The following is a 54,503-nucleotide window of genomic DNA, read 5'->3' on the forward strand; positions in this document are numbered from 1 at the left end:
CTGCTAAGTCGGCTTCAAGACGACGTATAGGGCCTGACGCCTGCCCGGTGCCTGAAGGTTAAGAGGAGGTGTGCAAGCACTGAATTGAAGCCCAGGTAAACGGCGGCCGTAACTATAACGGTCCTAAGGTAGCGAAATTCCTTGTCGGGTAAGTTCCGACCTGCACGAATGGCGTAACGACTTCCCCACTGTCTCCAGGATATGCTCAGCGAAATTGAATTCTCCGTGAAGATGCGGAGTACCCGCGGTTAGACGGAAAGACCCCGTGCACCTTTACTGCAGCTTCAGAGTGGCATTAGGAAAGAACTGTGTAGCATAGGTGGGAGGCTTTGAAGCATTGACGCCAGTTGATGTGGAGCCATAGGTGAAATACCACCCTGTTGTTTTCTGATGTCTAACCTCGCACCGTTATCCGGTGCAGGGACCCTCTGTGGCGGGTAGTTTGACTGGGGCGGTCGCCTCCTAAAGAGTAACGGAGGCGCGCGATGGTGGGCTCAGGACGGTTGGAAACCGTCTGTTAGAGTGCAATGGCATAAGCCCGCCTGACTGCGAGACTGACAAGTCGAGCAGAGACGAAAGTCGGTCATAGTGATCCGGTGGTCCCTCGTGGAAGGGCCATCGCTCAACGGATAAAAGGTACGCCGGGGATAACAGGCTGATGATTCCCAAGAGCTCATATCGACGGAATCGTTTGGCACCTCGATGTCGGCTCATCACATCCTGGGGCTGGAGCAGGTCCCAAGGGTTTGGCTGTTCGCCAATTAAAGTGGTACGTGAGCTGGGTTCAGAACGTCGCGAGACAGTTTGGTCCCTATCTGCCGTGGGCGTCGAAATTTGAGAGGAGTTGACCCTAGTACGAGAGGACCGGGTTGAACATACCTCTGGTGTACCTGTCGTTCCGCCAGGAGCGCAGCAGGGTAGCTATGTATGGACGGGATAACCGCTGAAAGCATCTAAGCGGGAAGCCTCCCTCAAGATAAGATTTCATCGAGCCGTCGTAGACCACGACGTTGATAGGCCGGATGTAGAAGTGTGGTAACATATGGAGCTAACCGGTCCTAATTGCTCTGTTCGCGCCTGAGAGTCCCACCATCAATGACAGCACTGGCAACAGTGCTTCATCGATCCGTGGTGATGACCAGCCAGATATTTAAATTTGTTCGTAAACGCATTTTTACAAAAAAATGCCCTTGTGCACGGTATCGATTATAACCCGAAGCGCCTGCTTCATTGCTTGGTGACCATAGCGTCAGTGACCCACCCGATCCCATCCCGAACTCGGACGTGAAACCTGACTGCGCCGATGGTACTGTGGCTCAAGCCCCGGAAGAGTAGGGCGTCGCCAGGCATTGCAGCACGCGCTTCGAACTTAAAGCCCATTCACATGTTCGTTGGCCTCAGCGGTCCATCGGCCTCGCACAGGACAAGGCCACCGCTACCTGATCCAACACCATGGTTGACGCGGGATGGAGCAGCCCGGTAGCTCGTCAGGCTCATAACCTGAAGGTCGTAGGTTCAAATCCTACTCCCGCAACCACAGAAACCGACATACCTGGGCCCCCTGATGCGAAAGCATCGGAGGGGCTGTCGGCATTGGCCCAATTGCGCCGTTCCAGCCATTCGAGAATGGTCCCAAACTCGCCGTGCAGCGTGGCGTTGACCTCGCCGCGTTTGGCGCCGGGCGTCAGAACGATGCGCTCGATGAGAGCGCGTAGCGCGTCGGCCGCCTCCTGCCGCTCCTCCGGATGCGCCAGGGCTTCCGCAAAGCGCTCCACCTTGCGGCGATAGATCTCCGAGATATTCGGATGGATGTCCGGTACATCGGCCGGAGCCGCAGCGAGCCGGGCGCGAATGGCGTCTTCCTGCGCCTCGAGTTCCAGCAGTTGATCAACGAGTGAGCGCGTTCCCTTGCCTTCCGTTGCGAGTGTCACCAGTCCCTTGATAGCTTTGAGGACCTTGTCGAGCTCAGCCCGATCGGCGGTATCTGTCGCGCGACGCTGGCGATTGATGCGATTGGTTTCTTCGACGCAGGTACGAATGGCTTCGGCCGCGACTTCGGGACTCATCAACCGGTCGCGCAGACCGTCGAGAACACGCGCTTCCAGCTTCTCGCGTGCAATACTATGCCCATTGGCACAGCTGCTCGTGTCTATGTGGTTCGAACAGGCAAACCGCCCCTGCCCGCGAAGGGTATAAGACCCACCGCAGCAGCCGCAGTAGACGAGGCCGGACAGCAGGCTCTTTGGGCGATGGGTCCGGTTCATCGCATTGTGGGCCGAGCGCGTCGCCTCGATGACGCCGGCATATTGGATCGCAATATCTTCCTGTCGGGCTTTTACGGCCTGCCAGAGTTCGTCATCCAGGACCCGCAGATGAGGCACGTCAGTAACGATCCACTCGGACTGCGGATTGATACGGGAGACACGCTTGCCGGTCTGGGGGTTCTTCAGGTAGCGCAGGCGGTTCCAGACCAGCTTGCCGATATACAACTCATTATTGATCAAGCCTGTTCCACGCTTTGCGTGACCCCGAATCGTAGTCGATGTCCAGAGCTTGCCGGTCGGTGCGGCTATCCCCGCTTCATTGAGGCGGCAGGCAATCGCATGCGGACTGAGACCATTGGCAAACTGGCGGAACACCTGCCGGACAACTTCCGCTTCAGCGTCGTTGATGGTGCGCTCGCCGTGAACTGCCTCACCTTCGCTGGAAAAACGACGCACGACGTCATAGCCGTAGCAAAGGCCGCCGCCGGACTTGCCTTTCTCGACGCGTCCGCGAAGGCCACGATGGGTCTTCTTGGCAAGATCCTTGAGGAAGAGGGCGTTCATCGTGCCCTTCAGGCCGACATGCAGTTCCGAAACCTCGCCCTCGGCCAGGGTCACGATCTTCACGCCCGCGAACTGAAGGTTCTTGTATAGCGTTGCCACGTCGGCCTGATCGCGGGAGACGCGATCAAGTGCTTCAGCGAGCAGCACATCGAAGCGGCCCATCTGGGCGTCCTGAAGCAGCGCCTGAATACCGGGCCGCAGGATGACGCTCGCACCCGAGATCGCGGCATCCTTGTAACTACCGACGATGCGCCAGCCTTCGCGCGCAGCCTGTTCGCGGCAAACCAAAAACTGATCCTCGATGGAAGCTGGGCTCTGCTTGTCATCGGAATAGCGGGCATAGAGCGCTGCGCGGGTCATTTCTGTCTCCTGGATCGGACAAAACGTAACATGATGTTCTTTGCAGGCCAAATGAGGCGCTGTTTGAATAGGATTGCTACTTACAATGTCGCCCTCTTGTAGGACGGCTTCCATCACGACGCCGCCAACTTGCAGGCGGTGAAAACGACACGGGCGATAGAAACCCTCCAGCACTGCTAGCGGCACACAATGTGGCGACCGTGTTGTGGTACAGGCTGGTGGCCATCGCAGCGATTTCACGGAGGCGACATCGTCGGAACCATGGTCGGACGTCCATGACAGAGATTTCAAAAGCCAGCGCTGGTCCACGCACCATGCGCGACGATCAGGTCTTGCATGTCGGAAATTCCAACATTACATTCTGCAGATGTAGTCGAATCGTGCGAGGCTTGAATGGCAACAGTTGCTCCTCCCGCGCCAACCGCTCCTGCCTTTCCTAAGGCGGATGTCATCAAGGCGCTCGTCGATGAATTGCTAGAAGTCGCACGTATCGAGGCGCAATTGCGCGGCATCGCGCTCCCAAAAGATCAGGGTGCCGCAATGAAGGCGCCGATTGCGCTCGACTCGCTTTCGGTCGTAGACACGCTCTGCGCCATCGAGACGGTCATCGGGATCGAACTGCGCGATAATATTGTCCAGACCGGTGGTTACGCTTCGGTGGAGGAAGCGCTCGGCCATCTTGTTCCTCGTATCGAGAAAGTCTGGGTGAAGAAAAAAGGATCCAAGCCATGAACGGTATGGCTATCCGGCAGGAGAATGACGAGCTGGAGCGCAAGCAGCTAGGTGACCGGCTGCGAGAGGCGCGCAAATATCTTGGGCTCAAGCAGGATGAGGTTGCGACCTATCTTAAAATTCCGCGCACCGCCCTTACCGACATCGAAAGCGGTCAGCGACGGGTTGAGGCAATTGAACTTACACGTCTCGCCAAGCTCTATCGCCAGTCAGTTGGCTATTTTACGGGCGAGGATGAAGCTTCGGCAAGCTTGCCTGCCGATGTGGCGCATCTCGCACGCCGCGTTGCCGATCTCTCGGCCGACGACCGCGCTGAACTCAGTCGCTTTGCTGAATATCTGCGCGCGCGGTCGGGTGGGGGACAAGTCTGATCCATGGCTCGGGACTATGACGGCGCGGTGCGCGCGGGGACCATGGCGGCGGGGCGCCTGCATCGCCAACTCGGTACTCAGGCCCTTATCGAGAGCCAGGGAGGCAATATTGATGTGTTCGGGGCGATCCATGCGCTCGGCCTGCCGCTCCTGCTCCGTCCGCTCAAAGGGCTTCTCGGCGCTTATCTGAGCGTGCCGATACCGGGGGTTCTGGTAACGACCGAGCGGCCGATGAGCATCCAGCGCTTCACCGCAGCGCACGAACTCGGTCACTTCTCGATGAAGCACGAACCGAGCCTTGACGATGAAAGCATTCTGCGTCGCATGCCGATGAGCCCAGAACCGGGTCAGGCCTTCGAGGAAACCGAAGCCGACGCATTCGCGGTCGCTTTCATGATGCCCAAATGGTTGATCGGCCTGCACTGCGCCCGTCAGGGTTGGCAGGCGAGCGACCTTCGGCGTCCTAATATCGCCTACCAGCTCTCACTGCGCGTCGGTGCGAGCTATGAAGCGACGTGCCGCACGCTTGTCCGCTATGGCATCATCAGGCCCGCAATCATGCGAGAACTGCTCGATACCCAGCCGCGTAGCCTCAAGGTCGATCTCCTCAAGGATTATCGCCCCGAAAATTATCGCGGCGATGTTTGGCTCCTGACCGAGCGAGACGAGGGCACGCGGCTGGACGGCAGCCGCAATGACCTGTTTGTGCTGCGGCTGCAGGAAAACAGCGGCGGCGGTTACCTCTGGGATCTCGACCAGCTAATCGCCAGCGGATTCGCGGTCGTGCGTGACGAAAGGGAGGCGTTCGAAGCCGATGCGATCGGCGGCCCGACCGTCCGCCGCGTCACCGCTGCGCCCGAGGAAGCCCAGCGCGGTCGCATGTCGCTAAGCGAACGGCGCCCTTGGCAGCCGACCATGACTCATGCGAGCCTGACCATCGAGTTCGACCTCACCGGCCCGGAACAGGAAGGCCTGTCTCGCGCCGAGCGGCGCCATCTGCTCGAGGCTGCCTGACCCCATGATCGATATCGTGACTGATCTTAGGCCGATGCTCGGCCCTGTCCGTGATCAAGGCGCGCGGCCGACCTGTCTCGCCTTTGCTGCGAGCGACGCGCATGCCGCCTTGCGCAACGGCTGGACGCCGCTTTCCTGCGAGTTCGCTTATTATCACGCGCAACGTCGCGCCAAACGACCGCATCAGAGCGGCGCAACCTTGTCGTCGATGCTCGAAACGTTGCGGACTGACGGTCAGCCGGCCGAAGCGGGCTGGGTCTATCTCGATAAAGTGCCGGACGACATTGCTGCATGGGCGCCGCCGACGACAGTTGGCCAATGCTTTGGCCGCGATGGGGGCGCTGCCGCCATTGACCTCACCAGCATACTTGTCGCGCTCGATCAGCAGCGACCGGTGATGCTGCTCACGAAACTGTCACGGTCATTCTACATGCCGGGCTCCCAGGGAGTGATCGATCCGGCCAACGACGAGATGCCGGACGACACTCTAAGGCATGCTATCGTCGCGGTCGGCCACGGCACGACCGACGGCCAGTCCGCCCTGCTTGTCCGCAATAGCTGGGGGGAGAGTTGGGGCATCGATGGCCATGCCTGGCTCACCGAGAAATTCCTGAAGCCGCGCCTCTTTGCGACGGCAATCCTGACGGGGGATGTCGATGTATCTTCCAGTGCCGCCGCAGCCTGATTGTGTCTCGGCGTGGCGCGAAGCGGTCCGCCTCGTCGACCAGCAGTCACAGCATCACGCCTACAATGTGATTATCGACGTCGTCGATCCGCTGGCGCGTGCGAGCCTTGCTGATCCGGTAATCGCCGCAGTGGATGCCTTTCATCAGGCGCACGATGCCAAGCGCATCGAGACGGTCGCCAATACAATTTTCCCGGCCGGGCTCTATCGGCGCTACGGCTTCCCCAATTTCTTCGATCGCTTTAGGGACAATGTGCTGCCCAAGGTACGAGGCAAGAAGCCCACCTGGTCTGGCTATTATTTCGAGCGGATGATGCTGTTGCCGCAGGCACAGGGCGAGCCGTTGAACCAGCTCGAGGAGATTATCGGTCGCTTGAAGAACCCTAATGTCCGGGCGCTCAACAAGTTCGAGTTAAGCGTTTTCGATCCGCTACGCGATGTCGATGACTCGCCATATGGCGGGCAATGCCTGAGTTTTGCGAGCTTCAAGCTCATCGGCGAGGGCGCAGATCGCAGGCTCGGCCTCACCGCTATGTACCGCAACCATTATTATATCGAGAAGCTGCTCGGCAATCTCATCGGCCTCGGCCGTTTGCTCGACTTCGTCGCGACGGAGGCGAAGATTCCCAGGGGCTCGCTGACCATCGTCTCAACCCATGCCAAGATCGACACCGATAAGTGGAACCGCAGCGCGATCCTGCCGATGCTGAGCGCGTGCGATCAGGCCAGCGCGCAACTTCTGGCTACGGCCCCATAGAGCGGCAGTTCGGGGGAGGCCGGTTCCCGTCCGTTGATTCCATAAAGATCGAACATGCCGTCGATGAACTCGCGCTGCCCGCCATAGCTTGGGTGGCGGATCGCAGTGGTGGGGATATTCAGCCCGTCAAGCGCCAGATGCGCATCGCGTCCGATGGCGACGATGCGCTTTGGACGCACCATCGAGACCAGCGCCTGCAAGAACGGCCAGGTAGCCTCGCGTTCGGCGCGTGTGTGGCAGCGATTGGACATGGGATCGCCTTCCTCATGTGGATGAAACGGAAAGACGTTCCACAGCATGACAGGTTGGCCAATGCGGCCAAGCACCTGCCAGACGATAGCAGCAGTGCGCTCGGCAATCGCAGGGCCTTGGGTGGCGCGCTCCAGCGCGATGCCGCCCATGAGCGCCGCCGCATGGTTCAGATGGATTTCATCAGTCAGCGGCACGCCGGTGCGACGACCGCCGCGATAGCCGAGGTCACGAGCGATCCAGATGGTCTCGACCCGCGCGTCTAGCGCCGCAACGAGTACGCGTTCAAGATTGGCGCGCCGCCGGGCAGCGGCGTCGCGGCGGTCGTGAATGGCGCAGCGATCACGCCATGGATTGAACACTGAGGGAAGATCCGCCGCTGCCAGTGCCGACACGAAGCTTTTGGGGGTCATCACGGCAACTCCTTGATGGTTAGGCGGCGGCGCGCGAAATCGATGCCGATTCGCGCGCGGCGGTTCTTCTGCAGGAAGCGAAACGCCGCATAACCCTGGAGAATTGCCTCTTCCCAGAGCCACAGCGGGCAGTGCTCGGCCTCGTAGCCGGCGACGAATTGGCGAACATGCTTCAACATGTCCAGCGGAAGTCCGCCCGGCTTCACACCTTCGAAGAATTGAAGCTGTTGAGCCTTGCCGAAAAGCCACGATGTTACGCCTTCTTCGATGAGGACCGCGCGGGCGCCGTCCTCAACCTCGTCAAGCTTGGGATCGCTCTTGCGCTTGAGCCGCAGCAGCGCCCGGATCACCGGGGACCATCCCAGCACCGCGACATAGGCATAGTGGAAGACGTCGTGGAACCGATAATCGTCAGGCTCGATCGCATTGTCGGTAAGCCGATCGCCCACATAGACACCGCTCGACCGCTGAAACACATAAGCTTGGCCGCGCACGGTCCGCTCGTAAATGTCGATTTGCATTTTACGCGGGAGTTGTTCTTCCGGGTCGCAGCCCTCATCGAGCGGCGGCGGATAGCAACGTTCGCGCGGCCAGCGATCGAAGATCTTTTGGAGATTCTTGAGCGCAGCGATTTCAAGCGGAACGCCGGACTCGGTCGCGGCTTGGATCAGCCGGCGCATGACGTTGACTAACAGGTCAGCCATGACCTGGCGACCAGGCTCGCTGGCACCTACCCTGATGAGCGTTCCGACGTCGCCGGCGAGCGCGAGGAGGCTATGCTCGAACTCTGCCGTTGGCGCCTTGGCGATCGGCATGTGGGCGGGCTGTAGTGCGTGAAGGGTCAGCGTACCGTTACCGCCGGCCTTGTGGGTGCCTCTGGGCGCGAGCGCTGCTGTGGCGATATCGCTTAATGCAAGTCGGTAGCGGCGCGACACCGCTGCCAAATACCAGAGGACATCGCCAATCTCCTCCGCGACCGCCTCTGCATAACCGAGATAGGAGGCGGCATCGCGCTGCTTCTTCTTCGCCTCGGTAAGCAGGCTTCCGGTTTCACCGAAGAGGCCGAGCATCGTGAAACCGGCCGTGCCTGGCCCCTTGCGCTGATCGGTCCGCGCAGCTTGCCGCGCATATTCATCGATCGTGAGCGCTTCGTCATCGGGCGACATCAGCCGCGCTTCCGCCGGTCGGTGATGGCATCGCCGGGGACCGTCACGCCATAAGCTTTGAGCGCGCGGAGCACGACCATGCGGATCGGCTCGCGGCTGTCGAGCGCGCGTTGCCCAAGGTCGCGCTTTGTGATGGCCGGAACCTGGATTTGAAGATGCTCATCATCCCCCTTTCCATCCGCGTCTCCATATTTCATGAAACCATGTAATCGTATTTTCATGAAATATGGAAGTGAATTTGCAAATTTTGGCCGTTAGAGTTCAGCGCCTCGTCAGCATTGCTGAGCTGCTGCCAACAATCTTCTAATTCGGCGAAAATGAGACGTTCAGGCAATTTGCCGTGGGGCCGGGAAACGAAAATCCACTCCAACCGGTGCTGATCCATCACCTTTAACGGCTGCTCGGTCAGCACGTCCCGGTCAGGCTAACGGTGTTCAATGCGGCTCTTCCGGAGCCTGGGTCTCTTTCGCGATGTGCTCTTCATGGAGTTCGCGAGCCATCTGACGCCCGAGAAGGCGAGCCAACCGGATGATCGCGGCATCCGCTGCGGGAGAGATATCCGGTTTGTCGGCCGGATGGCGCGACTTGCTTTTCATGGCTGCGTAACCGCTCGACCCGCGAAATAGGTCGGTATCGGGACAAGGAACGGACCGACTTGAAGTGGAGAAAGAGTGGTGGGGAGGCCGAAATCGCACGAGCGGGCTGTTTCGTCGGAGCGGACAAGAGCAGCTGAAGGTTTTGCCACATCGTCATCCGTGCTATTCTTCTTTCCGGAAAGGCTCTGCTCATGCAGGAATTTACCGAACCTGATCAGATGGACGAGGCAGCCCCGCAAGCGCCGTCTCGGCGCGCTGCGGATTGGTTCTGGCGCCCATGGTATGCGAAAGTCACCTGGGCGTTGACGCTGCTCTACTGGATCGGCCTCGAGGGTATGCTTGCGGTGCCTTTCGACCGGTTGAACATCTATCTGGTCAACACAATGGTCCTGTTGATCTTCGTCTTTAATCCGATCTCTGTCGTTGCGGTCCTCGGATATGGCTTCCTCAAGGCCAAGGTCGCCTGCGGAGAGTGGATCATTACGCCAGGACCGCCCCCGGAAAGACCAATTATTGATCCCTACACCGATCCGTTCGACTCGCGCTCGGGCGACATCCATCTGCGACACATAGGAGTGATCCAGGATTGACATCATGGATCCCGACGCTCCTTGAAGCTTGAATCCCCGTCAGCCATTCCATTGTCGCGGTCGAACAATAGCCGACCGGTACCAAGGATCGACGATTGCTCCATCGATGTGATCGGACCCGTGACATCGAAGGTGCCACGCCCAGCATCGGCCTGCTTCAGATACCGGTTGCGCAGACCATCATTGCCAAGCACACGTTCGCTGAGTTCTTGGGCAAAAGTCTCCTCGGGACGACCGGAGCGTGCGGCTGCTTTCTCGGCAGCCGCGATAGCATCCCGCACATCATAGTTCACCACGTCGATGGAAGAGCGAGCCGAGACCGCCGCTACTCCTCGATCGACAATGTCGGCGTTCAACCTACCGCTCAGCGAGCCTGTGGCGCTGCTTTTGCCGCCACCTTTTTCTTCGCCGCCCTTGTCGCCGGAACCAACTCCGCGCGAGGCTGAAGCCGTGAGATCGCCGGAGATGCTCTGACTGTCCGCGGTTGAGTGCTCCGCCGACCGTGAAAGCGACCTCTGCCATCCGGTCTGCACCATGATCGCCGTGACATCGCGCTCCAGCGTATCGGCAACCTGCGGCTTGAGCCGCCAGTTGCCGCGCCGATCCATCTCGAACCCACCGCGAAGCCATCTGGCCATGGCGGCCTGACCTTCCTTGCCGCTGCCAAGAAAATGCTCGATCGTATCGGGACCCGCCTGCTTGCCGGCTTCGAACCGCGTGCTGGTGTCGTTGCGCGCCGACTGGCTGAACCCGGTGCTGCTGGAAACGAGCAGATCATTGTGCGCAAAGCTGAGCCGCGCGTGCCCGCCATTGGCGATTGCACCGAGCTGGCCCTCGTTGATGAGGCCGCCGCGCCACATCTGCGCCGCAAGCTCCGGTGTCAGGTTGAGGCTGACATCGCCATTCTGGCTCATCGCGATCTGTCGCTTGGACATCTCGACGCCATGCTCGCGCAGAAGCGCCTGCGTACGGGTGAGACGCTCCTTGTCGACGATCCCGGTCAGCCGCTCGTTGCGGGCACGGTCGGCGATCCCCTCCGCGCCGCCTTCGGCCATATCGACCTGGTTGCCGGCCGTGCCGGCGAGCGCGCGGATAAAGGAATCGAGCCGCGCGGCCTCACGAACCGATACGCCCGCCGCCGCCGCGCCTTCGGCAAAGCCTGCATTGTCGGCCTGTCGCCGCTGTTCGCCGATTTGCGCATTGCTGCGCACGCCGTCGGGCCCGATCTCCCGCTGGGCATCGAGCTTGCCCGAGCGTTCGGCAAAATCATAGCCTGCAGCTTCCCTCGTGCGCCCATAGACGCTCGTACCCTCCCGCGCCGCCTCTGCGGTCGCACCATCGGCCGTGCCGACCTGGACTGCGGCATTGTAGCCCTCCAGTGCGCGCAGTACCTGTGCCTCGTTGCGCCCTGTCGAACGCGATAGCTGCGTGATGGCACTCGCCCGCGCCTCGCCCGACAGGGAATTGATGAACCCGATGCGCCGGCTGGTTTCAGTAACGGAGAGCCCGAGCATCGCGGCGGCCTGCCGCTGCCCCTGATTCCCACCGGTCCGATGCGCCTGCTCGGTCGCGACATTGCCGCGCTCGACCGCTGCGACCCTGTCGCCGGCATAGTCGCGCCGCCCTTCCATCGCGCCGACCTGCGTCTGCGCCGCAGTCAGGTCGTTGCGCAGCATCTGCTCCTGATCGAAGGCATTGGCCGTCAGCTTCGCGAAGGTCGGATCGGCGCTTGCCTGCCCGATCACTGTAGACGCCTTCAGAGCGGCATCCCTGGCATCATAACCGTTGCGCTCGAAATGCCGCTGGGCACCCGATTGCATCATCTCATAGGCACGCTGGTCGCCAAAAGCCTTCCACTGCACCATGTTCTGCGCGAAGACGGCAAAGGCGCGCTCTCCGGACTGACCTTCCCCGAAATAGCTCGTGCCAAGTTTGCGCAGCGCGTCGCCCTGCGCGAAACCATGGATCGCCGACGTCGCGGCATTGCTACGGATCGCGCGAGCCGTGGCCGGATCGCTCAGATCGCGTCCAACAAGGGCAGGGGACAGCCCGCCGAGTTCCCGCGCGGCATCCGCCCGGCCTAGGCCGAACGCTGCCGTCCCCGCCGCGCCGCCGCCATGCTCGCCCACGATGCTTCCTGCAGCCCCAAAGGCCCGGTCGAGCCCAAAGCTGCTGCGCTCGCCAAAGTCGCCGAATCCTAACGAAGCCGAACGCCGCGCCTGGGTGCCGCCGGCCGAAGCCTGCGCTTCCAGCGCCGAGGCATAGCCCTCGCTGGTGCCGACCGTCGCGGCCGCCATGCTGCCCTGGCCCTGCACGCCGAGCATGCCTGAGGTAAAAGCAGTGAACATATTGCCGGAGAAGCGGAACACGGTGAACACGAAGGCGCCGGCAAGACCTGCCGCAGCCGTCCGGAACGAGCCGAAGATGGCAAGCGCCTTCATTGCCGCCGATGGCGCGAAAATCCAGCTGTCTGCCGCGACATGGGTGGCGCGCAGTTCGGCCAGCACGTCCATCGCCCGGCCAAGGGTGAGCTGATAGATGCCGGCATCGATGACGCCCCACAGCGCGACGAACACGAACAGCCCCAGCGCAAAGCTCGCGACCCTGAGGTTGATCGGCGTCAGGATGAAGAGCAGCGCGATCGGCATCATCATGAGCATGATCGCGAAGACCGAGGCACGGATGGTCGGCATCCACTCGTTGGCGGTCGAGAGCGTGGCGAGGCCGTTGGACTCGATTGCCCGGTTCGCCATGACCCGCGCGGTCGCTGCCGGGGAATCCTCGAACAGCACGTCGCCAACGGTCTGTCCCAGCAGTATGTTGGTCAGGAACTTCTGCCGGCTCATCGATTGTCCCAGCATCATGTCGCCGAGCGCGTCGATTTGCTGGCGGCAGCGGTCACGCTGGGTCGCCTGGGTCACGTCGAAGCCGGTACGGGCACAGACCTGGTCGCTATAGGCGTCGAACAACGTGCTGTCAGCCAGCCGATCCGCAATATAGCCCCAGGCCGCATCGCAGCTCATCGTCGTCCCGGCTTTGTCACTTGCGGTATAGACCGTCGAAAATGTCGCCGGGCCGGCCATCGCAGCGAAGGAAGCGGGAAGGTCGGTCGAGGTCCGGAAGAGCTGATCATCATCGACGCCATAGGCGGGCGAGACACGCGCAACCGGATAGCATTGCCGCACATAGTCCTTCACCGTCGCGTCGAGGAACGTGTCGACGATCGGACTGCGCGGGGACACCGCGTTCAGGAACAGGTCGAACGCATGACCGCCGGCGCCAAACTCCAGCTTTGCATTGGGATCGGTGGTGTTGTCGTCGATGGTCTCGGCCAGAGCCCGTTCCATAAGGTTGGTGACGCCGGCGACCAGCACGATCAGATTGGGCACGTCGCCGACCGGCTGGTAGGCGTTGCGCACCCGGTCATAGATGTGAACCGTGCCCGTCGTGGCGATCATCCCCACGAACAGGCCGATCCCGATCAGCATCTGGAAACCGAAGGCGACAAGCCCCATGCCGGAACCCTTGATGCTCGCCAGCACCGCGCCCAGAGCGATACCGGCGACCGCGATGATGACGACCAGCGTCTCATAGCGCGGATCGCTGAAGATCATGGCGACGAGGTGGAAGGCATCCACCGTTTCGGAAAATCCGTCCCAGGTGTGATAGCTGGCGTCGATCGCCAGTGCGGGCGTGGCGCCCAGAAAGCCGAGGAGCGTGAGAAGAAGGCGGATGAAGCGGCGCATGACGATCCTCACCGGTTGCGATTGGCATTGGCGCCCGCGGCGTCGCGGGCATCACGGTCGCGCTGGCGCACGACGCCGGCATAGCTCGCCGACAGGTTCGCCTGGCTCATCGCCGCCATGTAGGACTGGCGCATCTGCGCGCGCTGGCGCAGCACCTCGTCGCGCAACTCACGCAATTGCTCGATGCCCTTGGTGAGGATCCGCGTCTGGCAGATATTGCTGTTCTCGGCATCGGCGGCGCCCGCAGTGGTTGCCCCGCGTTCGGCATTCTGCAGCGCGAAGTCGATCGACCGGGTGAGGTCGTTGAGCATCTGATAGGCGAGGGTGAGCGCGACCAGTTCATCGGTATCGGCGATGACGCTCTCGGTCAGGCCCTGCCGCACGCCCCATTCGAGCAGGCGGTAAACGGGTAAGGTTCGCACATTGGCGACGAACTGCTTTTCTTCAGTGGTGAGCGCCGACCGGGTACGGATCTTGGCGGCGACCGTCTCCATCCTTTCCCGCGCCAGCACCAACGCGCCGCGTCCGGCGCCGTTCACCGAGCAATCCGCGGCGGTCGCGGGAATGTTGAGCGCCCGGGTCGGGACGCGGCCGGTCAGGAAATCATCGGCGCTCTCGGTATCCTGGCGCGGGCAGGCGGGAATGGCCGAAAAGATCGGCACCTTGTCGCCCGCATCCCAGCGCATATAGACATCGCCGACCCTGGCCCGCATCACGCCGGCCCAGTCGGACGCGCCGACCCGCGCGGCGGCATGCGCGAGCAACGAGCCGGTCTTGAAGATGTCCGTGACCTCCGCCGGGCAATTGGCGAGCGCGTCCTTCAGATCCTCGGTCGGATTGCCCTTGTTGGCCTGGATTTTCTCGCGGCTCTGCTGCCAGCTGTTGGCATAGCCTTCGCGGATCGACTTGTAGCCCGTCATCTCCTCGACAATGCCGGACATGTTGTCGTCGCCCTTGGCGATCTGCACCATGCGGTTGGCGAGACGGCAGTCGTTTACCTGGATGGAGTTCAGGAAATTGGTTGCCGCCTCCATCTTCGAGAGGATATTCCCCATCTTCTCGTCCAGCGTTTCGAGAAGATACTGGAAGGCAACCGCCGGCGCGGCCTGGAGGATCGTCTCCAGCTTCTGCACCAGATAGTCGGGATCGAGAAACGACATGCCGCCCAGAAACATGTCGATGCCGCCGCAGCCGGCCTTCACCTTGGGCAAGGTCAGGCTCATCAGATAATCGTCATGGACGTCGACCCGGCCCGACATGCCGCCCGCGGTCACATAGCCGCGGGTCTGGTCCTCGAAGCTGCCGGGCGAGGTATAGGTGACATTATCGAACCAGCTCTCGGCCCAGCTTTGCGCATGGGACGGAACAGCCTGGCCGCACGAGGCGGCGATCAGGCAAAAGGCAAGGGTCGAACGACGAACATGATGTCCCATGGCAGGCTTTCTGGTGAGAAGGAAGGGTGACGCCGCCCCGCCATGATCAGCGTCCCTTCGGGCTGGAGGAGGCCGGCGCCCTCACGCCGACGATCCCGGTGAATTTCGACATGGCGCGCACGCCGACAGCAGCCCGGGCGCCGGTGAGCATCCGGGCGGCAAGCCAGGCATTGCGCGCGATATTGGCTTCGTGATCGGTGCCGATCGCGATGGGCACCATGCGGTTCGGATCGGTGACGGGGCGGACCCATGCAACAGGGTTACCTACCCACGGGAGACCGAGCCGACCCGAACGGAGCATCGCCTCCTGTGCGCCGATGGTCCGAACCTGCCAGCCGTGCTGCGCGCGGAATGCCTGAAGTTTTGCCCAGAGATCGCCGCAGGGCAGGCAGCCCGGCGCGGTGCTGATCTCGATCACATAAAGCGATGCCTGGCTGCGCAGCATGGTCTGGAAGTCGGGGGGAAAGTCACGCGTCACCGGTACGCGGGAAAGCCAGACGCGCAGGTCGGCGACATTCGATACCGGATGGACAGCAGCACGCATCGCCGCTTCGCGGCTTATTTGCTGGGCGTCGCCGATCGCGGGCACCACCAGCCAGTGCATGATCACCATGGCTGCCGCAAGCCGAACTCGCCCGGAGCGCCTCACGGCCTGGGTTCCCTTGCATCGATGAGATCGCCGCCAATCACACGCGGATCGGTCGACGAGACCGGGCCGTTGGCGAGCGCGTCGAAAAACCCGTTCTCCTCCCCAGCGCCGGTCAGCCATTGCTCAGGCCGAATATCGCCGCTCAGCAACCTGACCGCCTGGTAGGCCATCTGCGCGATGTTGGGATAGGTTTCGACCCCGGCGGCGATCACCATGCGCTGGCCACTGTTCCTGCGAATGACCATGGTGGTGGGCGTCACTTCGACCCCGAAACGCTGGGCAAGCTCGGGTTTGCGGTCGAGGTCCATAAGGCTCACCTGCCAACCCATTTCGTCCTGGAAGCGCTGCACGATCGGCCACTGAACCTTGCAGTAACCGCAGGATGTGCGGGCGAACATCACAAGCGCGAACTCTCCGGCGTGCGCGCGCAGATACTGGCGGCGCACCTGGTCCTTCTGGGCGCCGAGCGCATCGCGGGCCTCGCCGACCAGGGGATTGGCGGCTCTCGCATTGAGCTCGGGATGGGTCAGCATGGCAAGCTGGGTGACGCCGGCGAAGGCGCGGGCCTTGCGCCGCGCGAAGTCCTGCAGGCGCCAGAAATCGGCGACGGCATCGACGGTGAGCACGGTCGCCGCATAGTCGCGCTGCTGCTCGATCAGTGTGCGGATCTTCGGCGGCGTCCAGGTCGCCAGTTCGGCCATAGGCGGGATTACCGGCTTCACCAGAGCGTCAGGATCGGGCTTCTCCTGCTCTGCCTTGGGCGGTGCCTGATACCACCAGTAGCCACGCGCTTCGCGATCCGCGGTGCCCGTGGATTGCGCGGCTGCCGATCCTGCCAGGAGGAGGGCCGCGCCTGCTATCACAGCGAGCCGCTTCACAGCAGCTTCTCCATTCGGGTGAGGCGATCAATGGCGACCGGACCATAATAACGGCTGTCATATCCGTCGGGATGGCTCGACCCGACGAAGATCATGCCATCCGGAATATTGGGGCTGGCCGGCTGCCAGTGGTTGAGCGCTTTGCCGCTGCGCGTCGCAGGCTTGCTGACGCCCACCAGCTTGTCGTTGCAATAATACCAGCCATTGCGGCGCGGGCCGAGGCTTGCCGGCCTCTCGACCATGACGATCTGGTCGCCGGGCATGCACAGCGCATATTTGGTGACGGCGACAGGCCTGGGGCCGGCGATCGCGTCGGCGAGCGTGAAGGAGACGAGGTCGCCGCGATGCACGGGCCCGGGAGAGCGGTGCACCACCCAGGCCTCGATCGAAGGCGTCATGACCAGGGTGATCTGTGGCATCGTTACCCAAGCGAAAAGACCGATCGGCAATACGATCCCATAGGCCTTGAAGAGCTGGGCTGGCCGCGCCGGTTGTCCAAGGCCGCTCGCGCCCAGCGCTACGGCCGCCCGTAGCGGCAGGTCTTTCAGTTCATGCCAGGCGCGCTTACCGCCGTGCCAGATGAGCGAGAGCATCCCGCACCTCCTCCCTGCCGCCGAGGCGGCCATATTCCTCGAGAAGCCCGGACAAGGCGGCATCGCCCTGAACCAGATGCGCCGCGCGCGGGCTCGCGTCGTCGCGTTCGCAATAGGGGCGCGTCGGATCGCCGGGGATCATCGCGAGCGCGGGAACCCGGACGACGCCATGTTGCCGAAACACCAGCGGATCGACGATCAGCTGCACGTCCCGCATCGCGCAGGCGGGGCCTTCGCAGCCCGGATCGCGCCGCAGGATGGCGGCAGACAGCTTCGCCATCGGCGCCACTTGCCGCATCCCGCCCGGCATCCCGCGAAAGGCCATGACCCCTCCGGCACGCTCAAGCTGCCCGGCATAGGTGCGCAATGTCTCGATCGGTATCGACGAGGAGACGAACAGGACCGGCACCCAGCGTTTGCCGACATCGGACGATACCGCACCGGCCAGCGCCGCCTGTTCCGGCTGCTCCAGTCCGAGCGCCTGCGCAATCCGGCGACTGGCCGCGTCCCGCTCGGCTGCCAGGCGCTCGCGGGCGGCGGCGATATCCGCTCGCGCGCGTTTCTTTATATCTGGGTCGTTCTTCCGCGCCTTGAGCCCCTCGAAGGCCCTGCGCTGCGCTGCGGCGTCGAGCCTGGCGGGCAGAACAGGCGAGGGGGTGGACGTGGCCTTCGCCTTACCGGCGGCGCGTTTCACACGCTCCATCGCCGCCTCGCCCTGTTCCTGCATTCGCGCGCGGGCGTTCTCGGGCTGAGGTTGTTCGATCGCGGCCGGCGGCTCGTTCGCGCCCGCGCGCCCGACAAGGCAGGCAAGGCTTGCCAGAAGCAGAACGCGCCTAGTTGCTGATCGTCTGCATATAGGCATCGATCTTGTCCTTCATGTCGATCTGGATTTCGGATTGTGCGCGGGCTTCCACCTCCGCATAATATTCGGAGAGGTCCATCCGCGAGAAATCGAGCGCCTGGAATTCCTCGGGCGTAAAGCCCCGGCAATAAGGCTGTTTGGCGGTGCCCCAACCGATGGCGCTGAAGGCCTTCAGCTGCGGACGGCCCTGCTCCTGGATGATCCGACCGAGCTTGGTGTTGAAGCAGCAATGGCCCCGCGACTTCTGCACGCAGATCCCCAGGATCTTCGAGGAGCAGTAGCTGCCGACCTCATGGCACATGCCCGAACCGCGCAGCATGCCCACTTCCATGTCCTGCTGATCGCAGCCCTGGAGCAGCACCTCGATCATGAAATTGACCGCGAGGCTGATCGCGATCGATGTCGGATCGATCCCGACGATGATCGCATTGGCGCCGGCGCTGGCCGCCTGGCTCGCGGTCGCGCCCGCCCTAAAGGCGGTGTAGGCGGCTTTCATGCCGGTGAAGACGCCCTTGGCGACCGCGATCTTGGTCGAGATGGACGAGATCGAACCGCCCATGCCGTCTTTCACGATCTTACCCTTGTCCTTGCAGCAATTGGAGAAGGTCGTCTTGAGGCCGGCAGGACGGCAACGTGCGGCGCGGCCGGAAAATATCTCGATCGTGCCAAGACAATTGCCCTCGGCATCGACACCGCCATCGGCTTCGACACCCGGATCGTCGATGACCGGATCGTCGACGATCGGGTTGGCGCTGGTGTCGATGCAGGCATTGGCCGAGCAGGCCGCTGCGCCGCCACTGGCAGGTGTCTCGCAGCTATATTGCTCGCCGAGCGGGCAGTGCAGGGCGCCCGAAATGTCGGCCTCGCACATCGTCTGGCCGATCGGGCACATCCAGCCACCTGACGCCGTCAGATGGCAGCTCGCCGTCTCGCCATCATCGGCCGCATCGCCATTGCCGTTGAGGTCGACCGCGCAAAGCTGCTGTGCCGCTGCGTTCGACGGGCACAACAATGTGCCCGCCATCAGCATCAGAGCTCCGGCGAGCAGGGATACGCGCGCGCTCATCGCACGCTACTCGTGCAGACGAGGTCAGCGCCGCCCAGGCGCACGGTCTGCATCATCACTGCGGCTTCGGGGAAATCGTCGAGACAGCCGCAGCCCTGGACGAGTTCCTCGCCTTCACCGGCCGGGCAGACATTGCTGTCCTGGCAGGCGTGATAGAAATAGTCCCAGCCTGTGGGATCGGTCTGCTTCGAGCCGGTCACGCCATCGGGCGCGGCTGCCGTGTTCACGTGTTTCTTGCGGGTTTTGCAGATCGGCTCACAGGCATTAACGCTGCCACGGTCGGGCAGGACGAAATTGCGCGTCGTCAGGCTATAGCTCCCGTCAGCGCTTCTCACCCGGTCAGCGAGCAACGTCTCGGTCGAATGATCGATGATATAGGCACCACGAGAAAGATCCGGTTGCGCCGCCTGTCCCAGGTCCACCGTGCATCGGTAGCCACGCTCGCGCAGGAAGAAGTCGCGGGTGATCCGCGTGGCGCAGATGCCGGTCCCGAAGAGCCGCGTCTGCGGCAAGGGCGAAAGTCCGGTGTTGACGCCATTGCGAAAGCTGGTGACCCCGTCCACCACTTCGTCCTGCAGCCGGCATGTATCGTTCGAGGCATAGGCGCCGCAGGTGTCGACGAGTTGCTCGGTCGTCTTGCAGCCGGCGTCGACATTGGCCTCGATCGACGCATAGGCTTCGCCTTCATCGGCGACCGCGACACGCAGCCATATGTCGTGATCGCCCTGTGTCATTCGCGATGTGAGGTCGAGGGCGGGATAGGCGGTGAAGTCGCCCTTCTTCTCGCATTTGCCGGGCGGCAAGCCCATCCCGGTCCAGCTTTGCGGACCCGATCCGACCAGTTCGCCATCGACACGGATCTGGGCCCAGTCGTCAGCGCCGAAGCGGGTCAGCAGCACCTGCTGAAGCCGATCAACCTCCTTGACCCGCAGCGTCATGTGGAAATCGAAGATCGAGCAGGAGCCGCCGGAAAGGCTGTTATCCACAGGCGAGCCCATGACGAAGGTAAGATTGTCGGCGCTCGAGGCATAGGTCGCATAGCCGCCCGAGACCCGACCGATGATCTTGTCCGCGGTAATTTCCTCCTGCGTGATCTGACGGGTGATCGTGCAATTCCGGCTCACCTCGGAGGTGCCAGTGCCGGTCGAGGAGGCCGAGAGCGCCTGGAACACGCTGCTCGCCTGGGAGGCGGCATAGGCGTCGCCGGCAATGGCGTTGGGATTGGCCTCGTAGGCTGTGGCGCCGATCTGGGGCTGCGCCGCGCAGGAGGTTGTCTGCGCGCCGGTGTAGCGGATCACCGGCCCTTCGATGGATGCCTGCGCGATGTCGATCCGCGCATCGGCGCTGGTGAGAGCGCCAACGACCCCGCCGCCAAGGTCCTTGAGTACGGAAGCCATGTTGCCCCAGACCAGGTTATTGCCGCAGCTGTTGTTGACGCAGTAACAACCGGCGAGATCGGTCAGCTCGGCTTCGCTGAGCTTGAGCGATCCGGTGGCAGAGGTATCCCAGCGGAAGAAGCGGCAGGCATCCCAGGTACCGGGCGTACAGGAGATGATCCCGTTGGCGCAGATGCCTGAGGCAGGAACGGGAACGGTCAACGCTTCGTCGAAGCTGCCGTCGAGATCCTTGTCACGCGAGATGCTGAGCGTGCCGATATCGCCGGTCGCATTGGGCTGGGCGAGCAGTTCCAGCATTGTCGCGCTTTTCTGGCAGGCCAGGTTGGGCGTGAACGTCTTCGAGGAATCGACCGTGCTAATCGGCTGCCCGGCAAGGCCCGGTGTCACGTAATTCTCGAGAATGGCATCGCTGTCCGCGCTTTTTGCGCGCGCGGCAGCCGCAGCGCCACGAGCCCGGTCTTCCGCCGTCTGCGCGTGGGAAGGAGCGGGCAAGCATAGCGCCGCGACAAGGGCGAGGGCAGGACGCCTCATGGCCGGATCTCGCTCGGTATGATCAGCCGGGAACCGCGGCGCAGCCGGAACAGAAACACCCTGCCGGCGGGCGCGGCAAATTCCGCGCGGAACACTGCCTGTCCTTCAAAAACGGTCAGCGTGGCCACGACGACAGACGGCGAGGAGGGGCGCACCGCCTGTCCATCGTCTGTATTCACGGCCACGCCGACCGCCCGACCGGCGCCGCAGGGGGGATGCGACGCCGGTCTAACCGCATGGGGAAGACCCGGCGCAATGGAATGACGGGCAAGCCATCGGCTGTTGCCGGGCGATTCCATGCGGTCAGGGAAAGACGGACAGGTCATGGCGTCGAGACCCCGGCGCAGCAGATCGTCTTTTCGAACAGCATGAACTGGGCATTGTCCTTGCCCGGCGCATGTTTGGCGCTGGTCCACAAGGCGCCGGGACGACCGACGTTAACGCACTGGCCGCCCTTGACCGGCTCCATCAGCTGGAACTTGTAGCGGCTCTTGGTCCAGACGGGCTGGGGAATGAAGGAACAGCCGTCCGCCGAACTGACCGTGAGCGCGCCGAGCCGGCCCATCATGAACAGGCCGCGCGCAGCAAGGCCGGCCCAGGCTTCGACACTGTCCCCGAAATGAATATCGCCCGCGATCGGATAGGTCGCGCCCCACGACCCCATGCACCAGAACAGCGGATCGACGACTTTGCCCGCGGCCGCTGCGGCGCTGTCGGCCATGCAGGCGAGCCCCGCGGCCGGATTGCCGAACAGGATCGCCTCGGGTTGGATGATCGCGCCCAGTGTTGCCGACTGCCAGGTCGGCAGGACCTCGGTGATGAGCGCGACATCGAAGCCGTTGTCCTCGATGCAGGGCAGGTCGGTGAACATGTCGAGCATCTTCCAGACCGGGGCGATGTAGTAGTGCATCTGCGCGAACATCTTGCGGGTGTTGGTGCCGTCGGCGAGGCTGCTCTGGCTTCCCTGCAGCTTGCCGCCGGTCGGCATGATGTCTGCGCCCAGCGCCATCATGCAGCCCGGCTCCGTTACCACATCGACCATGCGGTTTGGCGACCAGAAGCTGACCTTCACCCCGAACCAGAAGGTCACGCCCTTGCGACAGGCGCACAGTGGCTTGGAAGCCGATTGTGCGTCGAGCGCCTTGCCGAGCGGATCGCTGGGTCCGACCTTCACGCCGCCGATGGTGATCGGGAAAATGCAGTTCCAGCGTACCTTGGTGATCGGGTTGAATACCGTGCCCGCCTCGCATTTTGAGGCATGAGCCGGAGCAGCGAGCGCCAACGCGGCGAAACCGCAACCCAGCGCCAGCAGTCGGCGAAGGGACAATCCTTTCATCGCGCGGCCCTCCGGTCTGTCTTGCTCCTGTCGACCTCGGTCAGCACCAGTTTCTGCCCCGCCTGGCTCACGATCACCGGCGCTACCCTCAGCCCAAGCCGCGCCTTGACGCGCTCCTCGAGCAGGAACAGCGCCCGGCCATGACGTTCGCCAAGGGTGATCGCGTCGGCGTCACGCGGACCACCGGCAGCGAGCAAGATGAAATCCGAGGGCCGAGCGGTGCGCAGGGCCCAGTCGAGCTCGGCGGGATGCACGACAATGAGCCGCTGCGGGAGCGACACAAAGCTAAGCGGATTGAAGCTGTAGCCTTTGGCGTACAGCAGCTTTCCGTCCTGCAAGCGGATATCCTGATCGAGCGTATAAAAGGGAATCACCGTGCGATTCCGGTCGGCTCGCGCGATCCCAAGCGTCGCCGCCTTCATCGCCGACCAGCGCTCGCGCGGACCGAAGGCGGCTTTCATGTCGGGAATCTGCGCCGCCCGGCCTTCGATCTCGCTCAACGCATCGGGCTCTGCGATTGGCCAGGTGCGGCCTATCGTGCTGGTCTCCGCAGGGAGCGATGACGCCATGAGCATTCCGGCCGTCATCGTCATCGCCGTGAAAACGCGAAGGAATGCGGGAGGCGGGGAAGGCCGGCACGTTGATCTAGCGGCCATGGCGCCGCCTCCAATAGGGCTGGGGGGTCTTGCGATCCTCGCCGAGGGCGGCTGTAATCAAGGCGGCGGTGGCAATGATCGCGGTAATCGCGACGAGAAGGCGGAACAGTCCGGGCACCGCCGGCAGTTGCCAGGCGATAAAAGACTGAACCAGCAGCAGCCCCTGGCTTCCGACGATCAGACGGATCGGCCCTGGTGCCGGCGTCGAGGAGAAGATGCCGTTCATGGCCGCCTCCAGCGCCCGGCGACGCTGCGAACATGCCGGGCCAGCGCATCCCAGGGGACAAGGATGAGGCCTGTCGAACCCGCGCCCATGCCGGCGCAGATGCCGACGACGATCGCGCCCTGCAGCGGCGCACGCAGGCTCGAGGCGGCCATGAAAGCGAAGAGCGCCGAGACAACCATGCCGGTGGTCACCAGGATCGTGTAGCTGACCCTCGCGAACCGCCGTTCCGCCTCGATCACGGTGACGATCGCATGCGCCACCGCCGCGATTCCGAGCGCCTGATTGTTGAGGCTGCGCGCATAGGCGAGGAGCGCGTGGATCTCGGCGCCCGCTTCATAGGCAGGTTCGAAGTCCTCATCATGGTCCGGGTTCATCGCGCCCTCCACTGCGACAAGCGCGAGAAGAGCATCCCGCAGGCGCCTGACAGGCCGATCAGCAGCATGCCGCTTGCAAAGCAGGCGGCCGCCACGATGAGCCCTGTGCGAACCGTCTGGAGTGGTGGCTGGTCGAGCGCGAGACCTGCCGCGATCACGAGCCCGCCCATCATGCAGGTTTCGATCGCCACCAGGCGCAGCCGCCACTGGAACGCCGCTGCCTCGGCGCGCTTTGCGACGCGGGCCTCGATGATCGTCTCGATGGCGGGGTCCTGCTCCCAGTCGATCGCCAGCTGGTCGGGATGAGGTTCGGACTTGGGCATCATGCCGTCCTCCCGGACTGGTAGACACGGCCGCCCAGCACCTCGACCGGATCGACACCGGCCAGTTCGCAAACCGCTTCCAATGGATTGCGGCCCGCGCGCACCAGCGCCTCGAAGGTGGCGACCTCGTTGGGCGCGGAGGTATTGATCCAGTAGCTGAAGGGGTCGACCACCAGCCGGGCAATGCCAAGACCAAGCGGGCTGTCGATGAACACCTCGGAATAATTGGGCTTGGCGTTCCGGACCGATTTCAGCAGATCGAGCACGAAGCCCGAATAATCGAGAATCTTGTTGTCGACCGCCTTGTCGTAGGTCGATCCCTGCAGCAGGAACCGGGTCGCGGCGTTTTCGAGGATCACCTGTCCCGTACCGCCGAAGAGCAGCAGGTCGTTCATGCTCTGCAGGACGATGCCGAAGCTGCCCTGATATTTGCGCGCGCGGCGATAGCCCTGGCCGAATGCCTCGGCGAGACGCGAAAGGTCCTGCCGGTCGCTGCGCGACATGAACTGCGCGGCTTCGTCGCACAGTACGAAGCGGGGCTTGTCGCGCGCCGAGAGATAGAGTTCCTGGGTGACGGCGTTGACAACCACCATCACGATCACATTGAAGAGGTCGGGGAGCGCTTTCAGCCGTTCGAGTTCGAGCACCACGAATTCGTCGCGGGATATGTCGAAGGTCGAGGGGCCGTTGAAGAAATGCCCGTACGCGCCTTGCGACCCGAAATCGCGCAGGTTGAACGCCAGTTCGCGCGCCACCGGCACGAGATGATCGACCCGGTCGAGATCGGAGACCGCATTGTCAGGATAGCGGCCGAGCCAGTCGCGGACCGCATCGATGCCGTCCTCGCCGCGTCCGCTATCGACGGTCCACTGCACGGCGGATTTCAGCAGATTCCATTCCGACGTGCTGACCGGCTTACGCGTCGAGGCATTGGCCATCTCGGCGACGATGGCGACGGCCATGGCGATCGCCGACTGCTTGTCCTCGCCGTCTAGCGCGAGCCCCATGTCGAAGGGATTGAGGACCAGGCGCTCCTCGCCGATGTCGATGTAACGGCCCGAGCAGAGCGTGCAGAGCTTGCGGTAGGACCCGCCAATATCGATGATCCGGATGAGCGCGCCTTGCGCATAATATTGCTGGCACAGATTATTGAGCAGGAAGCTCTTGCCCGCGCCACTTTCGGCCGAGACGATGAAATTGTAGTTGTTGATGCGCGGATCGAAGAGATCGAGGGTGATGAGCTGGCCCTTGCGCCCGACATAGAGCAGGGCCGGGCGGCCGCCTCCGCGAAAATCTGTCTGCACCGGCGCCATCAGGCAAGCGGCCTTGACCGGCATGCGGAAGTCGCGTTCGAGCAGCTTCAAGGTGCGCTTCTCGGGATAAAGACCAAAGGGCAGGCTGGCGGCGAGCAATACCGGCAGCAGATAGCTCTCCTCCTGCACCATGAAGGGCAGGGGTTCGGACTCCCACAGCCGCTTGGCCCGCGCCGCCATTTCGCGCGCTTGCGCGCTGTCGCGCCCGAACACCCACATGGTCGGGATCACCGAGACGAAGCGGCTGTTCGACGCCTCGTCGAGGATCCAGCCGATCTCCTCGATCTGCTTGCCGACCTCGACCGCGAAGCTGCCCGCCGCCTTCTGAGCCGAGAGGATCTGCGCGCGCTTGTGGATCTCGAACTGCGAATGATCGAACAGGACCGAGAGGCAGTAGAGGAACGGCCCGCCGATCTGGTCGCTGTCCTCGGCGCTCCCGCGCATGCCCCCAAGCAACCGGTTCGCCCGCTCGGCGGTGATGCGGCGCGCAGGGGCCTTGGGCGTCAGGCAGCGCGCGACCTGGTTGCCGAGATAAACCTCGGATCCCTCGAAACAAAGATCAGGGCCGGCCTCGATGATCTGCCGCGCGATCGACGGCGCCGGCATTCCGCCCACGCTTTCGCTCAGGAACACGCCCGGCGCGGGCGCGAAGACGCCGTTGAAGATTCGCCGGTAGAAGCTGACCAGTTCATCGGGCGGCAGCCGCCGGATGCCCATCTTCGCCAATTGCTCCTCGACCTGGCGGCGCAGGTCGGCGCCGAGCTTCACCCGCGTCTTGATCGAGAGAAACAACCGGAAGTCGCGTACCGGGATGGCGTGCAGCGCATCGAGGCCTTTGGTGCCCGAACGAAGATACTCGGCTGTCCGCCGGGCAGAAGCCTGGACCAGCGGATCTGGCCGCACCTTGAGATCGAGATAGGCGTCGAGCGCGGGGTCGATCAGCGGATCGGCGAAGGTGATGAGCTGGAGAACCGTGCCTTCGGGGAAATGGATGTTGAGAAGCCCAAGCAGCGCTTGCTGCACATGGGCGAACATATAGGCCGAAGGAACGAGCTCCCAGGCCTGGCCCCATCCGTCGTCGATGCACAGGAAGGCGTCTTCCTCCTCGACCCAGGCGACCATCGGCAGGAAGTCCGAATAGGCATCGCGGGTCACGGCGGCGCGCAGGCGCTGATAGCTGAGGCTGCCGCGTCCACTCATGGCCGGTTCTCCGGGGCGAGGGTGAGCGGCATTTCTGGGGCCGGAACCTCGACGCTTCCCGCTGCTGGTTCGCGCACCGTCCGCAGTACCGGCGGGGCTGGCGTCCGGCCGCCCGGTTCCACCAGATAGTCACCGACCACCCAGGCTGGCCGGTCGATGATCGAATAGACATAGCGCGCCATGTAGAGCCGGTCGGGGCGCTGCTTGTCGGCATAGGGCAGGATCAATGTGCGGATCGTGCGCGAGGGACGCAGCATGGGCGAACCGGGGCCCTCGATCAGCGCGCCGACATTGCCTTGTCCGCTCTGTGGGGCAACAACACCTGTCGCGGTCGACATGTCGATCTTGCTGCCCGGCGTGGGCGCCTTGCCCGTCTTACGCTCTGCGAGCATCTTGCGGTCATTGGTGACGGCAGGATCGGATTTGGACGTACGGCCGGCAACGGCGTCGGCATAGGCCTGGTCGGGATGGATGCACTGGCCATGGTCGCTGTTCTTGCAGGAGAATTTCTCGCTGTAAGGCGACATCACCGAACCCACGGTGGCGCAGCCTGCGAGCCCGAGGAGTGGCAAGGCGAACAATGGCAGTGCGCGTAGCGAAGTACGGCAAGTCCCGAAATGAGCGAGAATCTGGTGTGGCATGGTGCCTCCTGTCGTGATGCGCATCAGAACTTCACTCCCGCGCCGGGTTTGATCTCGAGGGTCGCGCCTTCCTGGATCACCACGACCACGTCCTTGGCCGCGCCGACCTCGACGATGGGACCGGCCTGCCGGGCGAGATCGAGATAGAAGTCGGTGAGCTTGTCCGAGGATTTGGAGAGGCCGCCGGCAATGCCGGTCTTCGCCGCGTCGCCGGCATCGAGCGTTCGCACGGTTCCCAGTGCCGAGGTCGAGGTGTCGCCGAAGGTGCTTTCGACCGACTGCGAGATGCCGCTGATGGTCCCGGCGATGAAGGCGCGCGCCAGTGTGGCGCCGGCCCGCGTCACCACCTTGCCCGACAATCCCTTCTTGCCGTCGGTATCGACGAAGAAGCCCTTGACCGGCTGATCGACCACGGAGTGCTCGTCGAAATCGACGCAGGACAGCGACACGAGCTGGACCTCGACCCGTTCCTTGGCGAGACTGCCGGTAGCGTTCCCCACGACAAAGCAACCGGCCAGGTTCGCCTTCACCTCATTGGGCAGAACCGCAGGCGCCTGCACCCGGGCGATGATCGGCTCGGGGTTACTGGTTGCGTCCCGGCTTGCCAGCGCGTCGATCCCCGTCAGGAGACGCGCCTTCATGAAACCAGGCGGTAAATAAATCGTCCGATTCTTTTTTTTGGACGAGGCTGGACCATCGGCTGCGCCCTGAGGCCCGCTTGTGCCCACGACCTGGCTTGTCGCCGATCCGATCGCACCGACCGTCTTCTCGACCGGCGGTGCGGGCGGTGCGGGCGGGGCGCTTGGCGCCGAGGGCGGCGCCGGCAGCTTGTCCGCATCCGCGCCGATGTCACCGATGTCGGGCGGATAGGGCAGCGCGGGCGCGTCACCGGGCAATGCCGGCGGCAGATCGCCATCGACGCCCGGTCGTGGTGCCGAGGACTTGCTCCCTGGCATTACTTTGCCTTCCTCGATCGCACTGACGCGATCGCCGAGCAGTTGCTGGCCATCGAGGACCTTCTTCAGGTCTCCGCGCAGCTTCACCTCGAGACTGTCACCGCGCAGCCCCGCGCCCATGTTGAGCGAGGACGCAGGATTGGCGGGTCTTACCTCGTCCTTGCTGCCGGAGGCCATGTAAAGGCCGATGCCCAGCGCGCCGACCGCAACGCCGACCGCGAGCTGGCGCGCGCGCAGCTTCTGCTTCGCCGACAATCTGGTCCACAGTCCCTGCCAATCGAACAGGGCCGGGGGGCGTCGCGGGTGGGTCTCGTTCTCCTCCCAAGCGTTTTGCCCGGCAAGATGCGCCTGATAAGGCGACAGTGGCTCAGGGGCTTCCACAGGCCCGTTGTCCTGCGTGCCGCTCATTGCCCGGTTCCCCGCCGCACGACAACCAGCCGGGCGCTTTCCCCGGCGCTGAGGCGCACCCGGTCCAGGGTCACGGCGAAAATGCGGGACCCGAGAGCCGGATCGATCAATGTCCGTTCGTCGAGCGTCACCGCTGCTCCGGCCCGGATGCGGTATTCCGAAGCCGAGAGCGCAGCGCCTTCTATCGCAACGCGGCGGCTTTCGGTGATCGAAACACCGGGCATCGCTGGCAAGGCGATCGTTCCGCCGGCGGGCGCAACCTCGCTGAACGAGGCGGGAATGCGATCGTCCAGCAGCGCCATGGTGATCGAGACCGCGCGGTCTTCATCGGCGAGCGCGGCCATCAGTTCATTATTGGCCTGGGCCCTTTGCCTGGCGCCCGGCATCAGCACCACCGTCTGTGCGGGGATCTCCACCGGTTCCGCATAGAGCGGATAAGTCGCGCCGTTGCAGCTCACGAAGAATTCGGAAGGCTGGGTGACATAGCTGCGGGTGACCTGCCCCGCATCGTCGATCTCGTGGGCAAGGAACTTGATCCAGGCGTCCGCGCCGCCCTTTTCGACAGCGAGGCCCTTTTCAGCAGAGAACTTGATGTCCTCGATCTCGCCGCCCTCGCACACCAAATGGTTGATGTCGCGATTGGACAGGCGAATATGGCTGGTCTGGTCGGGCAGCGCATGGATTGTCTGCCCTGATGCTGGCACTGCCGCTATCAGCAGCGAAAACATCAGGGCATGGCGCAACGGCGCGCGGCGCTCAGCGTGTTTCGGCATCGAACTGCTCCTCGGAAAGACGGGTCAGCCAGAAGCGGCCATTGTCGATCGCGTAACCGATGCGCAAAATGCCCCGGAACTTGCGGATGACGCCGCCGATCACGCGCACCTTCTCGACCGGCACGACAATCTCATGGGCCGTCCAGCGGACCGGCTGATCGTTTCGGATATAGGTGGCGATCGACAGCGTCGGGTTGTTCGCCAGCTCGTCAAGAATGGCGCTGAGGCTGTCGCGCATTGCGCCATAGGCGGAAGGGTGGACGAGCCCGAGCAGTTCCTGGAACTGACGATCAGCCGAATAGGCCGACCAGGTTCCCGAGAGCGCGACGATGTTCCGCGTCATCGCGACGATATAGGCCTCGGACGGTTTGTTCCCCGAGACGTGGAGATCGCCGGTGGAGCCGAAGGGCACGATGATGGTCCGCGCATTCTGGTTGGTCGTGTAGATCACTGCCCCCAGAACCGCGGTCACACCGAACATGCCCGTGATGGCGACCTTCAGCAGCCGGTTTTCCTCGAACAGGTTCGCAGAGCCCTGGAGGTAGCGATGGATGCCGAAGCTTGCCGGTTTGCCCAGCAGCAGATCCTCACCTTTTCGCTTGCGCGTGAAGAGACCCATGGCGCCTACTCGAAGAAGCGGGTCTGTGTGGGACCCGGATAATGGGGGAAGGAAACCAGACCCCAGCGCCATGCGAGATGCACGAGATAGCCCCTGGGCTTGGTCCGCTTCCACGGGATGAAAAGGAGAAGGGCGGCGATGAGCGCCCAGCCGACAAATCCGCCCACGATCGCGGCCACGAACACGCTCGAGGTCATAGCCAAGAACTCGTCCGATCCGAACCACAGGATCTGGACCGGCCGATGCAGATATTGCGGAAGGCGTTCGTCCACTTGCCCTTCTCCTCCTGCTTCATGACACCTGGGAAGGTGCCGGTTTCCGGGAGCCGACCATTCGGCTCCCAGCACTTTGCCGGCGCGTATGCGTCTGGCCGGTCAGCCAGCGCGCAGCCGCCCGCGGCGTCTCAGACGAGCATCCCGAAGGTCTGGAGAATGGAGTCCGCCTTGATCAGGCAGACGGCCGCAACGATGGTCGGGATGCCGATCATGATGTTCGAGAAGAGGCGCGAGACGCCGAACAGGAAGGCGGCGACGCCGCCCACGAAACCCAGCGGACCCTTCACGCCCTGGTTCACGACGATATCGTAGATATCGTAGCCGAGGTCGCCCTGGGCAGGCGCCGAGAAGGCATGGGCGGGGCCGCCCACCAGGGCCATCACGCCCAAAGGGAGACCGAGATTGGCCACCGCCAGGGCCTTGTTGCTCAATGTACGCATCATGGCATTGCTCCGAAAATAGAACCGTCCAACCCAAGCCTGCCGGCATCGAAGATTCGCTGTCGGCCGGGGCGTCGGTGGACGGCTCCATGAGCCCGCCGCCGCCGGCATCCTGGTTCATCCATTCGCCCGCGATCAGGCGGGGCCGGATGCCCTCCGAATTGAAATCACCGCGCCCCCTGGAAGGGCGCGCTCCTGTTTCAGCGCCGCCTTTCGGACGCCGCGTTCGTGAGCGCCGGCTTCGCATGCCGGTCGAGGAACGCTTCGAGCTCGGCCTGCTGGAAACCTGAAATGAGCTTGCCGTCCGCGATCAGCGTCGGCGTGCCCGACACCCCGACCTTCGCGACCAGTTCCGCGTCTCGCGCGACCTTGTCCCGCCCTGCCGCACATTGGCGCAGCACTGGCGGGGTCTGGCCCGAATAGGCGGCCTGGAACGCGGCTTCGCGATCGGGCGAGCACAGGATATGCTCTGCCTTGGCCGCCGCCGTCGGGTGGATCCCGCTCACGAAGAAGATGAGGCGCCTTACCGGCTTGCCTTCGGCCGCCTTTGCCTTCCAGAAACGATCGAGCGCCTGGCAATAAGGGCAGTCGGGATCGGTGAACTCGATCACTGTCGGCGCGTCCGACGGGCCGATCGCCAGCGCCTTGGCGGGATCGATGGCCTTGAGGCGCCGGGCCGCGCCCTGCTCCTGGGCCAATGCGGTCAGATTGATGCCGTTCCGATCATAGACCGTGGCGAACAGCAGATGTTCGCTCTGCGGGGCAAAATAGATGATTTTGCCACCGGCTATGGCCTGGTAAATTGGGCCTTCAACCGGCGCGGGGCCAAAATCCTCAAAGCGCAGGTTGGTAAAGGTCTGGTGCAGCTTGACCTGCGCCTCGGCGGCCGCGGCGCCAAGATCGTCCTGGGCCTCTACGACCGAGCCAGGCCCCATCTTCTCCGCTTGCATGTCTTGCGCTGCTATACCCTGGAGAGGCATAATGCCTGCCCAGAGAGCGACGAGCATTGCCGCGCGACTGGAACGCGTTCTGGTCATTACCGCAAGTCTCCCTGAAATGGGAATTGCAGCGGATCGAGGTTGCCGATCACTCGGAGTTTCTCGCCCTTGCTGCCGTTTCGACACGGGCTGGAGTGGCGTGAACGCCCATCGCCTCGCAAGGGACAGGGAAACTCATTTCCGGTTTAGGGAAGTTCAGTTCCGCTTTTCGGAAATGATTTTCCGGGAATCGGAAGTATATTTCCGGTTTCTGCTTTTGTTCCGTCGGCTGTGCGGAATCTTGGCCGCGCTATCTGCCGAACATTCCAGACGGGACATGAGAATCACTGCTTGAAGCAGGAGAAGGAATATGGCGCGTCAGCAATCAAGGGCTTACAAGCTACAGCTTTCCGAAGATGGCATTCATCTTTTTCTCCGATGCCACTGCCGGCTCTGCCACCTGGTAGGAGATCTGCTGCCCTACGGAACGACCTTGTTCATCGCCGTCGATCTCCTCCAGACATGTGACGATCAGGACCTCGCAACCGAAGTGTCCGACCCGGCACTCGACGGCCTGGGGGGGCGCAAGATCAGGCATGTCGGCACATCTCCCATCCTCTCCCATCTCATCGAGGGCATTTGCGGCACGCTCGCACATTCTGGAGCCGAGCATCCGATCCCGCAGGTCTGGAAACTGTTCCTTGCCGCGCTCGCGCACATGCAGGTGATCGAAGACAGGGAAATCGTTCGCTCGTTCCGCAATATGCCTGGAAAGACCGGAAGGCCGCCGCATCGCTCCGCCTAATAGTTGCATGGGCGAGACTATTATCGCGGTCCCGTTCACAATTGCTCTCGTACTTGCGATATTCTCTAAGTTGACGACTGGTTTTTAATACAACAGATTGCCAGGCATAGGCGATGTGACCTGGACCTTGAGCCGCTGTTAGGGAGACCTGCAGATGACGCCTCAAGGTTCGGGAAACCCCGACTATCCGATCTTGTCATTTATCAAGGAGCTTTCCGGGAAGCTGATCGAGCGACGCCGTCGGCGGGATCGGATTTCCCAACAGACCCTTGCCGGCTCAATCGGGCGCAGCGACCGCTGGGTGCGCGAGCTCGAAGGCGGGGCAGGGACATCCGCACTCGAGGATCATATCCGCTGCGCCCATGCGCTGCGGATGTCGACGATCCATGTGACAATTCCTCTGCTTGCGATGGAGCACAACATGGCCACGCCGCATGAACTTCTCCTACAGGATGACCTTTGGCAACTCGAGCAGGAACTGCTTGAGGTCATCGTTCGTCATCAGTCCGCCGCTGTGGCACGCCTTGCTGCTCAAGGCGGGGCGCCCAGGCGCACGGATCGATAGCGGCGGAGCATCAGTGTCTCCAGAGCCAGTCGTTGCCGAAAGGGCCTATCTCCTCCTCAAGGCCGATATCATGGCGGGGAGATGGGCGCCTGGCATACTTCTGATCGAACGCGGTCTTGCCGCCGAATATGGCGTTTCCGTGTCGCCTCTCAGGGATGCGGCGCAACGTCTGGTCGGAGAGCACATGCTGGAAATCGCGGCTGGCGGTGGCTATCGTATTCCTGTCCAGACGCAAGATATGCTCCGTAGCCTCTACCGGTGGCACAGTCACCTTGTTCGCCTGATCATGAAGGCAATGCGCCCAGATGCATTGCCTCGGCCGCCAATCTCCTCGCTCATCGGCACCACCTCTTTGCCCCAGGCGACAACCAACCTGTTCCTGACATTGGCAGATGCATGCGAAGATCCTGAACATACCCGGGCGCTCAAATCCGCGACCGAGCGTCTGCATCAGGCCCGCCTCGGCGAAGCCCAGATCATGCGCAATCTCACGCAGGAACTGCAAATGGTCGAGGTCGCGACCATTTCCGGTCGAGATCACGACCGTTTTGAGGTGCTCTGGGCCTACCACCGGCGAAGAATTCGTCGCGTGGACAGGATTTTCGAAGCAATCAGTCATCTGCCGAATCAATATACATCAATCGGTTAGTGCTGGTATTCATCGATCATTGGGCCAGTTTGGCAACGCCGATATCGGTTAGTCGCACGCGCGAGACCTTATAAGATCCCTGATCTGATGTAACTGCGCTTATCCTTTTGGGGCTGCAATTCATGCAGCGACAGAAGGAGGTAACTATGGAACGCAATGACCATTCGGAAGCCGACCTGATCGATCTCGGCCCGGCTGTCGAACAGACGAAGGGCAATGATGGGGTCAATATCGACCAGGCTCAACAGAAGCTGCAGTCCGGTCTTTCCGAAGACTGAAGGGCACTGGGGTGGCGTGCGGGCAATATCCGCGCGCCACCTAATAGGAAATCACTCATGCCATATCGCCTTCGGCCGGGAATCTCCTATACTTGGGTAGGACCAGTTCCGCTGTTCCTGGACATCGATCAGAATAGATATTTCAAACTGTCATCGCGCGCGACCGCCGCATTGACACGACTGGAGAAATGTCGGTCTGCAAATCCCAATGACGTGGAACTGCTGATCGATTCCGGGATTCTCCAGGAAACACAGAATGAGTCTATCATTGGGCCAGTGCCGAATCTGCCATCAATTAAAAACTCCTATTTTGACGGACCACGTCAATCATCCGTCAAATATGTCGTTATCGCAGCGATAGACCAGCTATGGGCCATGGCTGTAATACGCTTCGCAGGTTTGCCCACCGCGCTGGCACAGTTACGAAAACAAATCGAGAAGCAGTCTCATCATGAAGACTTTCTTGAGATCGCTCAACTCGTTGGATCCTACCGGTTCATCGACCTATTTCTCTCAGCAGAAAATCGCTGCCTCGTACGATCCTTCGCTCTCGCCCGGTCCCTGACAAGGTATAGCGTAAGCTTCAAACTCGCGATCGGCGTCCGCACAGGGCCGTTTGGCGCGCATTGCTGGGTCCAGATAGGCCATAAGAGTCTCACCGACCACCGAGACAAGGCGCGCGAGTATATGCCCGTGCTGCTTCTGTGATGCGGGCGCGATATTTCATTTCGGTTGGTCAAGATGCGGACGCGACCACGCAGGCGAACCGTGAGACTGCGCTTGCTGAATTGGCCTATGTTGTCTCCCGGAAAAATTTCAGGATCTTTTCAGATCAGCCGCTCAACGTCATCACGCGGCCCGGGATAGTATTCATCATGTTGGGGTGGTTCCAAAAGACACTACCCTCCGGTAGCGAAGATTTACCAAACACAGTTGATATAGATGACATTATTTTCGACGACATTGCAAATATATTTGAAACTTATTGGGGATCTTATGTCGCGATAATTTATTATGAGGATGAAAATAAAATAAAAATGATACGCGACCCTTCGGGAGGCATGCCTTGTTATTTTTGTTGCTTGAAAGATGGGGTCTCTATCGTGTCAGATATGGATCTGCTTCGTAAACGTAGAATTCTCGAATTTATAACAAATTATGATGAAATTGGGTATCATCTATTGTTTCCAAACTTTCGGACAAATCGAACATGTTTAACAGGCCTCAATGAGGTTCCGCCCGGATATCAACTGACCGCCAATTGCGAGACGTGCGCACTCACTCAAAAATGGGATCCTTGGCATTTCGCGCGACGCGACGCATATTATCGCGATCCTGATGAAGCGATATCGAACTTGAGGGCGACAGTTCTCTCCACCATCGGCGCTTGGGTCTCCCGCTTTCAGAAGCCGGTGATTGGCTTGTCAGGCGGTCTCGATTCATCAATTGTAGCAGCGAGCGCTGTCCGTGCCGGAGCGGAAGTCACTGGATTGACACTCGTGACGGATGAAAGCGCCGGGGACGAACGACATTACGCGCGTCAAATCGCTGATTTTCTCGGGATATCGTTGGAAGAGAGGTATTTCAGCGTAGCAGATACCGATCTGCGATCAAGCCATGCGGCGCATCTGCCGAGACCGCTGGCACGCTCTTTTGCCCAGTCTGGCGATCGGGCCTATTGCGATGTCGCCGCTCAGGTGCGGGCCGACGCATTCTTCACCGGTGCTGGCGGAGACAACGTTTTTTGCTTCCAGCAATCCGTGTTGCCAATCGCTGACCGCATTCTTTATGACGGAGTGGGGCGAGGCATGTGTAAGACCACCGCCGAAATCGCAGAAATGGCAGAGACCAGCGTCTTTCGTTGCGTGGCGTTGGCCATGCGTCGTGCATGGTTTCGTAGTCCACAATATCGATGGAGAACACAGCCAGCTTTGCTGAGCCGTGAATTTTTGAACCAACATGCGGAGAAGCCATCACATTCTTGGTTGAACATGGCCACTGGTGAACTGCCCGGGAAAGCGGCGCATATTGCCTATCTCCTTCAAATACAAAATCATCTCGAAGGCTTCAGGCGAGAAAACATACTTCCACAAATTAATCCTCTGATGTCGCAGCCAATCGTGGAAATGTGCCTACGTATTCCAACATGGTTCTCATGCATCGGCGGTGAAAACAGGTCAATCGCCCGGAAAGCGTTCGCGCCTTACCTGCCCGAAGCAATCCTTCATCGGAGAACGAAAGGCGGCCCCGATGGCTTTCTTCAGCAGTTGTTTCTATGTAACCGTAATACGATCCGGGACATGCTATTAGGTGGCAATCTTGCTGCGTCCCACCTTATCGATCGTCCAGCAATAGAAGCGGCAGTCATGCTCGAGGCAGATGGCGACCACCTGCAACATTTCAGGGTTCTCGAGCTTGTAGATGTTGAAGCATGGATTTCCGAAATCAGAGCGCGATAGAAATAGTGGATCACGACGGTCTATCGGAATCGCATCGCGCGCCATCGATCATAGGTCGATTTCATATGTATCGAAGGATCGTCTTCAGATTCCAGCCAGAATTTAAACCAGTCGATATTCCTATTATAGATCGCAAATCGATGTGAAGGTCCATTTTTTATGTGATTTTCATTTGGAAAAATATATAATTCGACTGGTCGATCATAAGCCTTCAATATCCCGTAGCTCTCCATGGCCATCAGATATTCGTTGTCGGATACCTGCATCAGGATTGGCAGGTTGATCCTTTCGATGTTTCTCTCGATTGAATTTTTCGACCAAAACTGTGCCTGGTCTTCTTTCAGAGTCGGATATCCCATGGCAACGAGTTGCTTTGCCCAAGCCGAACCGCCGTAGATTTGGGTTGATTTTGGCTCCTGAAATCCCGTCGATACCGAAGCCGCCGCGAACAATTCCGGCGTATCCACCAATGCGAATTCCACCGTCGAAACACCATCGCTGAGGCCCGTAATTCCAATGCGGCTCGTGTCGATGTTTCCGCGAGAAACAACCAACTCGATCCCATTTACCAAAGCGGACTGCACGCTGCGTCGGTCGTTCCAGTTGTGCTGATTTGCCGCGTAGGCTTCCGCTACGGTTCGAACCGAGCCATCTGTAATTGTCGCATAATAGTCGGCCGGTCGTTGAAGGCTCAGAACGGCAATACCATGCTCGGCAAATGGAAAGATCGGATACTCATCGCCCACACCGCCCCGTAGAAAGCCTCGGGTGAGATATTGCACGACAACAAGCGGCATTTTGCCGTTGCGAGGGCGGCTGCGAGGCAGAATCAGGTCGCCGAAAGATTCTATGCCGACATCATTGGTCCAGTGTAGCCGTTCGACGCTTCCCAACTGCAAATTGCGAAAAGATGGATTGGGGTCGAATAGCGCGGTCACCGCACCGGTGTCCGTATTGATGCGGACAATGCGCCTGGGTCGCTTGGAAGTCTCGTAGAGGCAAATGAGCGTATCGGAATCCATCTCGCAGCCGGTGACCAGATCATCCGTTTTAAGAATGGCAACGGGAACGGATTTCATGTCCCAGCTATAGAATTGTAGTTCGCTTTTCCCCCATCCGGCTCGCCGAAGAAAAAGAAGCTTCCGCCCGTTCGCGGTCCACCACATATTGAGGATTCCGTCGGCGCACTGCGGATCATCGCATCGGCGTCTGCGCCCATCGGCATATTGCAACCATAAGTCGATCGGTGATGTAATGCTTGCCAGTTCCCGCTGCACGAGTTGGGCCACAACGTGTCGACTTCCCGTCGCGGAGCGGATCAGGCCTTCAGGCCCGGGTTTGATACTGTTCGCATTTGCAGGAAGTTCTCCACTGCTCGCCGGACGAATATCGGCGCCACTGGCCGTTGAAGAATGGAATTCGATCGGAACAGGTCCCGCAATCGAGGGACGAGCATCCCGCTTGGGTATGAAACTGTCATCATAGAGAAAGCCTTCTCGGCCTCGCAGGTCGATCTCGGCTTCCAGTCGCGCAGCGTCGGGTTCATTCCCAAACACCAATCGTCCGCCGGCCGTCCACGCGACCTGGCGGACTGCAGTATCGGAAGCCGTTGTAAACAGCACGGAGCTGCTCTCAACTGAAATGACCCGAGCCTGGGGGATGCCTTCGATCGACACAAAGTAGGCGACATACCGACCGTCGGGTGACCAGCGCGGACTATTAATAATCGGCGAGCCATTGATCATCCGGAACCCACGAATAGTCGGTGCGCCGATGATCAGTCCTTGCGTCAGGTCAATAATCCGGACTGGGGCCTGGCTTGCGGTATCGATCGTGACGAGCGCCTGGCAATAGTCGTTTAGCACGGGATCTGCCCGGCTTATAACGAAGGCCAGACGCCTGCCATCAGGTGACAGCGCCAGAGGGCTTTCGGGCAGGTCAGTACCGAAGTTCGGACCGATGTCACGCAGGCCGATCAGATCGGCCGTCGTGACGCCGTGCTTGTTCTCAAGCCCGTTTGCGCTATCATCAAGGAGATGCTGGCAAGCCTGCGGTGTTTGAGCGGTGGCTGCCTTTGCATAAAAGGCGGCCGTGATGACGCCGGCGCATGCCGCCAGCCAGGCAACAAACCTCATGTCTCGTCACCAGGACTTCGAGATGGAAAAGCTGATATAGCGGCCCCAAGGCGAGTAATTGGCGGAATCGTAGGGGCTCTGACTGACCGAGGTTGTCGCGATGAGCGACGGTTTGTCGTTGAAGACATTCTGCGCGGACAGCGAGATATCCAGCCCCCGAAAGATCGGTGATTCACTATCAATCTTTAACCGTGCCGTCAGATCGAAGGTGGTCATCGAACCGACATCATAGGTTACTGTCGCGCGTCGATCTTTCACGCCGCCGATGTAATTCACGACCGGGGTAAGCTTGAAGGGGCCTTTCTCCCATGTGAATCCCGCGACGCCTCGGAGATGTGGCGGGAAGAACAAGCTGCCAGCCAACTCGGTTTCCGGCTGCAAAGCGCTCAGGCGTTGACGACTTTTGATATAGCTACCGGTTGCCCAAAGAGAGATGTTTCCCATTTGATCGAACTCAATGCGATGACTCAGACTGATATCGAACCCATCTATTTTCTGACGTGCCGCATTTGTATATTGGCTGTTAATAATGGCCCCCACTCTCGCGGGATCCCATTCTCCACTGGCATCGTTGAAGAACAGGGCTCCATCGAGGGTGGCATTGATCTGATCTGATGTGGGGTTGAAGCTGATAAGGTCTGCATAGATCGGATTGCTGAGTGCCTGGGTGATGTAGGTCACCGGCGTTACGATCCGATCACGGTAGCGGATCGAATAATAGCTGAACTCTACCTTGGAATTGGGTGAGAATGCGGGCTCGAAAATTGCAGAGGCAGTCCAATTCTCTGAGCGCTCCGGTTTCAAGTCAGGATTACCACCGCCGCTATACAGGCCGACAGTCCCTGCCGGAAATCCGCTTCCGCCGAAAACCTCAATATCAAGGGCGCTTACACCGCGCACGCTGTATAATTGATACAGTGTCGGCGCCTTGAAGGATTTGCCCCAGGAAAATTTGAATGTCAGGCCATAACCAGTCGCGAGCAAGGCGCCGAGTTTTGGTGTCGCTACATCTCCTATGCCCGGATAATCCTCATATCGAACCGCGCCACTGAAAATAAGAGACTGGACAAGTGTATCGGGATTTTCTGATCGGACAATAGGTGCGTTGACTTCAAGGAAGCCGTAACGGTTGTCCTGGCTCGCTTCGATGCTTTGACCGTTGTTAACAAGACGATTGTATGAGTGGAGAAAATTCTTTCGATAACCGCCGCCAATCGCGGCCTTGACCGGGCCAGCGCCAAGATCAAACAACGATCCTCTGACAATTCCCTCCAGGTTGAACGCTTTGTTGCAGTAGCAGAGTTCCGCGCTCGATACGATCCCGCTACTATAACTATCAGATCTGATCAGTGTTCGGTCTTCGGCGTAAACTCCAGAAAATGATGCCTCCCATCCACCACCCGCTTCAAAGTTCATGCCAGGCGCTACGCTGATCGTTCTGGTGTTTGTCTTCCGACGGAGGCCTTGCACGCGATAGTCTCCTGCAGTGGAGGAGGCGAATGCACGATCGGTTTTTCGCTCGCCATACAGGCTATCGATGCTGAACGTCAGGCCGGACATGATTTCCTGATGCCCACTCAGCAAGACATTGTGCCGGTCGAACCCAGGATAAAGGGTCAAACCTGGCGCACGGGTCGCGGCATAGTCACGTTGATTTGCCAGAATAGGTGTTGAGTGCGCGTAATCATAGGCGACGGTGAAGCCACCGGAATCCCATGTCGTCCCGCCGGTCACGCTGTAATTCTGTTGTACGTTCCCTCCGTCTGTGGAGGCTCCCCAATAGGCACGGGTCGTCAGACCGCGATAGTCCTTGCGCAGGATGATGTTCGCGACGCCGGCGATGGCATCAGAGCCATACAGTGCAGAGGCCCCATCCGTTACAATCTCCATCCTCTCAACAGCTGCAAGCGGAATGGCTGAAATATCGATAGACTGAACTGCCGTATTGAAGGCTAGGCGGTGGCCATTGAGCAGCGTGATTGTTGCATCGGAACCCAGGCCGCGCAGGTTGATCGAGCTGGCTCCACCGAGATTGCTGCCGACGCTCTCAGGGACATTTTGTCCAATGCCCGGATTCTGGCCTGCACCAGAAGCTATCGGCAAGGCTCGTACAGCGTCTGCCAGACTGTTATACCCGCTATCGAGAATATGCTCGCGATGAATAGTCTGTGTGGGTGAAGCAGACTCAACGCCTACGATCAGCGATCCAGTGACAACAATATCGTTGCTCTTATCACCCTCTGGATTTGTGGCTAACTCTTTTGTCTCTGCGCGAAATCGGGGCTTCACCAAAATGGCACGGCCGCGCGTGCTTGCAACGAGGCCCGTGTCCCTGAGTAGAATCTCTACAGCTTCGCTGGCCGTATAGGTTCCGTCGAGTGCGGGCGCGCGCCTTCCTTCGACAGATTGAGCCTGGAACATGATTTCGCGATGAGATGCGCTTCCTATCGCGCGAAGCGATGTCCCTAGGTCCTGCGCAGGAAGATGATACTCCCGCTTCTCTTCAGCTGCGATCGCCTGCGGTGAAGCAACGGCCATTGCCGTAAGCGCTACCGCTGACATTAGAAGATTTCCTGCGATTTTTCCCATGACGCTCCCCAAGCATGATTGCCGGAAATCCCGGCTTCCTGGGCAACGACAACTGAGATCGATCTTTTATGAAGGTGGCTGGCAGTTCTTCCCTTCATAGCCGGTACACGAGACGGCAAAGAGGAAAGAGTCCGACGAGGTCACCAATGCAAGCCCGAGTAAATCAGCCAGATTTTCGGCAAGGCGCTTGGGATCTGTTATGCGATATGTACCTGACACCCTGATTTCGCCCAGATCGCGAGATGCTGTCAGGAGAGGCACGACGCTATATCGGTTTGCTTCGGCAAGAAGGTCGTCCAGGCGCACGTTTTCATACTCTCTCAACCCATCCGGCCATTGCCGATCCGCCACATCAGGCTCGGGTTTTTCGCTAACTTGCTGCTGTCCTCCATCCTTGAAGGAAAATTGCTGACCAGGCGTGAGGCGCAACGCAGCTGCCTTTTCATTCACCGTTGGTCCGAGGCGGTCAATATCGACAGCCCCGCGAATCAAGCGCACCGTGACCCGGCGGTCATCTCCAACGCTCACGTCGAATATCGTTCCTCGAGCGGTGACTCTGCCGTTCCCCGCCGAAACCACAAACGGCCGCGCTTCGTGGAAGACGTCGAAACGTGCCCGACCCCGAACAAGCCGAAGATCCCGCTTCGCTTTCCCGAACGCAACGAGAAGCACGCTGTCGGTATCGAGCGTCACTTTCGATCCGTCGGCGAGCCGGAATGTGCGAATTTCGCCAAACGCAGTTGCAAGCTGGACCGGCTGCCCGACAGATGGGGAGGCCGATGCAATCGGCTGCGTTTTCTCGGGATTGCTCACTCTCATCGACGATGTCGACAAATATAAGACGGCACCGCAAAGCGCTATGATGCTGACAGTCGCACATACGATGCCGATTGAACGACTTGCCTTGCGCTGTGGTTTTGGCGAATGCTCCTGCGTCGGTTCCTTCTCGAGCCCCCCTTCACAATCCTCCTTGAGAAACCTGCCATTGCTGAAGGTTTCCGCGATGCGGTTATAGGCCAGACGATGAATCGCACCGCGCGCGAGCCAGGCTTCGAATTCATCGCGACGGATTTCAGCATCAGGCCCCCGCATGATCGCAAACCAGTTGGCTGCTTCTTCGCGCAACTGCCCGTGGCGCTGCGGCGTTTCAGAGTCTTCCATTATTCCTGCTCCAGCGCCGCATCAATGTGGGCAAGGGCCCGCGCGATATGATATTGAACAGTAGGGATTGATATTCCCAGCCTTTCTCCGATTTCCCTGTACGTTAGCTCGTCCACGCGGTGAAGCAGAAATGCCTGACGGGTCTTGTCCGGAAGTTCGCTCAACGCCTTACGGTAAATCCGCATCATGTCTTCAACCTCGATCTCTTCTCCTTGATTGGGAGGTGTCGCGAGCTCGTAGCATTCATCGAACGACATATGAAACCCGGCCAGCCGGTTCTCGAGGCGCTTGGTTCGATTGAATAGCAGGTTCCGTGCGATGCGCTGCAAGTAGGCGCCAGGGCGCAACGGGTTCCCGGTATCCAAGGCCCCCAACAACCGAACGAATGTCTCATGTACGAGATCACCTATGTCGTCACTGCCCCGCAGGCGCGCACGGAAGTAGCGCTGCAGCTTGGGGGCTTCGATCGCATATATGCGGCTAAGCTCGATCGCGGGCTCCTCGAGCGATACGTGCGCATTGACCGAATCCGGCGGGACGGGATGTTCGGCATCGATAGACATGAACCCACGGTTCCTCACGGCACGGCAGAGACCGCCCCGGAACCTCCGGGGTTATCTTGAGTGAGGTGAGCCGTGTTGTCTTCGAAACGAAGCAAACCGGCGCTCGACCCGCATGTCGAGCTTCGAGATACCTGACAGGACAATCCTGCGGGTGGCTGCCAGCTTCCAGCCCGCATTTGGCACTATGCCCATACAGTGGCACTCGATCAAGATATTGGTATCGATTCCGGATTAGTACATCATTTCTACTCGGTTCACGCGACGCGCTTGACCAGGCCCTCCATCGTCTGACCCGCAGCGGCAACATCCGCCGGATCGCGCGCGGTCTCTACGGCAAACCGTCGCAAAACAACCTGGCCGGCAAGCCGAAGCATCCCGACCCCCGGTCCGTCGTCGATGCGCTGGGCCGCCGCGATCAGGCACGCATTCTGATCGACCGGATATCCGTAGCCAACGATCTTGGCCTATCGGCCGCTGTGCCGGCACGGATCGTTGTCCATAGCGATGCCGGGCTAACGCCGATCACGCTTGGCAACCTGCAGATCGAATTCAAGAGTACCGCGCCCAGTCGGCTCTATTGGGCTGGGCGTCCAGCCATGCGCATCGTCCAGACATTGCACTGGCTCCACGAAGCCGGCGGCGATACCGATCCCGGCGTCGCAAAGCGCCTTCGCTCAATTTTCGTAGATCCCGAACATGTCGCGCGCATCGTCACCGACCTGCGCAATGGACTCCTGACGCTTCCACTCTGGATGCGAAACATCCTGCGCAATACGATACCGGCGACGTCGCCGACGACAGCCAGTCAGCGAGCAAGAGCCAAACATCTATCGGTGCTATCGCGCTAAGTGCATCGGCGCGAGCGTTATGAGCGGGCGAACGCGAGCAGCGGGCCGTAGTCGCCCGCGTCGGCGACCTTGAGTGCCGCGATATACTCTTTCCGCGTTGCCGACGGATCGACGAGATTGATCTGGCCCCACGTGAACCGCGGCTGGCCGAGTTCGACTGCCAGCAGGTCGCCGATCATGCGCGAGAAACGGCCATTCCCATTGGGATAAGGATGGATTGCAACGACCCGATGGCTGAAACGGACCGCGATTTCATCCGGCGGAAATGTCTCGTGCTCCGCCCAATAGTTCGCATCGTCGATCGCCTGATAATACTCGACCGGGATGCGATAGGCGTCGATGCCGATGTTGCGCGCCGTCGTGCGATAGGTGCCCGCCCACTTCCAGACATCACCATACATCTGTTTGTGCAGTTCGTTCAGGAAGCCTTGGTCGAGCACCTTGCGCTTTCGCCGTCCGACCCAACGAACCGCGTCGGCGATGTTGGCAAGTTCCGCCTCGTTCAATTCGTTGCGTGTCGTGATGTAGGAAGGAATGAGCTGTTCGCGCTCTTCGGCTTCGAGCGGTGTGTTCCCGTCGTCGTCACCCTCAAAAAGCGGATCGCTCATTCCTTGTCCCACAACTTCCGTGAAAAGTGAGCGAGGTAATCCGCCACGATGCGACGCTTTTGCCCTTCGAGGTCTTCTGCGTTCACGGCCTGATTTTCGAGGCGCATCGTGTGATTGAGATGCGCGAGTTCGTTCCGCACCTTGCGCTCGGCCTGATCGTAGAGAATGTCGTCGAGGGGCTTGGTCGGGACAAAGGCATAGACGAACTGACAGTCGAGCGCTTCGGCCGTCTCGCGCAAGGTCTTGAGGGTGATCGCGCCCGTGGCTTCTGCCTTTTCGATCGTCGTCACACGGGATGGTGCCACTCCCATGCGCTCGGCGAGCTGGCGGGTGGTCATGCTCAGGGCCTCCCGAATGGCTTTCGTCCAGCCACGCGAGGGCATCACGATGCGATCGACTCTCAGGGGAGAAAGCCGTCTATCGAGGTTCTTTCTGGCAAGTTCGGCTTGCTTGCTGTTCATATATATGTGTCCATCTTCAGCGATTTCTAACATATATATGTGAGCAATGCAACTAATATAGATCACTCATATATGAGCAAATCGTCAACATATGCTCATGAATATATGAGCAAAAATATCCGATCGGACGTAGCCCTACGGCTACGTAACCCTTCCGTCCACACGTCGAGGCCGACCTTGTTGCGATTGCGAAAGTAGTCGATGATCGTGCGGGCCGGTACGGTGATGGTCACAATCCCTTGTCGCGGTTCTGCCCGGGCTGCGGACAGAGGATTTTCGCGCCGTCGCGGAGGTGGTCGAGATGATCGGACCAGTGCTGCATCATGCGGATGCGCTCGTCCCAATATTCGCCGCGCGTGTACGCGACCATGTCCGGCATGATCTTCGGCGATATCTTATCCCGACCTTCGACACCGTCACAAATGTGGAAGCACTTGAAATGCGATTGAACAGCTCCAACCGGTGAACGGCGCAGTTCGTTCGCCGGGGTAGTTCAAGCCCCGTTGTCTTCAGATTCAATTCGAAGACAACGGCTTCGCGCTTAATGATTTTTCCGCGGTGTCAGCATCGATTTTCAGTTTCGCTATTCGTTCTGAGCAGACCTTGTGCACAAGTTCCCCAAGTATCTGAATTCTGCCCCGAAGCCAGTCGAGTTCCTCAGGGGAAATGTCGAAATGCTTCGAGTGCTGGCCTTTGCGATAGGCATCTTTCAGCTTCTGATACATGGCCCGTTCGGCATGGGTCGCACGGGGCCAAGCTTCAAAGAGTCGTCTATCGAGACCTTCCGCCATCCCTCTCAGAAAGACGATATTCGTGCTACGTGGGGCATAAAACGTGAGCGTTGTTAAAGCGCATCTATAGAGTTTTTCAGTCGCCTGATGAAAATCAAACGCGGAATCGCTGTACCAATTTTTGCCATGGCTAATCTCGGCAAGTGTAAAACGCCTCATTGCTGCTGGAAATAAATCTTCGAAATATTCTTTGGCCATCAAAAGTGCCTGTTCGGGCGTCTTAGGTTTGGCGCTGGCTAGTGGCCGATCATCGGATTGGTAAAGGATCACACCGTCCTTGGCGATCTCTGTAAACAAAAGCCGTCCATGAGATAGGCCGTCATTCACCTGCTGTAATGTATGGACGATGAAGTTTACCGGTGTGCGTATGATCTTCTCGGCCTGGTAAGCGTCGAAAAGGCGTTGTTCGGTTGCCTCCCAGTATAATACGCTATCAGTCAGTTCCTTCTGGTTGACGATGACCAAGATATCGTAATCTGACTTGTACTGGTTGGAATCGAACGGGGCATCGACCCAATCGCCCCGTGCATATGAGCCGAAAAGGATGACCTTGAGAATTCTGGCCGACTTGCGCCGACCAGTAGCCTCCTGCGTCGCCTCACGAAATCCCTGGAAGAGAATTTCGACCACGCGGTCGAGCTCGCGCTGCTTGGTGATAGGCAGATGATTGAGGTCGATACGCATCAGACGTCAAAGCCCCCGTGACCAAAGCGGGATTATCGTCATCTTACGACCTCCACGCTGATCCCGACGTCCAATGTTCCCCATGCCTGGTCCGCGGTGACGGCGATGCCGTTGTTCATCTGCGCCAATGCGAGGCAGGATCTGTCGCCCAATGATAGCCCTGTGCTGCGCGTAGATGCCCTCAATGCTCCGCCAAGATCGGCCTGCTGTCGATCGGCGGCCACGATTTCGATGTCGAGCTCGGCGAGCATCGCCCGGACCTCTTCCGCTTCGACGCCGCGGTCGATCAGCTTGGCGAAGACCTCATGATAGTTGACCGTGGACACGAGCGCGCCTGCCAACCGCTGCTCGACCCGATCCGCGCCAGGTTCACCAAACAGAAGGCAAAGGAGCGCCGAAGCATCAAGGATGTAGACCGCAGTCTCTTCTACGTCAGTCACGCGCTGCCTCGGCACGCCGTTCGGCGATCAACTCATCGGACACCAGTCCTTCGGTCGGCGCAAAGGCGCGCAACCGTTCCTGCACCCGACGCAGAGCGGACCGTGCCGGGCGGATCCGAACCTCGTCACCATTCACCTCGAAAAGAACGGTGTCGCCATTCTGCAGGCCCAGTGAACGACGAACATCGGCGGGCAGTGCTATACGACCGCCGGCAATGACCTTGCCTCGCAAGATAGTCATCCCATTTACGTCCTCGTCGGTACCAACTGCAAAATGGTACCTCATTTGCCTGTCAGGTATCAAGTAGCCATCGCGGGAAATCTCGTTCCCCAATTCCAGGCAATGCGAAATCATGACATCGATTGCCTGTTCCAGTGCTTCCTTCGTCAGACGATCCAGCTTCAGATCCGTGCACCGCCCGTCGACAGGGTCACCTTCCCGAACCAATGCGCCGAGTTCCTCCAGCTTTGACGATCGGCGATGCGCCGTCGACGATGCATAGTCCGTCGAATGACAGGCTTGATATATGCGCTCGCCTTCGATCTCGGCGAGATAGATCTGGAGCAGTGAACCCAGATAAGGCGTCGAAGATAGCTTGCGCCCGATTTTTGCTCGTATCACGGCTTCCATTTTCAGGAGCGTTCGGCACGCCGAGGCTCGGCTGGCCAGAGACCAGCCATCCTTCTGCTGCACGGAAAACGAGGCGCTCGGGGCAGACATCATCAATCGGCGCCGCTCGATCGACCGCAGGGCCGACTGATCTGCCACGCCACATAGCCCATAGCGGGAAATCTGAGCGCACCGATCATAGATAGCCCGCCTTTCGGAAGCTGGTCGTGCCGTTCCGCGCCACGATCAGATGGTCATGGACGACGACATTGAGGCAACTTGCCGCCCTCGCTATCTTCTCGGTGAGTTCCCGGTCGGCGTGCGAGGGCTTGGAGCAGCCTGATGGATGATTGTGGACGAGCAGAATGGCCGTCGCCCCAAGATCGAGGCAGCGCTTCAATATTTCGCGCGGCGAGGCATAGACCCCCGAAACGGAGCCGACGCCCAACACCTCATCCCCGATCAATTCGTTGCCTGCGTTAAGGAACAGCACGCGAAGTTGCTCGATAGGTTCGAATGCCATCCGGCTTCTCAGATAATCGAGTAGCATCTGATCGTTGGACAATATTGGGCGCTGCACAAGCTGGCCCCGCAGCATCTGCGTCATCGCGCGGCGGAAGCAGATGAACGTTCGTTCGACCTCTATAGAGTCGTCCAGCAGTTCGATTCTTTCCGCCGATCGCGCCGACACGGCCTCACCGAAAGAGCCGAAACGAGCAAAGAGCCGCTCTGAAAGTTCCTGTGCACGATCCGGACGGGTCAGACCGATCAGGTCTTCCAGGGCGCGTCGACACCCTGGCGCGTCATTCTCATCCGGTGCCGCCAGGTCGCGATCACAAGGGTCATCTGGACGAACCAGCTCCACAGCGCCAGCGCATGCATGTACGCGCGAGGAACCACATTGGGCGCAATGATCAATGCAACATGAATGATGACTTCTGCGCCCAGCATCGCGGCGATCCAGATCGGCCAAAAACGCGTGCTCCGAATTGAAAGCCATAGGAAAATGCCCAATATCGACAGATCGATGGCGAGAATGCCGGTTTCGAGGGCCTGAAAGCGAATGCCGAGAGGTGACGCAACAACGACAGTAAGGCTGGCCCCGCCTAATAGGGTGGCCGCCCCGATCCGCTCGGGTTGGCCACCCTTTATGAAGGCATAGGCGCTGCTCAGGAGCAGAAAGGCCAGGAACAGAACTTGTCTCGTCATTCCACAGAGGAACGACAAATGTCGCCATACGTCAATTTCCCTCGGCAGGAGACATCACACCGCGCGAAGATGTTGCCCGCTGGGCCGCGACGCGTCGCCCGCAACCTTGAGCAGGTCGCCATAGCTGGTCTCGGGCAATCCCATGGTATCGCTGGCGTGCTTGAGGTTGGCGTGCGTGATGACGATCTTTTCGCGCGTTTCCGCCATCAGCAGCATGGCCGACGCGGAGCTTTGAATGGCGTCCTGGCCGATCATGGCCGATAGACGGGCGTCCAGCCGCGCAAGCGGCAGCGCGGCATTGAGTTCCGCGATACGGGCGGCTGCGAGGTCGATGGCTTCCTCGGCTGCGAACAGGCGTTCGGCAACATGTTTGGCGATGGACTGGCGTTGAGCGCGCATGGTTTCTCCTTCCCACCCCGTCGGGGCAGGTCATGATGTTGGAATTCAGGATGTGTTGCTGCTCTATTTTCCCATGAGACCGTTGAGCGCCAACAGGAGGGATATCCCGGCACCTACGGCAAAGAGCATCAGCGTGGTCAGGATCGCAAAAACGATCAGTGTGGATTGGCCATTCAGGTCATTGAGCTGCCTCCCGGCTACGCGGATCGGCACAATGTCACGCAAGGAGGTGAGGCTTTCGCGAACGCCAAATGGCTGTTGTTCTTCCGCGAAAATATCCTCCACACCCTCTTGGTTGACCAGTGCGTCCGCCTGGGTTTCGATGGACGCAGATGACCCGGAATCCGCTCGTTCGGGAATAGTCATCAAATAGGGGGGCAACATATGCCCCCCCTTGCGCGCCTCCCACTCCACGAAAAGTTGCGCCGCTTTCCGTCGCGACACGCTCCCAAGCATCTTCCTGGTCTCGAGAATATGGTTGTTTACCGTATGCGGGGAAAGGTCCAGAACGCGACCGATCTCTTTCGCCGAATAGCCTTTGGCGGCCTCTCGCAGACAATCTCCCTTGCGGGCGCTGAGCTGCTCGAACACTCCTGAAATGTCTACCTCGTCCAAGGGCGTATTCCTTCGCCAGTTCGAGGTGACCGGAAGCCGCGCCCTCTCCTATACCAGCCATTCGAATTCGATTTGCCGTCCGCCTCCGATCACGTCGCACTCTGTTTCAAGCAAAAACCTTTCTAAAACATAGCCTGTTCGCGTCGGATTTAACAGATTGCCGTAGACGCAATCCCAACATGTTCTTGACCCTGTGCCCGCGCGCCGGCTTGCCTCCCGGTCGAGGAGGGGCACGCCAGCAGGTCAAACGCGTCTGCAAGGAAACGGGGGCATAGGCGCCGTTGCAGCTGTCGTTCGCAACGCCGAGCCTGGTAGTCAAGAACCGTTCGTCATGACGTCCCTGGAAACAATTCCTGCCAAACGCTGCGGCAGATTCGATCATTTCTCGGGAAAGGAGAAGGATGGGGGTAGGCGAGGAATATCCGAGAGGAACCGGCCCCATGCGCTATTTTAAAAACCATTCCCTGCTCCAGCACCTTTCGGCATATCTCTTGAACAAAGGCTGGCTGGGATCACGGTGTCGCCGCGCCGATCTGCCTGGCCATCTCGATACTGTTGCGGATCACTTGGGCGGCCTTTCGCATCCGGCAATCGGGATTGCCAGAGCCAGGCTTGAAGGCGCCCCCCTGCTGCGTATCGATGCGGATGAAGCGCAGATTGAGGAAACCGCCGAAGGTGTGTGGGTCAGGGGGTGGATCTGGGTCGAGCAGGAAGCCTTGCTGACCTGCGATGCCTTGCGAACGACGAAGCTCCGCAAAGCGCTTGCGCAGTTGCCGCCCCGTACCCGTGCGGTTTTCCTCGCTCATTGCGTTGAGGGGCTTCCCTACCCTGCGATAGCACTCCGGCTCAATTTGGAACTGGCGGAGGTCCAGGACGAGTTGGCCGCGGCCCTTGTGGCGCTCTCGGCGCCGTTTGACGAGTCATACTGATTGGTCTGATAGGACAGCCAGAACGATGACATCTCCCGACCTGGAATTCCAGGGGGCAAGCCTGTGCCGACGGCTAAAGGGGACGTGGCATAAGGATCGGGGGCTATGCCTATGCCCGGCCCATGATGACCATAGCCCCAGCCTTTCGATCCGGGTCGGCAGACGCGCGTTGCTGTTCAAATGCTTCGCGGGCTGCGACACGCTGGACGTCTTGCGAGCGATCCGGCGTCTGCGCTTCCCGCTTGCGGATGGCCCCATACCAGTCCCATCGAAAGAATCCCGATTCGTTCAAACGGGAACAGGGCCGGCCTTGCGGACATGGGACGCATCCACCTCTCTCGCCACGACACCCGCTGAAATGTACCTCAGCAATCGCCTGCTAACGCCGCCCTGGCATGATCTGCGCTACAATGCGCGCACGCCGCTGGGAAGAGGCCGTGCCGCGGTATTCCGTCCGGCAATGATCGCCGCCGTGCGCGAACGGCACCGGATCGTCGCTATCCACCGCACCTTCCTCGATTCCGTGACCGCCACCCGCGCAGGCGATCTTGCCGAACCACGCATGATGCTCGGTCGTCCCGGTCGCGGCGCGGTCCAGCTCATGCCCGCCGGGCCAGTCCTTGGCCTTGCCGAAGGTATAGAAACAGCGCTCGCCGCGATGCGACTGCACCGCATTCCGGTCTGGGCGATTCTCGGGACTGAGCGGGCCGGCCATATCCTGCTACCCGATCAGCTGGAACGGCTGGTCCTGCTGTTCGACAGGGATGAGGCCGGCTGGAAGGCCAACCAGCGTGCCCGTCTCGCTTATGACCGCCCTGGTCTGGAGATCGTCAGCCCGTGGCCGCCGCTGCCGAACAATGATTGGGCGGATGTGCTGCAAACCTTACCACGCGCTGCCTGATGGCGATGGGCGAGGGGATACCGTCCCGCCCATGCCGGACCAGGGCAGCGACGCCGATCAGCCGTTCAGGCGATCCTTGACCGCCTTGGCGGGCGTGAACGTCAGCTTCTTCGAAGCCTTGATCGAAATGGTCTCGCCCGTCGCCGGGTTGCGGCCGTCGCGGGCCGGTACATCCTTGATCTTGAACTTGCCGAAGCCGTTCAGCGCGATCTCTTGCCCTTGGGCGGCAGCGTCGGTGATCGATTCAAAGACCGCGTCGACAAGCTTGCGCGCATCGGCCTTGCTCAATCCATGAGCGGCCCCAACCGTTTCTGCCAATTCAGAATTATTCATAACCATCATCCTCCTGATAATTGCGAAGCTCGCGTTCATAGCGCTGCGCCCACCTGCCGTCACGAGCCAAACGGCAGAGCCTGTCGAGCGCGATCAGCGGGCAGTTCGATCATTCCTGCTTATCGAGGTGGAGACGCCCAGGCGAACCCTCAGTGTTGGACTTGTCACACGGTAGTAAACCCTTGCCCGCTCACTGCAGGCCACAACATTTCTTGTACTTGCGTCCCGACCCGCACGGACATGGGTCGTTTCGGCCAATCTTCTGGCGCTTGGATCCGGTAGGCCGATGCGGATCATTCTCCAGCCGCCACTGATGCAACATCTCCACCCAGATCGGGATCAGATCAGGCGCCTGCGCATCCCACCGATCCTCCTCGGCACGTGTAAATGTCCTGGTTCCATCGGCGAAAGCGCGCAATGTCCGGATACCCTCGATCGCCGCTGTACAACCGGCGTCGTCATCGGCCAGCACTCGCAGCCATCCTGCAGGCGCAAGCTCCATCGCCTGACCGAAGCCTTCGATCCACATCTCCCAAAGTGTTTCATCGCTTCGCGTATCGATTTCCAGTACCGGCTCGAATTCACCAGCGTGTGCGAGCGATGCAAGAATCTCGTGATAGTGATGCATCACCAGATCGACAAAATGCTGCATCCCGCCCGCGTCGGCGAATGTAGGAATGCCCGCGCCATCTTCCCCCGCCCATATCGCCGTTAACCATTGGCTGGGGGAGATCAGTATCGGGCTGACGATGATCCCGGTCAGGAAGCCGTCGAGCTGCGTGAGCAGCATGCAATCATCACCCTGGGCGAGCAGCAACCGATCGAGTTCATCGAGATAATCGAATGAAGAAGCCATTTCCCAATCTAACCTGCCAAAACCCCGCCGTCATGGTTCCGAACTGTCTCACAGTCGAGACCGGACGCCGGCTCGTGGAAATGCGAAAACGAGAATGACCAATCCTCCCACGGGTGCAGCCGGAGCGATCGAAATGCCGGTGCGCGGGGACGATTATGGTTCCCGATCATGTTGCCAGTCTCCCTGAATGCCGCGCTATACCTGGAACTCGAACACCAATCGTCTGACGGTCCTCCCTGCCGGCCATCCATGGCAGCATCAGCGGCTGTGACGCGAGGACCAGCACCGGAACTGCGCATTGCCTCACTCTCAAATTTCCTGATCACTGGATTTGGGCATATCGTCGAATATTCGATAAAAGACCCATATTTACTGGGCATAAAATATGATGAAATATGAGGCTGAAGAAAGCGAATTGCTGGCTGGTCTGATCGATGCGAGCGGGACGCTAGCAGGGCGCCGGCCCCTCCAAAATGCAGCGCCTGCGTTCAGTCAAGGCCCTGGTCGACGCATGGTCCAGCTACATAGTCGACCAGAAGCCGCCGAAATTCGCGCGCTTTTATGTTCCTGGCAGCAGCGCGCTTGAACTCGCCCAGCAACTGGACCTGGCATGCCGCCACGGCCGATGGCGTTCGACCTGCACGGACGCATCGAGATCACGGCGGATCTGCTGAACAACGGCGGCTGGGCCACCGAGACTATCCGCTATGCTGACATCGTCAGCTACACCTGTGCTCGAGCAAATGCCGCGCGCGGCGTGACAACCACCCAAATGTGCAAACCTTTTCGCAGCCACGAGCGCAATGGCCATTCCATCGCTGACGATCCCTAACGTCGGCACCTTGTCTCACGCCCTCGCGGCACGGCGCCGCAAGAGGGAAGGGTGAGGAAATGGACGGTTCGATGAGCGAGCCGCATCAATGGAGAAACCCATGTCCCAGACTCCCATTCCCGTACCCGCTGCCAATCTCACCAAGTCACCCGTCAATGTCCGGACCCGCAGCGACGCTGAGGCGGACGCGGAACTGGAAGCCAGCATTCTTGCCCATGGTCTCATTCAGAATCTGGTCGGTGTGCCGGTTTCGCGCAAGAAGGGCCATTACCGGATCACCGCCGGTGGTCGCCGCCTTGATGCCGTGCATCGCCTGATCGAAAAAGGAAGCCTGCCGGCCGATCACGCAATCCCGGTCCTGGTTCTCGACAACGCCAAGGATGGCCGCGAAGTCAGCCTCGTTGAAAATTTCGAACGGCTTCCGATGGGGCCGGGCGAAGAATGCCGCGCTTTCAGGGATATCATCGAGGTCGAGGGCAAGACGGCGGCCGACGTCGCCAAGCGGTTCGGGCTTACCGAACGCTTCGTGATGGGCCGTCTTCGTCTCGCCAACCTTGCCGAGCCGATCTTCGAGGCACTTGAGAATGGCGAGATCACGCTCGACGTCGCCAAGGCCTATTGCACCACGGCTGACAGCGCGCGCCAGAAAGCGATCTGGGACATGCTCTCGGACAGCTACTGCGGCCATTCCGTCAGTGAGATCCGCCGGCGCATCAAGGACTATAGCTATCGGGGAAATGACCCCCGCGTCTTGCTGGTCGGCCGTGATGCTTACGCGGCCGCCGGCGGGCGGATCGAGGACGCCGACCTCTATTCGAACGCGGACGACGAACGCTGGATCGACACCCATATCGTCGATGAACTCGCCATGATGAAACTCGCCGCTGAAGCGGACATCCTGCGCGAGCGCGAAGGCTTTGCCGAGGTCCGTCCCGTCGCCAACACGCGCGTCCCCTATATGGATACCTACGCCCTGACGCCGCTGCCGGTGGAGGCGCCCGCGCTCAGCGAGGAACAGGAACAGCGCAAGCTTGAAATCGAGGATGAACTGGCCGAACTGGAAACCGAACTTGAGCATGAAGACTATGAGCCGGATGAAGAGGACCAGAATCGCTATAACGCCCTCCAGACCGAACTCTCTTCCATCGTCGAACGTGAGCCCGTCGTCGATGCCGAGCAGAAGGCGAGTGCGCTGGCCTATCTCGTGATCGGGCCGGACGGCCAGCCGCATATTCACCAGGAATTGTTCGTCGCGCCCGTCGCAACCGACGATGAGGGTGAAGAAGACGAGGAGGCAAGCCTCGAGGATGACGAAGCCGACGGTGAAGTCACCGCAGACGAGGCCGGTGA

Annotated in this window: 61 protein-coding genes, 1 tRNA gene, 2 rRNA genes and 1 pseudogene (2 of these 65 running past the window's edge); 20 read left to right on the top strand and 45 right to left on the bottom strand. The window is 60.5% G+C overall.

Annotation, left to right across the window (positions count from 1 at the left end):
* From ATN00_RS06920 to ATN00_RS06930, 3 genes are all read left to right on the top strand, one after another.
* A 23S ribosomal RNA gene (locus ATN00_RS06920) occupies positions 1-1,082 on the top strand (it extends 1,715 nt beyond the left edge of the window).
* A 151-nt stretch (positions 1,083-1,233) separates the two neighbouring features.
* Positions 1,234-1,348: ribosomal RNA gene (rrf, locus tag ATN00_RS06925) — 5S ribosomal RNA — on the top strand.
* A 112-nt stretch (positions 1,349-1,460) separates the two neighbouring features.
* A tRNA-Met gene (locus tag ATN00_RS06930) sits at positions 1,461-1,537 on the top strand.
* On the opposite strand, the gene ATN00_RS06935 is transcribed toward ATN00_RS06930, so the two are convergent.
* Positions 1,494-3,302 carry a recombinase family protein gene (locus ATN00_RS06935; RefSeq protein WP_335338093.1) on the bottom strand — a complete coding sequence of 603 codons (1,809 nt, stop codon included), beginning with the start codon at positions 3,300-3,302 and terminating at the stop codon, positions 1,494-1,496. The two genes, ATN00_RS06930 and ATN00_RS06935, sit on opposite strands and share 44 nt — an antisense overlap.
* Before the next feature lie 279 nt (positions 3,303-3,581).
* On the opposite strand from ATN00_RS06935, the gene ATN00_RS06940 reads away from it, so the two are divergent.
* Genes ATN00_RS06940 through ATN00_RS06960 form a run of 5 tightly spaced genes read left to right on the top strand, consistent with a single transcriptional unit; the run spans position 3,582 to position 6,747 of the window.
* Positions 3,582-3,920 carry a hypothetical protein gene (locus ATN00_RS06940; protein ID WP_021226034.1) on the top strand — a complete coding sequence of 113 codons (339 nt, stop codon included), beginning with the start codon at positions 3,582-3,584 and terminating at the stop codon, positions 3,918-3,920.
* Positions 3,917-4,291: a helix-turn-helix domain-containing protein gene (locus ATN00_RS06945; protein ID WP_010339384.1), complete on the top strand. Its 375-nt coding sequence runs from the start codon at positions 3,917-3,919 to the stop codon at positions 4,289-4,291. The genes ATN00_RS06940 and ATN00_RS06945 overlap by 4 nt, the downstream gene beginning before the upstream one ends.
* A 3-nt stretch (positions 4,292-4,294) precedes the next feature.
* On the top strand, positions 4,295-5,305 hold the full coding sequence (locus ATN00_RS06950; protein WP_010339383.1) for an ImmA/IrrE family metallo-endopeptidase: 1,011 nt from the start codon (positions 4,295-4,297) through the stop codon (positions 5,303-5,305).
* A gap of 16 nt (positions 5,306-5,321) precedes the next feature.
* The gene (locus ATN00_RS06955) at positions 5,322-5,990 is read left to right on the top strand and encodes a C1 family peptidase (RefSeq protein ID WP_231746402.1); all 669 of its coding nucleotides are present in this window, start codon (positions 5,322-5,324) and stop codon (positions 5,988-5,990) included.
* Positions 5,962-6,747 (top strand): hypothetical protein, encoded by a 786-nt coding sequence (locus ATN00_RS06960; protein WP_031298116.1) that lies wholly within the window; start codon positions 5,962-5,964, stop codon positions 6,745-6,747. The genes ATN00_RS06955 and ATN00_RS06960 overlap by 29 nt, the downstream gene beginning before the upstream one ends.
* Here the strand turns inward: ATN00_RS06960 and ATN00_RS06965 are convergent.
* The 5 genes from ATN00_RS06965 to ATN00_RS23345 form a co-directional block, all read right to left on the bottom strand.
* Positions 6,711-7,409 carry a uracil-DNA glycosylase gene (locus tag ATN00_RS06965; RefSeq protein WP_010339380.1) on the bottom strand — a complete coding sequence of 233 codons (699 nt, stop codon included), beginning with the start codon at positions 7,407-7,409 and terminating at the stop codon, positions 6,711-6,713. The two genes, ATN00_RS06960 and ATN00_RS06965, sit on opposite strands and share 37 nt — an antisense overlap.
* Entirely contained in the window at positions 7,409-8,479 is a 1,071-nt protein-coding gene (locus ATN00_RS06970) for a nucleoside triphosphate pyrophosphohydrolase family protein (RefSeq protein WP_231746403.1), read from the bottom strand. Before ATN00_RS06970 ends, ATN00_RS06965 begins: the two co-directional genes overlap by 1 nt.
* A 95-nt stretch (positions 8,480-8,574) precedes the next feature.
* Positions 8,575-8,772 carry a hypothetical protein gene (locus ATN00_RS06975; protein WP_021226036.1) on the bottom strand — a complete coding sequence of 66 codons (198 nt, stop codon included), beginning with the start codon at positions 8,770-8,772 and terminating at the stop codon, positions 8,575-8,577.
* Between the two features lie 20 nt (positions 8,773-8,792).
* On the bottom strand, positions 8,793-8,987 hold the full coding sequence (locus ATN00_RS06980) for a hypothetical protein (protein ID WP_021226037.1): 195 nt from the start codon (positions 8,985-8,987) through the stop codon (positions 8,793-8,795).
* A 22-nt stretch (positions 8,988-9,009) separates the two neighbouring features.
* Positions 9,010-9,171 (bottom strand): hypothetical protein, encoded by a 162-nt coding sequence (locus tag ATN00_RS23345; RefSeq protein ID WP_021226038.1) that lies wholly within the window; start codon positions 9,169-9,171, stop codon positions 9,010-9,012.
* Between the two features lie 191 nt (positions 9,172-9,362).
* Between ATN00_RS23345 and ATN00_RS06985 the strand changes: the two genes are divergently transcribed.
* Entirely contained in the window at positions 9,363-9,761 is a 399-nt protein-coding gene (locus ATN00_RS06985; RefSeq protein ID WP_062063461.1) for a hypothetical protein, read from the top strand.
* 2 nt (positions 9,762-9,763) lie between these two features.
* Here the strand turns inward: ATN00_RS06985 and ATN00_RS06990 are convergent, their stop codons facing one another.
* The 22 genes from ATN00_RS06990 to ATN00_RS07095 all read right to left on the bottom strand — a co-directional run bounded on the left by ATN00_RS06990 (position 9,764) and on the right by ATN00_RS07095 (position 31,406).
* Positions 9,764-13,507, bottom strand: a complete 3,744-nt coding sequence (locus tag ATN00_RS06990; protein ID WP_062063463.1) for a conjugal transfer protein TraG N-terminal domain-containing protein — start codon at positions 13,505-13,507, stop codon at positions 9,764-9,766.
* Positions 13,508-13,515: 8 nt separating this feature from the next.
* Positions 13,516-14,940 carry a conjugal transfer protein TraH gene (locus ATN00_RS06995; protein ID WP_062063465.1) on the bottom strand — a complete coding sequence of 475 codons (1,425 nt, stop codon included), beginning with the start codon at positions 14,938-14,940 and terminating at the stop codon, positions 13,516-13,518.
* Between the two features lie 46 nt (positions 14,941-14,986).
* Positions 14,987-15,544 carry a hypothetical protein gene (locus ATN00_RS07000; protein WP_062068494.1) on the bottom strand — a complete coding sequence of 186 codons (558 nt, stop codon included), beginning with the start codon at positions 15,542-15,544 and terminating at the stop codon, positions 14,987-14,989.
* A gap of 41 nt (positions 15,545-15,585) precedes the next feature.
* Positions 15,586-16,467 (bottom strand): conjugal transfer protein TraF, encoded by an 882-nt coding sequence (locus ATN00_RS07005; RefSeq protein ID WP_062063467.1) that lies wholly within the window; start codon positions 16,465-16,467, stop codon positions 15,586-15,588.
* Complete coding sequence (locus tag ATN00_RS07010; protein WP_062063469.1) at positions 16,464-17,060, bottom strand: S26 family signal peptidase; 597 nt, start codon at positions 17,058-17,060, stop codon at positions 16,464-16,466. Before ATN00_RS07010 ends, ATN00_RS07005 begins: the two co-directional genes overlap by 4 nt.
* Positions 17,032-17,787, bottom strand: coding sequence for a type-F conjugative transfer system pilin assembly protein TrbC (locus tag ATN00_RS07015; RefSeq protein WP_231746404.1), 756 nt, complete (start codon positions 17,785-17,787; stop codon positions 17,032-17,034). Before ATN00_RS07015 ends, ATN00_RS07010 begins: the two co-directional genes overlap by 29 nt.
* Positions 17,788-17,893: 106 nt before the next feature.
* The gene (traN, locus tag ATN00_RS07020; protein ID WP_062063474.1) at positions 17,894-18,988 is read right to left on the bottom strand and encodes a conjugal transfer protein TraN; all 1,095 of its coding nucleotides are present in this window, start codon (positions 18,986-18,988) and stop codon (positions 17,894-17,896) included.
* Positions 18,985-20,916, bottom strand: a complete 1,932-nt coding sequence (locus tag ATN00_RS07025; RefSeq protein WP_062063476.1) for a hypothetical protein — start codon at positions 20,914-20,916, stop codon at positions 18,985-18,987. The genes traN and ATN00_RS07025 overlap by 4 nt, the downstream gene beginning before the upstream one ends.
* Positions 20,913-21,101: a hypothetical protein gene (locus tag ATN00_RS23905; RefSeq protein ID WP_231746405.1), complete on the bottom strand. Its 189-nt coding sequence runs from the start codon at positions 21,099-21,101 to the stop codon at positions 20,913-20,915. Before ATN00_RS23905 ends, ATN00_RS07025 begins: the two co-directional genes overlap by 4 nt.
* A gap of 137 nt (positions 21,102-21,238) precedes the next feature.
* Positions 21,239-22,252 carry a TraU family protein gene (locus tag ATN00_RS07035; RefSeq protein ID WP_062063480.1) on the bottom strand — a complete coding sequence of 338 codons (1,014 nt, stop codon included), beginning with the start codon at positions 22,250-22,252 and terminating at the stop codon, positions 21,239-21,241.
* Positions 22,249-22,845: a conjugal transfer protein TraW gene (locus ATN00_RS07040; RefSeq protein ID WP_031298119.1), complete on the bottom strand. Its 597-nt coding sequence runs from the start codon at positions 22,843-22,845 to the stop codon at positions 22,249-22,251. Before ATN00_RS07040 ends, ATN00_RS07035 begins: the two co-directional genes overlap by 4 nt.
* Positions 22,846-22,897: 52 nt before the next feature.
* The gene (locus ATN00_RS07045; RefSeq protein ID WP_021226051.1) at positions 22,898-23,134 is read right to left on the bottom strand and encodes a hypothetical protein; all 237 of its coding nucleotides are present in this window, start codon (positions 23,132-23,134) and stop codon (positions 22,898-22,900) included.
* Entirely contained in the window at positions 23,131-23,508 is a 378-nt protein-coding gene (locus ATN00_RS07050; protein ID WP_021226052.1) for a hypothetical protein, read from the bottom strand. The genes ATN00_RS07045 and ATN00_RS07050 overlap by 4 nt, the downstream gene beginning before the upstream one ends.
* A complete protein-coding gene (locus ATN00_RS07055) occupies positions 23,505-23,834 on the bottom strand; it encodes a hypothetical protein (RefSeq protein WP_021226053.1) in 330 nt (109 codons plus the stop codon). The genes ATN00_RS07050 and ATN00_RS07055 overlap by 4 nt, the downstream gene beginning before the upstream one ends.
* On the bottom strand, positions 23,831-26,344 hold the full coding sequence (locus ATN00_RS07060; protein WP_062063482.1) for a TraC family protein: 2,514 nt from the start codon (positions 26,342-26,344) through the stop codon (positions 23,831-23,833). The genes ATN00_RS07055 and ATN00_RS07060 overlap by 4 nt, the downstream gene beginning before the upstream one ends.
* On the bottom strand, positions 26,341-26,985 hold the full coding sequence (locus ATN00_RS07065; RefSeq protein WP_156415235.1) for a TraV family lipoprotein: 645 nt from the start codon (positions 26,983-26,985) through the stop codon (positions 26,341-26,343). The genes ATN00_RS07060 and ATN00_RS07065 overlap by 4 nt, the downstream gene beginning before the upstream one ends.
* 23 nt (positions 26,986-27,008) lie before the next feature.
* Positions 27,009-28,349 (bottom strand): TraB/VirB10 family protein, encoded by a 1,341-nt coding sequence (locus ATN00_RS07070; protein ID WP_062063484.1) that lies wholly within the window; start codon positions 28,347-28,349, stop codon positions 27,009-27,011.
* Positions 28,346-29,122, bottom strand: coding sequence for a type-F conjugative transfer system secretin TraK (locus ATN00_RS07075; protein WP_062063486.1), 777 nt, complete (start codon positions 29,120-29,122; stop codon positions 28,346-28,348). Before ATN00_RS07075 ends, ATN00_RS07070 begins: the two co-directional genes overlap by 4 nt.
* Positions 29,106-29,741 carry a TraE/TraK family type IV conjugative transfer system protein gene (locus tag ATN00_RS07080; RefSeq protein ID WP_062063488.1) on the bottom strand — a complete coding sequence of 212 codons (636 nt, stop codon included), beginning with the start codon at positions 29,739-29,741 and terminating at the stop codon, positions 29,106-29,108. Before ATN00_RS07080 ends, ATN00_RS07075 begins: the two co-directional genes overlap by 17 nt.
* 5 nt (positions 29,742-29,746) lie before the next feature.
* Entirely contained in the window at positions 29,747-30,013 is a 267-nt protein-coding gene (locus tag ATN00_RS07085) for a type IV conjugative transfer system protein TraL (protein WP_062063489.1), read from the bottom strand.
* Between the two features lie 131 nt (positions 30,014-30,144).
* Complete coding sequence (locus ATN00_RS07090; RefSeq protein ID WP_062068497.1) at positions 30,145-30,459, bottom strand: hypothetical protein; 315 nt, start codon at positions 30,457-30,459, stop codon at positions 30,145-30,147.
* A gap of 197 nt (positions 30,460-30,656) precedes the next feature.
* Positions 30,657-31,406, bottom strand: coding sequence for a DsbC family protein (locus tag ATN00_RS07095; protein WP_156415333.1), 750 nt, complete (start codon positions 31,404-31,406; stop codon positions 30,657-30,659).
* A gap of 397 nt (positions 31,407-31,803) precedes the next feature.
* Here ATN00_RS07095 and ATN00_RS07100 point away from each other — a divergent pair, with 397 nt between their 5' ends.
* The 6 genes from ATN00_RS07100 to ATN00_RS22785 all read left to right on the top strand — a co-directional run bounded on the left by ATN00_RS07100 (position 31,804) and on the right by ATN00_RS22785 (position 36,189).
* Positions 31,804-32,238, top strand: a complete 435-nt coding sequence (locus ATN00_RS07100; protein WP_062063491.1) for a hypothetical protein — start codon at positions 31,804-31,806, stop codon at positions 32,236-32,238.
* Between the two features lie 154 nt (positions 32,239-32,392).
* On the top strand, positions 32,393-32,803 hold the full coding sequence (locus ATN00_RS23610) for a helix-turn-helix domain-containing protein (protein WP_062063493.1): 411 nt from the start codon (positions 32,393-32,395) through the stop codon (positions 32,801-32,803).
* Entirely contained in the window at positions 32,691-33,452 is a 762-nt protein-coding gene (locus tag ATN00_RS24195) for a GntR family transcriptional regulator (RefSeq protein ID WP_257720660.1), read from the top strand. Before ATN00_RS23610 ends, ATN00_RS24195 begins: the two co-directional genes overlap by 113 nt.
* A 146-nt stretch (positions 33,453-33,598) precedes the next feature.
* Positions 33,599-33,730: a benenodin family lasso peptide gene (locus tag ATN00_RS23350; protein WP_197413680.1), complete on the top strand. Its 132-nt coding sequence runs from the start codon at positions 33,599-33,601 to the stop codon at positions 33,728-33,730.
* A 57-nt stretch (positions 33,731-33,787) separates the two neighbouring features.
* Positions 33,788-34,438 carry a lasso peptide biosynthesis B2 protein gene (locus ATN00_RS07115; protein WP_062063497.1) on the top strand — a complete coding sequence of 217 codons (651 nt, stop codon included), beginning with the start codon at positions 33,788-33,790 and terminating at the stop codon, positions 34,436-34,438.
* Positions 34,438-36,189: an asparagine synthase-related protein gene (locus ATN00_RS22785; RefSeq protein ID WP_082635113.1), complete on the top strand. Its 1,752-nt coding sequence runs from the start codon at positions 34,438-34,440 to the stop codon at positions 36,187-36,189. The genes ATN00_RS07115 and ATN00_RS22785 overlap by 1 nt, the downstream gene beginning before the upstream one ends.
* Positions 36,190-36,209: 20 nt before the next feature.
* Here ATN00_RS22785 and ATN00_RS07125 read toward each other — a convergent pair whose 3' ends face one another.
* From ATN00_RS07125 to ATN00_RS07140, 4 genes are all read right to left on the bottom strand, one after another.
* Positions 36,210-38,324, bottom strand: a complete 2,115-nt coding sequence (locus tag ATN00_RS07125; protein ID WP_062063501.1) for an Atxe2 family lasso peptide isopeptidase — start codon at positions 38,322-38,324, stop codon at positions 36,210-36,212.
* Positions 38,325-38,330: 6 nt separating this feature from the next.
* Positions 38,331-40,913: a TonB-dependent receptor gene (locus ATN00_RS07130; RefSeq protein WP_082635114.1), complete on the bottom strand. Its 2,583-nt coding sequence runs from the start codon at positions 40,911-40,913 to the stop codon at positions 38,331-38,333.
* Positions 40,914-40,979: 66 nt separating this feature from the next.
* Positions 40,980-42,074, bottom strand: a complete 1,095-nt coding sequence (locus ATN00_RS07135; RefSeq protein ID WP_062063504.1) for a FecR family protein — start codon at positions 42,072-42,074, stop codon at positions 40,980-40,982.
* Positions 42,074-42,637, bottom strand: coding sequence for an RNA polymerase sigma factor (locus ATN00_RS07140; RefSeq protein ID WP_082635115.1), 564 nt, complete (start codon positions 42,635-42,637; stop codon positions 42,074-42,076). Before ATN00_RS07140 ends, ATN00_RS07135 begins: the two co-directional genes overlap by 1 nt.
* Positions 42,638-42,702: 65 nt before the next feature.
* Here ATN00_RS07140 and ATN00_RS07145 point away from each other — a divergent pair, with 65 nt between their 5' ends.
* Entirely contained in the window at positions 42,703-43,485 is a 783-nt protein-coding gene (locus tag ATN00_RS07145; RefSeq protein ID WP_231746462.1) for a DUF6088 family protein, read from the top strand.
* Positions 43,486-43,502: 17 nt separating this feature from the next.
* Here the strand turns inward: ATN00_RS07145 and ATN00_RS07150 are convergent, their stop codons facing one another.
* From ATN00_RS07150 to ATN00_RS23915, 11 genes and pseudogenes are all read right to left on the bottom strand, one after another.
* Positions 43,503-44,093 (bottom strand): mobile mystery protein B, encoded by a 591-nt coding sequence (locus ATN00_RS07150; protein ID WP_062063505.1) that lies wholly within the window; start codon positions 44,091-44,093, stop codon positions 43,503-43,505.
* Positions 44,090-44,554, bottom strand: a complete 465-nt coding sequence (locus ATN00_RS07155; RefSeq protein ID WP_062063507.1) for a mobile mystery protein A — start codon at positions 44,552-44,554, stop codon at positions 44,090-44,092. The genes ATN00_RS07150 and ATN00_RS07155 overlap by 4 nt, the downstream gene beginning before the upstream one ends.
* 229 nt (positions 44,555-44,783) lie before the next feature.
* Positions 44,784-44,918: pseudogene (locus ATN00_RS23355) on the bottom strand (integrase); the annotation flags it as partial.
* 151 nt (positions 44,919-45,069) lie between these two features.
* Positions 45,070-46,029, bottom strand: a complete 960-nt coding sequence (locus ATN00_RS07160; protein WP_062063508.1) for a nucleotidyltransferase domain-containing protein — start codon at positions 46,027-46,029, stop codon at positions 45,070-45,072.
* Positions 46,030-46,067: 38 nt separating this feature from the next.
* On the bottom strand, positions 46,068-46,469 hold the full coding sequence (locus ATN00_RS07165) for a type II toxin-antitoxin system VapC family toxin (protein WP_062068503.1): 402 nt from the start codon (positions 46,467-46,469) through the stop codon (positions 46,068-46,070).
* On the bottom strand, positions 46,462-47,238 hold the full coding sequence (locus ATN00_RS23615; protein ID WP_197413681.1) for an AbrB/MazE/SpoVT family DNA-binding domain-containing protein: 777 nt from the start codon (positions 47,236-47,238) through the stop codon (positions 46,462-46,464). The genes ATN00_RS07165 and ATN00_RS23615 overlap by 8 nt, the downstream gene beginning before the upstream one ends.
* Positions 47,239-47,275: 37 nt before the next feature.
* Positions 47,276-47,944: a JAB domain-containing protein gene (locus ATN00_RS07175; protein WP_156415237.1), complete on the bottom strand. Its 669-nt coding sequence runs from the start codon at positions 47,942-47,944 to the stop codon at positions 47,276-47,278.
* On the bottom strand, positions 47,848-48,288 hold the full coding sequence (locus ATN00_RS07180) for a hypothetical protein (RefSeq protein WP_062063512.1): 441 nt from the start codon (positions 48,286-48,288) through the stop codon (positions 47,848-47,850). Before ATN00_RS07180 ends, ATN00_RS07175 begins: the two co-directional genes overlap by 97 nt.
* A 54-nt stretch (positions 48,289-48,342) precedes the next feature.
* Positions 48,343-48,687, bottom strand: a complete 345-nt coding sequence (locus ATN00_RS07185; protein WP_062063514.1) for a hypothetical protein — start codon at positions 48,685-48,687, stop codon at positions 48,343-48,345.
* A gap of 63 nt (positions 48,688-48,750) precedes the next feature.
* Positions 48,751-49,302 (bottom strand): helix-turn-helix domain-containing protein, encoded by a 552-nt coding sequence (locus ATN00_RS07190; protein WP_062063516.1) that lies wholly within the window; start codon positions 49,300-49,302, stop codon positions 48,751-48,753.
* A 512-nt stretch (positions 49,303-49,814) separates the two neighbouring features.
* A complete protein-coding gene (locus ATN00_RS23915; protein WP_231746407.1) occupies positions 49,815-50,108 on the bottom strand; it encodes a hypothetical protein in 294 nt (97 codons plus the stop codon).
* Here ATN00_RS23915 and ATN00_RS24350 point away from each other — a divergent pair.
* On the top strand, positions 50,073-50,231 hold the full coding sequence (locus tag ATN00_RS24350) for a sigma factor-like helix-turn-helix DNA-binding protein (protein WP_380909827.1): 159 nt from the start codon (positions 50,073-50,075) through the stop codon (positions 50,229-50,231). The genes ATN00_RS23915 and ATN00_RS24350 overlap by 36 nt on opposite strands.
* A gap of 310 nt (positions 50,232-50,541) precedes the next feature.
* A complete protein-coding gene (locus ATN00_RS07200) occupies positions 50,542-51,132 on the top strand; it encodes a DUF7146 domain-containing protein (protein ID WP_231746408.1) in 591 nt (196 codons plus the stop codon).
* Between the two features lie 57 nt (positions 51,133-51,189).
* Here ATN00_RS07200 and ATN00_RS07205 read toward each other — a convergent pair whose 3' ends face one another.
* On the bottom strand, positions 51,190-51,504 hold the full coding sequence (locus ATN00_RS07205) for an HU family DNA-binding protein (protein WP_475630843.1): 315 nt from the start codon (positions 51,502-51,504) through the stop codon (positions 51,190-51,192).
* A 151-nt stretch (positions 51,505-51,655) separates the two neighbouring features.
* Positions 51,656-52,321 carry a UPF0149 family protein gene (locus ATN00_RS07210; protein ID WP_062063523.1) on the bottom strand — a complete coding sequence of 222 codons (666 nt, stop codon included), beginning with the start codon at positions 52,319-52,321 and terminating at the stop codon, positions 51,656-51,658.
* Between the two features lie 625 nt (positions 52,322-52,946).
* Between ATN00_RS07210 and ATN00_RS23620 the strand changes: the two genes are divergently transcribed.
* Positions 52,947-53,153 carry a hypothetical protein gene (locus ATN00_RS23620; protein WP_062063525.1) on the top strand — a complete coding sequence of 69 codons (207 nt, stop codon included), beginning with the start codon at positions 52,947-52,949 and terminating at the stop codon, positions 53,151-53,153.
* Between the two features lie 100 nt (positions 53,154-53,253).
* Positions 53,254-54,503, top strand: partial view of a ParB/RepB/Spo0J family partition protein gene (locus ATN00_RS07220; RefSeq protein WP_062063527.1) — the 5' portion only. 793 nt of this gene lie beyond the right edge of the window; the window shows 1,250 of its 2,043 coding nt (coding positions 1-1,250); the start codon lies at positions 53,254-53,256; the stop codon falls past the right edge of the window.

The sequence above is a fragment of the Sphingobium baderi genome (assembly GCF_001456115.1).
GTDB classification, from domain to species: Bacteria; Pseudomonadota; Alphaproteobacteria; order Sphingomonadales; family Sphingomonadaceae; genus Sphingobium; species Sphingobium baderi_A.

Bases quoted from the DNA above. Each gene is read 5' to 3' on its own strand.
- ATN00_RS06935 (WP_335338093.1), bottom strand. From the start codon at position 3,302: ATGGAAGCCGTCCTACAAGAGGGCGACATTGTAAGTAGCAATCCTATT.
- ATN00_RS06940 (WP_021226034.1), top strand. From the start codon at position 3,582: ATGGCAACAGTTGCTCCTCCCGCGCCAACCGCTCCTGCCTTTCCTAAG.
- ATN00_RS06945 (WP_010339384.1), top strand. From the start codon at position 3,917: ATGAACGGTATGGCTATCCGGCAGGAGAATGACGAGCTGGAGCGCAAG.
- ATN00_RS06950 (WP_010339383.1), top strand. From the start codon at position 4,295: ATGGCTCGGGACTATGACGGCGCGGTGCGCGCGGGGACCATGGCGGCG.
- ATN00_RS06960 (WP_031298116.1), top strand. From the start codon at position 5,962: ATGTATCTTCCAGTGCCGCCGCAGCCTGATTGTGTCTCGGCGTGGCGC.
- ATN00_RS06965 (WP_010339380.1), bottom strand. From the start codon at position 7,409: ATGACCCCCAAAAGCTTCGTGTCGGCACTGGCAGCGGCGGATCTTCCC.
- ATN00_RS06970 (WP_231746403.1), bottom strand. From the start codon at position 8,479: ATGCTCGGCCTCTTCGGTGAAACCGGAAGCCTGCTTACCGAGGCGAAG.
- ATN00_RS06975 (WP_021226036.1), bottom strand. From the start codon at position 8,772: ATGAAATATGGAGACGCGGATGGAAAGGGGGATGATGAGCATCTTCAA.
- ATN00_RS23345 (WP_021226038.1), bottom strand. From the start codon at position 9,171: ATGAAAAGCAAGTCGCGCCATCCGGCCGACAAACCGGATATCTCTCCC.
- ATN00_RS06985 (WP_062063461.1), top strand. From the start codon at position 9,363: ATGCAGGAATTTACCGAACCTGATCAGATGGACGAGGCAGCCCCGCAA.
- ATN00_RS06990 (WP_062063463.1), bottom strand. From the start codon at position 13,507: ATGCGCCGCTTCATCCGCCTTCTTCTCACGCTCCTCGGCTTTCTGGGC.
- ATN00_RS06995 (WP_062063465.1), bottom strand. From the start codon at position 14,940: ATGGGACATCATGTTCGTCGTTCGACCCTTGCCTTTTGCCTGATCGCC.
- ATN00_RS07000 (WP_062068494.1), bottom strand. From the start codon at position 15,544: ATGCACTGGCTGGTGGTGCCCGCGATCGGCGACGCCCAGCAAATAAGC.
- ATN00_RS07010 (WP_062063469.1), bottom strand. From the start codon at position 17,060: ATGCTCTCGCTCATCTGGCACGGCGGTAAGCGCGCCTGGCATGAACTG.
- ATN00_RS07015 (WP_231746404.1), bottom strand. From the start codon at position 17,787: ATGCAGGAACAGGGCGAGGCGGCGATGGAGCGTGTGAAACGCGCCGCC.
- traN (WP_062063474.1), bottom strand. From the start codon at position 18,988: ATGAGCGCGCGCGTATCCCTGCTCGCCGGAGCTCTGATGCTGATGGCG.
- ATN00_RS07025 (WP_062063476.1), bottom strand. From the start codon at position 20,916: ATGAGGCGTCCTGCCCTCGCCCTTGTCGCGGCGCTATGCTTGCCCGCT.
- ATN00_RS07035 (WP_062063480.1), bottom strand. From the start codon at position 22,252: ATGAAAGGATTGTCCCTTCGCCGACTGCTGGCGCTGGGTTGCGGTTTC.
- ATN00_RS07040 (WP_031298119.1), bottom strand. From the start codon at position 22,845: ATGACGATGACGGCCGGAATGCTCATGGCGTCATCGCTCCCTGCGGAG.
- ATN00_RS07045 (WP_021226051.1), bottom strand. From the start codon at position 23,134: ATGAACGGCATCTTCTCCTCGACGCCGGCACCAGGGCCGATCCGTCTG.
- ATN00_RS07050 (WP_021226052.1), bottom strand. From the start codon at position 23,508: ATGAACCCGGACCATGATGAGGACTTCGAACCTGCCTATGAAGCGGGC.
- ATN00_RS07055 (WP_021226053.1), bottom strand. From the start codon at position 23,834: ATGATGCCCAAGTCCGAACCTCATCCCGACCAGCTGGCGATCGACTGG.
- ATN00_RS07060 (WP_062063482.1), bottom strand. From the start codon at position 26,344: ATGAGTGGACGCGGCAGCCTCAGCTATCAGCGCCTGCGCGCCGCCGTG.
- ATN00_RS07065 (WP_156415235.1), bottom strand. From the start codon at position 26,985: ATGCCACACCAGATTCTCGCTCATTTCGGGACTTGCCGTACTTCGCTA.
- ATN00_RS07070 (WP_062063484.1), bottom strand. From the start codon at position 28,349: ATGAGCGGCACGCAGGACAACGGGCCTGTGGAAGCCCCTGAGCCACTG.
- ATN00_RS07075 (WP_062063486.1), bottom strand. From the start codon at position 29,122: ATGCCGAAACACGCTGAGCGCCGCGCGCCGTTGCGCCATGCCCTGATG.
- ATN00_RS07080 (WP_062063488.1), bottom strand. From the start codon at position 29,741: ATGGGTCTCTTCACGCGCAAGCGAAAAGGTGAGGATCTGCTGCTGGGC.
- ATN00_RS07090 (WP_062068497.1), bottom strand. From the start codon at position 30,459: ATGATGCGTACATTGAGCAACAAGGCCCTGGCGGTGGCCAATCTCGGT.
- ATN00_RS07095 (WP_156415333.1), bottom strand. From the start codon at position 31,406: ATGCAAGCGGAGAAGATGGGGCCTGGCTCGGTCGTAGAGGCCCAGGAC.
- ATN00_RS07100 (WP_062063491.1), top strand. From the start codon at position 31,804: ATGGCGCGTCAGCAATCAAGGGCTTACAAGCTACAGCTTTCCGAAGAT.
- ATN00_RS23610 (WP_062063493.1), top strand. From the start codon at position 32,393: ATGACGCCTCAAGGTTCGGGAAACCCCGACTATCCGATCTTGTCATTT.
- ATN00_RS24195 (WP_257720660.1), top strand. From the start codon at position 32,691: ATGACCTTTGGCAACTCGAGCAGGAACTGCTTGAGGTCATCGTTCGTC.
- ATN00_RS23350 (WP_197413680.1), top strand. From the start codon at position 33,599: ATGGAACGCAATGACCATTCGGAAGCCGACCTGATCGATCTCGGCCCG.
- ATN00_RS07115 (WP_062063497.1), top strand. From the start codon at position 33,788: ATGCCATATCGCCTTCGGCCGGGAATCTCCTATACTTGGGTAGGACCA.
- ATN00_RS22785 (WP_082635113.1), top strand. From the start codon at position 34,438: ATGCGGGCGCGATATTTCATTTCGGTTGGTCAAGATGCGGACGCGACC.
- ATN00_RS07125 (WP_062063501.1), bottom strand. From the start codon at position 38,324: ATGAGGTTTGTTGCCTGGCTGGCGGCATGCGCCGGCGTCATCACGGCC.
- ATN00_RS07130 (WP_082635114.1), bottom strand. From the start codon at position 40,913: ATGGGAAAAATCGCAGGAAATCTTCTAATGTCAGCGGTAGCGCTTACG.
- ATN00_RS07135 (WP_062063504.1), bottom strand. From the start codon at position 42,074: ATGGAAGACTCTGAAACGCCGCAGCGCCACGGGCAGTTGCGCGAAGAA.
- ATN00_RS07140 (WP_082635115.1), bottom strand. From the start codon at position 42,637: ATGTCTATCGATGCCGAACATCCCGTCCCGCCGGATTCGGTCAATGCG.
- ATN00_RS07150 (WP_062063505.1), bottom strand. From the start codon at position 44,093: ATGAGCGATCCGCTTTTTGAGGGTGACGACGACGGGAACACACCGCTC.
- ATN00_RS07155 (WP_062063507.1), bottom strand. From the start codon at position 44,554: ATGAACAGCAAGCAAGCCGAACTTGCCAGAAAGAACCTCGATAGACGG.
- ATN00_RS07160 (WP_062063508.1), bottom strand. From the start codon at position 46,029: ATGCGTATCGACCTCAATCATCTGCCTATCACCAAGCAGCGCGAGCTC.
- ATN00_RS07180 (WP_062063512.1), bottom strand. From the start codon at position 48,288: ATGACGAGACAAGTTCTGTTCCTGGCCTTTCTGCTCCTGAGCAGCGCC.
- ATN00_RS07185 (WP_062063514.1), bottom strand. From the start codon at position 48,687: ATGCGCGCTCAACGCCAGTCCATCGCCAAACATGTTGCCGAACGCCTG.
- ATN00_RS23915 (WP_231746407.1), bottom strand. From the start codon at position 50,108: ATGAGCGAGGAAAACCGCACGGGTACGGGGCGGCAACTGCGCAAGCGC.
- ATN00_RS07205 (WP_475630843.1), bottom strand. From the start codon at position 51,504: ATGAACGCGAGCTTCGCAATTATCAGGAGGATGATGGTTATGAATAAT.
- ATN00_RS07210 (WP_062063523.1), bottom strand. From the start codon at position 52,321: ATGGCTTCTTCATTCGATTATCTCGATGAACTCGATCGGTTGCTGCTC.
- ATN00_RS23620 (WP_062063525.1), top strand. From the start codon at position 52,947: ATGGCGTTCGACCTGCACGGACGCATCGAGATCACGGCGGATCTGCTG.